General features: G+C 62.4%; 55 protein-coding genes (1 of these 55 running past the window's edge). 18 read left to right on the top strand and 37 right to left on the bottom strand.

The annotated features are described in order from the left end of the window. The 8 genes from dctA to AWB74_RS22290 all read right to left on the bottom strand — a co-directional run. Positions 1-1,256, bottom strand: a 1,256-nt coding sequence (gene dctA / locus AWB74_RS22255; protein WP_061148893.1) for a C4-dicarboxylate transporter DctA, incomplete at its 3' end; no start/stop codon positions are given. Then, entirely contained in the window at positions 1,253-2,185 is a 933-nt protein-coding gene (locus tag AWB74_RS22260) for a LysR family transcriptional regulator (RefSeq protein WP_061148967.1), read from the bottom strand. The genes dctA and AWB74_RS22260, both read right to left, overlap by 4 nt. 129 nt (positions 2,186-2,314) lie before the next feature. Continuing rightward, the gene (locus tag AWB74_RS22265; protein ID WP_235024652.1) at positions 2,315-3,139 is read right to left on the bottom strand and encodes a class I SAM-dependent methyltransferase; all 825 of its coding nucleotides are present in this window, start codon (positions 3,137-3,139) and stop codon (positions 2,315-2,317) included. 134 nt (positions 3,140-3,273) lie between these two features. Further along, a complete protein-coding gene (locus AWB74_RS22270) occupies positions 3,274-4,083 on the bottom strand; it encodes an amino acid ABC transporter ATP-binding protein (protein ID WP_087039143.1) in 810 nt (269 codons plus the stop codon). Further along, entirely contained in the window at positions 4,080-4,799 is a 720-nt protein-coding gene (locus AWB74_RS22275; protein ID WP_061148895.1) for an amino acid ABC transporter permease, read from the bottom strand. Before AWB74_RS22275 ends, AWB74_RS22270 begins: the two co-directional genes overlap by 4 nt. Before the next feature lie 16 nt (positions 4,800-4,815). Continuing rightward, on the bottom strand, positions 4,816-5,715 hold the full coding sequence (locus tag AWB74_RS22280; RefSeq protein ID WP_061148896.1) for a dihydrodipicolinate synthase family protein: 900 nt from the start codon (positions 5,713-5,715) through the stop codon (positions 4,816-4,818). Positions 5,716-5,728: 13 nt separating this feature from the next. Then, the gene (locus AWB74_RS22285; RefSeq protein ID WP_087039144.1) at positions 5,729-6,511 is read right to left on the bottom strand and encodes an ABC transporter substrate-binding protein; all 783 of its coding nucleotides are present in this window, start codon (positions 6,509-6,511) and stop codon (positions 5,729-5,731) included. Positions 6,512-6,628: 117 nt separating this feature from the next. Next, complete coding sequence (locus tag AWB74_RS22290) at positions 6,629-7,786, bottom strand: porin (protein ID WP_061148898.1); 1,158 nt, start codon at positions 7,784-7,786, stop codon at positions 6,629-6,631. A gap of 377 nt (positions 7,787-8,163) precedes the next feature. Here AWB74_RS22290 and dapA (AWB74_RS22295) point away from each other — a divergent pair, with 377 nt between their 5' ends. From dapA (AWB74_RS22295) to AWB74_RS22315, 5 genes are all read left to right on the top strand, one after another. After that, complete coding sequence (dapA, locus tag AWB74_RS22295) at positions 8,164-9,075, top strand: 4-hydroxy-tetrahydrodipicolinate synthase (RefSeq protein ID WP_061148899.1); 912 nt, start codon at positions 8,164-8,166, stop codon at positions 9,073-9,075. A gap of 11 nt (positions 9,076-9,086) precedes the next feature. Continuing rightward, positions 9,087-10,157, top strand: coding sequence for an ABC transporter substrate-binding protein (locus AWB74_RS22300; RefSeq protein WP_061148900.1), 1,071 nt, complete (start codon positions 9,087-9,089; stop codon positions 10,155-10,157). A gap of 25 nt (positions 10,158-10,182) precedes the next feature. Then, the gene (locus AWB74_RS22305; protein WP_200822014.1) at positions 10,183-11,607 is read left to right on the top strand and encodes an FAD-binding oxidoreductase; all 1,425 of its coding nucleotides are present in this window, start codon (positions 10,183-10,185) and stop codon (positions 11,605-11,607) included. A 22-nt stretch (positions 11,608-11,629) separates the two neighbouring features. Continuing rightward, positions 11,630-12,397, top strand: a complete 768-nt coding sequence (locus AWB74_RS22310) for a pyrroline-5-carboxylate reductase (RefSeq protein ID WP_061148902.1) — start codon at positions 11,630-11,632, stop codon at positions 12,395-12,397. Positions 12,398-12,507: 110 nt separating this feature from the next. Next, positions 12,508-13,530, top strand: coding sequence for a LysR family transcriptional regulator (locus tag AWB74_RS22315; protein ID WP_061148903.1), 1,023 nt, complete (start codon positions 12,508-12,510; stop codon positions 13,528-13,530). A 20-nt stretch (positions 13,531-13,550) separates the two neighbouring features. Here the strand turns inward: AWB74_RS22315 and AWB74_RS22320 are convergent, their stop codons facing one another. After that, positions 13,551-15,209 (bottom strand): electron transfer flavoprotein-ubiquinone oxidoreductase, encoded by a 1,659-nt coding sequence (locus AWB74_RS22320; RefSeq protein WP_061148904.1) that lies wholly within the window; start codon positions 15,207-15,209, stop codon positions 13,551-13,553. A gap of 278 nt (positions 15,210-15,487) precedes the next feature. Between AWB74_RS22320 and AWB74_RS22325 the strand changes: the two genes are divergently transcribed. From AWB74_RS22325 to AWB74_RS22340, 4 genes are read left to right on the top strand one after another with little or no spacing between them, the layout of a single operon-like run. After that, positions 15,488-16,675, top strand: a complete 1,188-nt coding sequence (locus AWB74_RS22325) for an NAD(P)/FAD-dependent oxidoreductase (RefSeq protein ID WP_061148905.1) — start codon at positions 15,488-15,490, stop codon at positions 16,673-16,675. A 1-nt stretch (position 16,676) separates the two neighbouring features. Continuing rightward, the gene (locus tag AWB74_RS22330) at positions 16,677-17,204 is read left to right on the top strand and encodes a HutD/Ves family protein (RefSeq protein ID WP_087039153.1); all 528 of its coding nucleotides are present in this window, start codon (positions 16,677-16,679) and stop codon (positions 17,202-17,204) included. A 30-nt stretch (positions 17,205-17,234) separates the two neighbouring features. Further along, a complete protein-coding gene (locus tag AWB74_RS22335; RefSeq protein WP_061148907.1) occupies positions 17,235-17,984 on the top strand; it encodes an electron transfer flavoprotein subunit beta/FixA family protein in 750 nt (249 codons plus the stop codon). Beyond that, positions 17,985-18,914 carry an electron transfer flavoprotein subunit alpha/FixB family protein gene (locus tag AWB74_RS22340; protein WP_061148908.1) on the top strand — a complete coding sequence of 310 codons (930 nt, stop codon included), beginning with the start codon at positions 17,985-17,987 and terminating at the stop codon, positions 18,912-18,914. Positions 18,915-19,237: 323 nt separating this feature from the next. Here the strand turns inward: AWB74_RS22340 and AWB74_RS22345 are convergent, their stop codons facing one another. The 7 genes from AWB74_RS22345 to AWB74_RS22375 all read right to left on the bottom strand — a co-directional run bounded on the left by AWB74_RS22345 (position 19,238) and on the right by AWB74_RS22375 (position 22,948). After that, entirely contained in the window at positions 19,238-19,723 is a 486-nt protein-coding gene (locus AWB74_RS22345) for a DUF4952 domain-containing protein (RefSeq protein WP_143749298.1), read from the bottom strand. Continuing rightward, positions 19,720-20,484 carry a hypothetical protein gene (locus AWB74_RS22350; protein ID WP_061148910.1) on the bottom strand — a complete coding sequence of 255 codons (765 nt, stop codon included), beginning with the start codon at positions 20,482-20,484 and terminating at the stop codon, positions 19,720-19,722. Before AWB74_RS22350 ends, AWB74_RS22345 begins: the two co-directional genes overlap by 4 nt. 2 nt (positions 20,485-20,486) lie before the next feature. Continuing rightward, positions 20,487-21,053: a PAAR domain-containing protein gene (locus AWB74_RS22355; protein ID WP_061148911.1), complete on the bottom strand. Its 567-nt coding sequence runs from the start codon at positions 21,051-21,053 to the stop codon at positions 20,487-20,489. A 4-nt stretch (positions 21,054-21,057) separates the two neighbouring features. After that, positions 21,058-21,597, bottom strand: coding sequence for a PAAR domain-containing protein (locus AWB74_RS22360; RefSeq protein ID WP_061148912.1), 540 nt, complete (start codon positions 21,595-21,597; stop codon positions 21,058-21,060). Positions 21,598-21,615: 18 nt separating this feature from the next. Next, positions 21,616-22,269, bottom strand: a complete 654-nt coding sequence (locus AWB74_RS22365; protein WP_061148913.1) for a PAAR domain-containing protein — start codon at positions 22,267-22,269, stop codon at positions 21,616-21,618. 152 nt (positions 22,270-22,421) lie between these two features. Then, complete coding sequence (locus AWB74_RS22370) at positions 22,422-22,658, bottom strand: hypothetical protein (RefSeq protein ID WP_061148914.1); 237 nt, start codon at positions 22,656-22,658, stop codon at positions 22,422-22,424. Further along, on the bottom strand, positions 22,655-22,948 hold the full coding sequence (locus AWB74_RS22375) for a hypothetical protein (protein WP_061148915.1): 294 nt from the start codon (positions 22,946-22,948) through the stop codon (positions 22,655-22,657). The genes AWB74_RS22370 and AWB74_RS22375 overlap by 4 nt, the downstream gene beginning before the upstream one ends. Before the next feature lie 32 nt (positions 22,949-22,980). Between AWB74_RS22375 and AWB74_RS22380 the strand changes: the two genes are divergently transcribed. Beyond that, entirely contained in the window at positions 22,981-23,622 is a 642-nt protein-coding gene (locus tag AWB74_RS22380) for a hypothetical protein (protein WP_143749299.1), read from the top strand. Positions 23,623-23,846: 224 nt separating this feature from the next. Here the strand turns inward: AWB74_RS22380 and hutG are convergent, their stop codons facing one another. From hutG to AWB74_RS22465, 16 genes are all read right to left on the bottom strand, one after another. Next, positions 23,847-24,650: an N-formylglutamate deformylase gene (gene hutG, locus AWB74_RS22385; RefSeq protein ID WP_061148917.1), complete on the bottom strand. Its 804-nt coding sequence runs from the start codon at positions 24,648-24,650 to the stop codon at positions 23,847-23,849. Beyond that, positions 24,647-25,819, bottom strand: a complete 1,173-nt coding sequence (locus AWB74_RS22390; RefSeq protein WP_061148918.1) for an alpha-hydroxy acid oxidase — start codon at positions 25,817-25,819, stop codon at positions 24,647-24,649. The genes hutG and AWB74_RS22390 overlap by 4 nt, the downstream gene beginning before the upstream one ends. Positions 25,820-25,828: 9 nt before the next feature. Further along, on the bottom strand, positions 25,829-27,259 hold the full coding sequence (locus AWB74_RS22395; protein ID WP_061148969.1) for an FAD-binding oxidoreductase: 1,431 nt from the start codon (positions 27,257-27,259) through the stop codon (positions 25,829-25,831). A gap of 8 nt (positions 27,260-27,267) precedes the next feature. Further along, positions 27,268-28,359: an ABC transporter ATP-binding protein gene (locus tag AWB74_RS22400; protein ID WP_235024653.1), complete on the bottom strand. Its 1,092-nt coding sequence runs from the start codon at positions 28,357-28,359 to the stop codon at positions 27,268-27,270. A gap of 68 nt (positions 28,360-28,427) precedes the next feature. After that, entirely contained in the window at positions 28,428-29,276 is an 849-nt protein-coding gene (locus tag AWB74_RS22405; RefSeq protein WP_061148919.1) for an ABC transporter permease, read from the bottom strand. After that, positions 29,273-30,109 carry an ABC transporter permease gene (locus AWB74_RS22410; protein WP_061148920.1) on the bottom strand — a complete coding sequence of 279 codons (837 nt, stop codon included), beginning with the start codon at positions 30,107-30,109 and terminating at the stop codon, positions 29,273-29,275. Before AWB74_RS22410 ends, AWB74_RS22405 begins: the two co-directional genes overlap by 4 nt. Before the next feature lie 33 nt (positions 30,110-30,142). Continuing rightward, on the bottom strand, positions 30,143-31,213 hold the full coding sequence (locus tag AWB74_RS22415; RefSeq protein ID WP_061148921.1) for an ABC transporter substrate-binding protein: 1,071 nt from the start codon (positions 31,211-31,213) through the stop codon (positions 30,143-30,145). A gap of 18 nt (positions 31,214-31,231) precedes the next feature. Then, the gene (gene dapA / locus AWB74_RS22420) at positions 31,232-32,128 is read right to left on the bottom strand and encodes a 4-hydroxy-tetrahydrodipicolinate synthase (protein ID WP_061148922.1); all 897 of its coding nucleotides are present in this window, start codon (positions 32,126-32,128) and stop codon (positions 31,232-31,234) included. A 385-nt stretch (positions 32,129-32,513) separates the two neighbouring features. Continuing rightward, complete coding sequence (gene pruA, locus AWB74_RS22430) at positions 32,514-34,121, bottom strand: L-glutamate gamma-semialdehyde dehydrogenase (RefSeq protein WP_407642457.1); 1,608 nt, start codon at positions 34,119-34,121, stop codon at positions 32,514-32,516. Positions 34,122-34,275: 154 nt separating this feature from the next. After that, on the bottom strand, positions 34,276-35,277 hold the full coding sequence (locus AWB74_RS22435) for a LysR family transcriptional regulator (protein ID WP_061148925.1): 1,002 nt from the start codon (positions 35,275-35,277) through the stop codon (positions 34,276-34,278). A 73-nt stretch (positions 35,278-35,350) separates the two neighbouring features. Then, positions 35,351-36,184: an N-formylglutamate amidohydrolase gene (locus tag AWB74_RS22440; protein ID WP_061148926.1), complete on the bottom strand. Its 834-nt coding sequence runs from the start codon at positions 36,182-36,184 to the stop codon at positions 35,351-35,353. A 113-nt stretch (positions 36,185-36,297) separates the two neighbouring features. After that, positions 36,298-37,752 (bottom strand): aldehyde dehydrogenase family protein, encoded by a 1,455-nt coding sequence (locus AWB74_RS22445; protein ID WP_061148927.1) that lies wholly within the window; start codon positions 37,750-37,752, stop codon positions 36,298-36,300. Beyond that, on the bottom strand, positions 37,749-39,158 hold the full coding sequence (locus AWB74_RS22450) for an NAD(P)/FAD-dependent oxidoreductase (RefSeq protein WP_061148928.1): 1,410 nt from the start codon (positions 39,156-39,158) through the stop codon (positions 37,749-37,751). The genes AWB74_RS22445 and AWB74_RS22450 overlap by 4 nt, the downstream gene beginning before the upstream one ends. Further along, positions 39,155-39,451, bottom strand: a complete 297-nt coding sequence (locus AWB74_RS22455; protein WP_061148929.1) for a (2Fe-2S)-binding protein — start codon at positions 39,449-39,451, stop codon at positions 39,155-39,157. Before AWB74_RS22455 ends, AWB74_RS22450 begins: the two co-directional genes overlap by 4 nt. Continuing rightward, positions 39,429-40,550, bottom strand: coding sequence for an NAD(P)/FAD-dependent oxidoreductase (locus AWB74_RS22460; protein WP_061148930.1), 1,122 nt, complete (start codon positions 40,548-40,550; stop codon positions 39,429-39,431). The genes AWB74_RS22455 and AWB74_RS22460 overlap by 23 nt, the downstream gene beginning before the upstream one ends. After that, positions 40,547-41,284, bottom strand: coding sequence for a GntR family transcriptional regulator (locus tag AWB74_RS22465; RefSeq protein WP_061148931.1), 738 nt, complete (start codon positions 41,282-41,284; stop codon positions 40,547-40,549). The genes AWB74_RS22460 and AWB74_RS22465 overlap by 4 nt, the downstream gene beginning before the upstream one ends. Before the next feature lie 160 nt (positions 41,285-41,444). On the opposite strand from AWB74_RS22465, the gene AWB74_RS22470 reads away from it, so the two are divergent. The 7 genes from AWB74_RS22470 (at position 41,445) to AWB74_RS22500 (ending at position 48,630) form a co-directional block, all read left to right on the top strand. After that, positions 41,445-42,356, top strand: a complete 912-nt coding sequence (locus AWB74_RS22470) for a dihydrodipicolinate synthase family protein (protein WP_061148932.1) — start codon at positions 41,445-41,447, stop codon at positions 42,354-42,356. A gap of 64 nt (positions 42,357-42,420) precedes the next feature. Beyond that, positions 42,421-43,263 (top strand): transporter substrate-binding domain-containing protein, encoded by an 843-nt coding sequence (locus AWB74_RS22475; RefSeq protein WP_160110306.1) that lies wholly within the window; start codon positions 42,421-42,423, stop codon positions 43,261-43,263. A 95-nt stretch (positions 43,264-43,358) separates the two neighbouring features. Next, positions 43,359-44,021 carry an amino acid ABC transporter permease gene (locus AWB74_RS22480; RefSeq protein ID WP_061148934.1) on the top strand — a complete coding sequence of 221 codons (663 nt, stop codon included), beginning with the start codon at positions 43,359-43,361 and terminating at the stop codon, positions 44,019-44,021. A gap of 9 nt (positions 44,022-44,030) precedes the next feature. Then, on the top strand, positions 44,031-44,849 hold the full coding sequence (locus AWB74_RS22485) for an amino acid ABC transporter ATP-binding protein (RefSeq protein ID WP_087039147.1): 819 nt from the start codon (positions 44,031-44,033) through the stop codon (positions 44,847-44,849). Between the two features lie 20 nt (positions 44,850-44,869). After that, positions 44,870-46,909 (top strand): NADH:flavin oxidoreductase, encoded by a 2,040-nt coding sequence (locus tag AWB74_RS22490; protein WP_061148935.1) that lies wholly within the window; start codon positions 44,870-44,872, stop codon positions 46,907-46,909. Between the two features lie 35 nt (positions 46,910-46,944). Next, positions 46,945-47,694: an electron transfer flavoprotein subunit beta/FixA family protein gene (locus AWB74_RS22495; RefSeq protein WP_061148936.1), complete on the top strand. Its 750-nt coding sequence runs from the start codon at positions 46,945-46,947 to the stop codon at positions 47,692-47,694. Between the two features lie 3 nt (positions 47,695-47,697). After that, positions 47,698-48,630, top strand: coding sequence for an electron transfer flavoprotein subunit alpha/FixB family protein (locus AWB74_RS22500; RefSeq protein WP_061148937.1), 933 nt, complete (start codon positions 47,698-47,700; stop codon positions 48,628-48,630). Positions 48,631-48,728: 98 nt separating this feature from the next. Here the strand turns inward: AWB74_RS22500 and AWB74_RS22505 are convergent, their stop codons facing one another. The 4 genes from AWB74_RS22505 to AWB74_RS22520 all read right to left on the bottom strand — a co-directional run bounded on the left by AWB74_RS22505 (position 48,729) and on the right by AWB74_RS22520 (position 52,652). Then, positions 48,729-48,932, bottom strand: coding sequence for a cold-shock protein (locus AWB74_RS22505; RefSeq protein WP_061125326.1), 204 nt, complete (start codon positions 48,930-48,932; stop codon positions 48,729-48,731). A 134-nt stretch (positions 48,933-49,066) separates the two neighbouring features. Further along, positions 49,067-50,083 (bottom strand): aldo/keto reductase, encoded by a 1,017-nt coding sequence (locus AWB74_RS22510; protein ID WP_061148938.1) that lies wholly within the window; start codon positions 50,081-50,083, stop codon positions 49,067-49,069. A gap of 36 nt (positions 50,084-50,119) precedes the next feature. Further along, on the bottom strand, positions 50,120-51,367 hold the full coding sequence (locus AWB74_RS22515; protein ID WP_087039148.1) for an ABC transporter substrate-binding protein: 1,248 nt from the start codon (positions 51,365-51,367) through the stop codon (positions 50,120-50,122). 40 nt (positions 51,368-51,407) lie between these two features. Beyond that, positions 51,408-52,652 (bottom strand): DUF1479 domain-containing protein, encoded by a 1,245-nt coding sequence (locus tag AWB74_RS22520; RefSeq protein ID WP_061148972.1) that lies wholly within the window; start codon positions 52,650-52,652, stop codon positions 51,408-51,410. A 93-nt stretch (positions 52,653-52,745) separates the two neighbouring features. Here AWB74_RS22520 and AWB74_RS22525 point away from each other — a divergent pair, with 93 nt between their 5' ends. Beyond that, a complete protein-coding gene (locus AWB74_RS22525) occupies positions 52,746-53,684 on the top strand; it encodes a helix-turn-helix domain-containing protein (RefSeq protein WP_061148939.1) in 939 nt (312 codons plus the stop codon). A gap of 11 nt (positions 53,685-53,695) precedes the next feature. Here the strand turns inward: AWB74_RS22525 and AWB74_RS49025 are convergent, their stop codons facing one another. Continuing rightward, positions 53,696-57,176 carry the end of a non-ribosomal peptide synthetase gene (locus AWB74_RS49025; RefSeq protein ID WP_061148940.1) on the bottom strand. Its footprint extends 3,710 nt past the window's final position, so only the last 3,481 of its 7,191 coding nucleotides appear in the window; its start codon lies beyond the right edge, outside the window; it ends in the stop codon at positions 53,696-53,698.

Below are 57,176 nucleotides of genomic sequence, written 5' to 3' on the forward strand. Positions count from 1 at the left end.
GGCCCGGCGCGCAATGCGCTCGACAGACGCGCCCTGTCGCATGAACGCTCCCACATCGACACGAAAATCACCGCGCACGCATTGCTGATCACGCTGGTCAAAGCGCGCGCCTCGGACATGAATCGATCGATGCCGACCAGGAGCGCGACGCCTGAAAGCGGCAGGTCGGGAATGACGGACAGCGTCGCGACGAGCGCGACCAGTCCGCTGCCCGATACGCCCGCCGCGCCCTTCGATGTGAGCAGCATGACCGCGAGCATGGTCGCGATCTGAGCTGCGGACAAGGGCACGTCGCAGGCCTGTGCGATGAACATCGATGCGAGCGTGAGATAGATCGCGGTGCCGTCGAGGTTGAACGAATAGCCGGCGGGCAGCACGAGTCCGACGAGTCCTTTGTCGCAGCCGAGCGCTTCGAGCTTGACGATCAGGCGTGGCAGCACCGGTTCCGTCGACGACGTCGCAAGCACGATGACGAGCTCCTCGCGGATATAGCGCAACAGCCACCAGAGCGAGAAGCCGTGCAGCCGCGCGAGCGGACCGAGCACCAGTACGACGAACGCCACGCACGCCGCATAGAACGTCACTATCAGCATGCCCAGCGAGCCGATCGAGTGGATGCCGAACCGTCCGACCGTGAAGGCCATCGCGCCGAATGCGCCGAGAGGCGCGAGCCGCATGATCATCGCGAGGATGCGGAACAGCACGTTCGCGACGCCGGTGATCAATTCCTGTACCGGGCGCCCGGCACTTCGACTGGCGTTCAATGCAAAGCCGAACAGCAGTGCGAGCAGCAGCACCGGCAGCACCTCTCCTTTCTCGAAGGCGCCGACGAGCGTTTCAGGAATCGTGTGCAGCACGAATTCGACGAGTCCACGAGGCTGCGCGCGCGTCGCGTATTGCGCGAGAAACGTGGTATCCAGGTGCCGCACGTCGATGTGCAGTCCCGCGCCCGGGCGGAGCACGAACGCGGCGGCGAGCCCCAGGACGAGCGCAGCGATGGTGAGAAAGTAGAACAATGCCAGCGCCTTCAGAATGGTCCGTCCTATCTTCGAGCCGCTCGTAAGCGAGGTGATGCCGCCGACGATCGTGCAAAACACGATCGGGGCGATCATCATGCGGACCAAGGCAACGAACGCATCGCTGAGTAGTTTGAACGATGCGCCGGCTTGCGGCCAGAAGTGGCCGACTGTCATTCCAAGCGCCATTCCGAGCAAGACTTGCACATAAAGCAGCCTGGCCGACATCGCCCACTTCATTTCGATGCCTTCGCTGCCTTGGCGCTAGCAATGCCGGTGCGCTTCGTATCGAGGATCGTCTGGTAGAACTGCCGCGCCGCCGGCGTGAGCGGACGCCCGCGGCGTCTGACGATTCCAACGCGTCGGGTCACGACCGGATCGACGAGCGGCACGCTCGTGAGGATTGGATGATCGTGCGCGGGCATGGCCATCGAGGGCACGGCGGCAACACCCAGCCCCGCTTCGATGAGGCCGAGCATGGTCGTGACATGACGGGTCTCGCACACGCTCGGTTGCTTCGGAGACACGGCGGTCAGCGCCTGATCGAGCAGCAGCCGGTTTCCCGACGTCTTGTCCACGGAGACGTAATCATGCTCATAGAGCTCGCTCCAGGACACGCGCTTTTTCCGGGCAAGCGGATGATCGCGTCGGCAGGCCGCGACGAACCGCTCCTGAAGGAGAACCTTGAATTCGACCTCGGATTCCTGGCTGCCCATGAAACTGACGCCGAAATCGGCTTCGCCGCTGATCACCGCGCCGAGCACTTCATTCGCACCCGAGTCGAGCAACTTGACCCGGATTCGCGGATAGCGGCTGTGATAGGTCGCCACGACGTTCGGCAGGAAATAATACGCAACCGATGGCACGCATGCGATCGTCACATGGCCCAGACGACTCGTCGAAACGTCGCGTATGCCGAGCAGCGCGACGTCGAGGTCATCGAGCAGTTGTTCGGCGCTCGGAGCGAAAACGCGTCCCACCGTCGTGAGCGTGACGCTTCGGGTCGTTCGCTCGAAAAGCCGTACGCCAAGGGCCTCTTCGAGCTTTTCGATGCGGCGGCTCAAGGCGGGTTGTGAAATGCTGACCGCCTCGGCGGCTTTGCGGAAACTCCCCAGTTCCACCACCGCTCGAAACGCCTGCAAATCGTTGAGATCGAAGTTGACGCCCACGAGCCATCCCCCGTAAATGCGGCTATTTTGCACGATAGGCACAAACAGCGACGTCACGCGGGAAAGAGATGCTCGCTAAAAAACTCCACGAACGCGCGCAAGTTCAGCGCGGGCATCCGCATACACCCGCTACGGCTTGACGAACCTGAGCGTCATCCGATCCGATTCTCCGATCGCGGCATAGCGTGAACGGTCGACGTCGCCGCCCTGATACGTCGGCGGCAGCGACCACACGCCGTGCGGATGGTCTGTCGTATCCTTCGCGTTCGCATTGATCTCACTGCGCGCAACCAGCACGAAACCAGCCGCCTGCGCGTGCTCGATGACGAACGCTTCAGTCACGTATCCGGAATCGATCATCTGCTGCACGGTCGTTCCCGGCCGCGCGCGATGCTCTTCGACGCCGAGTTCACCGCCATGCTTCAACGCGCCGTAGAACGCGCGCAGGTTCGCATCGAGCTGCCCGTCCTTGATCCAGTTATGGATGTTCCGAAACGTCAGCACGCGGTCGAATCGCTCATGCGCGTCGAAGCCGCTGAACTGGCCTGCGTGCAATGTGCCGACGACGACCTTGCCATACAGCGCCGGAGCATTCGCGAGCTTGCGCCGATAGGCTGTATCCGTCGCATTGTCCTCGGCGGCGAGATCGGCGGACGTGCTGAGATATTGCGCTTCGTAAAGCTGACCTGCATCGCGCAGCCAGGGCGCGAGAATGTCCGTGTACCATCCTCCTCCCGGCGCGATCTCCAGCACCGCCTGCGTCGGGACGAGGCCGAAGAACTCGAGCGTTTCTTTCGGATGGCGATAGACGTCGCGGGCACGCGCCTTGTCGCTGCGTTGCGATCCGCCGATCGCCGCATCAAGCGACGCGGCGCTCGCAGCTTGCGACTGCGAATCAGGCGATGAATTCCGCGCATCCAACGAAGAGGACGCGCATCCGGTCAGGGTCAGCATGAAGGCGGTGGCGGCGACCGTGATTGCGCGCGCCCGTACAAGTCGATGATGGGTCATTGAGCAGAGGCAGGTGTGAGATACGACACACGATACGCGTTTCTTGCACACTCCGCCCTGTCTTCCCATAGCACGCACTACGCCATCTCGTTCCCGAGTCCCGCCAGAAAGCGCTTGCAGCGGTCGGTCCGGGGAGTGAACAGAACCTCGCTCGAATCGCCTTCCTCGACGATCTGCCCCGCTTCCATGAAGACGGTCTTGTCGGACACCTGCCGCGCGAAGGCCATCTCGTGCGTGGCAATGAGCATCGTCATGCCGGATTCGCGCACGTCGCGGATCACGTTCAGCACTTCCTGCACGGTCTCGGGGTCCAGCGCGGAAGTCGGCTCATCGAACAACATGATCTGCGGGTCCATCGCCATGGCTCTTGCAATCGCCACGCGCTGCTGCTGACCGCCGGAAAGCTGCCGCGGAAAGCTGCCTGCCTTGCTGCCCAAGCCAACGCGTTCGAGCAGATCCATGCCCGTCTTGCGCGCCCGCTCGGCGCTTTCTCCGCGCACGAGCCGCAGACCGGACGTCACGTTGTCCAGTGCTGTCATGTGCGGGAACAGGTTGAAGCTCTGGAACACCATGCCGACGTGCTCGCGCTGTTTTGCAAGGGCGTTCGCTCCCAGGCGACGCCGACGCCCGCCGTCGCTCCTGTAGCCGACTTCGAAATCGCCGACTTCGAAATCGCCGACTTCGATGCTGCCGGACGAGACCTCCTCCAGCGCATTCACACAACGAAGCAAGGTGCTCTTGCCCGACCCGCTCGGTCCGATCAGTGCGACGGCGCTGCCTTTCGATACGTCGAGCGACACCGACTTCAAGGCCTCGTAAGCGCCATAGTGCTTCACGAGCCCGCGCACGCGCAGGAAGGGAGCTTTGTCCTGGTGATTTCGCATCATTGCTGCTCCGCCAGTTTGGTCTTGACTGAACTCGAACGGCCGCGCGCCTCGGCGAACCACCGGGAATTGCGTCGTTCGAAGCCGTTCTGCAGCAGCGTCCAGATAGCCGTGACAGCGAGATAGTAGATCGTCGCTACGGTCAGCGCTTCGAGCACGCGGAAGTCGGATTGCGTGAGGCTGTCGGTGGCGCGGAAGAGTTCGGTCATCGAGATCACGGAGACGAGCGACGTGTTCTTCAGCTGCCGCACGAACTCATTGCCGAGCGGCGGAATGGCGATGCGAAACGCCTGCGGAAAAACGATCGCGCGCATGATGGTCGCGGGCCGCATGCCGACGGCGCGCGCCGCTTCCCATTGCGCGATCGGCACCGCCGATAGTGACGACCGCACGATCTCCGCCACATAGGGACTCTCGGAGAGCATCAGCCCGATGATGGCCGCTTCCATCACCGAAAACCGGATGCCCAGTTGAGGAACGGCGCTGTAGAGAAAGACCAGTTGCACGAGAAGCGGTGTCGCGCGAAAGAACGCGACATAGCCCTGATAGAAGGCTCGCGTCACGCGGCTGTCGATTCCGCCGATGAGCGCGATCAACGTGCCGAGCACGATCGCCAGCAGCAGCGTGACGATGGTGAACCAGACCGTCGTCCACAAGCCCGTGAGAATCGAAGGTTCCACCAGGTCCCGAAAGAATACCGACCAGTCCCATACATGCATCGCCGTTCTCCTGTCCTTATCGCGGAATAGCCGTGACGTCCGCGCGATCGAGCAGCTTCTTCAGCTCGACGCGCAACGCTTCGGGGGAGGCCGCAATCGGTTCACGCGGGTCGCCGAGCGGCAGTCCGCGCAGCGCGGCGCCGGCCTTGGCGAGCGCCACATAGCCATTGAGCAGCATGAAGTCGATGATCGGCCAGAGCTTGTCCCAGACCTGCAGCGAAGCGACCATGTCGCCATCGATCGATACCGCGTCGTAGAGCTGCACGCACAGCTCCGGAATGAACGTCGACGCCCCGATGATCGTGCCCGGCGCACCATGCGCGAGCACCGCGAGCAACGCGGGATCGGAACCGGCGAGCACGGTCGGCGCGTCCGGATTGCTCAGCATGCGCATCGTGCGCGTGAAGTTCTGCGGACTGTCCTTGATATGCGAGACGAGGCCTTCGCGACGCAGCGCCACCATCTGCGCTTCGGTGATGTCGATTCCGGTGATGCCCGGCGTGTCGTAATAGATGATCGGACCGCCCGCGATCGTCACGACCTTTTCGAGGAAGCGCTGCACGTCGGTGAACTTGAGCCGGTCGAAATAAGGCGTGACGACGAGCATCTGATCGACGCCGAGCTCCTTCGCATGACGCGTGAGATCGAGCGTGTCGCGCACATTGCTCGACCCGACATGCGCGATGACATCCGTTCTGCCCTTGCCCACTTCGCTGCCGATTTCGAAGAGACGTCTGCGCTCCGCGACCGTCAACGAAGGATGTTCGCCCGTCGATCCGCTCAGCACGACACCATGAATGCCGGCGTCGATCTGGAACTCGATGAGCCGCTTGTAGGCGCTTTCGTCGATCGAATTCCTGTCGCTGGAAAACGGCGTGAGAATGGCGCTCAGAATGCCTTTCAGTTCCTGCTTCATCAACCTCTCCTTGTCAAAAGCTCTTGATGGCGGCGCTCTCGATGCCCCACTGTTTGAGGATCGCGTCGTACGTGCCGTTCGATTTCATTTCCTTCAGGCCATTGCGCACTTTCAGCGCGAGGTCCTCACGATTCTTCGGCACGCCGATGCCGAGCATCATCGGGCTGATGCCGGTCGCAATCTTTCGGTAGCCGTTGTTGTGCTGCATGAAGTAGGAGATCAGCGAGTCCGTCGCGATGAACCCGTCCACGCTGTCGTTTTCGAGCGCGCGCAACGCGATCGGCTGCGTGTCGAAGGCCTGTATCGTGATCGGCGGCTTCTTCGCCGACTCGCATTGCTGGCTTTGCGCCTGAAGCACTTTCATCGAGCCCGAGCCTTGCAGCACGCTGGCGGAATGTCCGCACAGGCCGTCCAGTCCTTTGACCGCCGATGCATTCTTGACGATCACCGTCTGCGATGCCTCGATATACGGAACCATGTCGATCACGCCCTGACGTTCGGGCGTGACATACATCGCCGCGCACACGATGTCGAAGCGATCCGCCTGCAAAGCGGGAATCAATCCCTTGAAGTCGAGATTCACGAACTCGGGCGACGAGCCCATCTGCTTCGCCAGCGCGCCGCACAGCGTGACGTCGACGCCCGTGGGTTTGCGCGCCTGATCGAAGAAGCCCCACGGCATCTGCGTGAGCGATGTTCCGATGCGCAACTGGCCCGGCGCGCTGTCCGCATGCGCCACGCCGCACATCATCAAGCCTGCGAGCAGGCTCATTCCGATCCGCTTCATACTTCGCATTGCACTCTCCTGTCCTTCGATATGTGAACGATCATGTCGCGGCCAAAAGCAGGCGCGCGCGTAGTCAGTACGTCGCTATTGCTCAACTTCAGCCACGCTGATCAGGTGCTGGAAGAATCAGAAGCGATGCCGCATCCCGACGATGCCGAGAACCTGGTTCGGCGTCGTCGATGGCGTCAGGCCGTTGAGATTCGCGACCGCGCTCGCGCCGGTGGAATCGGTGCCCGAAGCGTGCTGATAGATCACATCCGCATAGACGTCCGTGCGCTTCGAGAGCAGATAGACGGTGCCGAGCACACCCTGCTGGTACTTCACGTCGTTGATGCCGTAGCCCTTCGTATAGTCATACGCCGCGCCGACGAGCCACGACGGCGTGAACTGATACTTGAAGTTGAGTTCGGCGTTATGGAATCGCGCCGTGCCGCCCACGTTCGCAGCCGGCGTCGCCACGCCTGCCTGCGAACCGACGTTCCTGAACGCCGTGTTGGTGTACATCGCCCCGACGGTCGCCCCGCCGAACGTGTAGGAACCGCCCGCGGCGATGACCTCCTGCGTATTCGCCGACGCATAGCCCGAGAAGATGCGATTCGTCACGTTGATCGCGGTTGTGCTCGACGATGCGTTGTTGCCGTACAGCGAGAAATTCGGATTCCTGACGTTGAGATAGCCGACCCCGAACGCAAACGGTCCGCGGTTGTACGCAGCGCCCGCCGACCAGATCTGATTCCTGCCCGTCTGACCCGCGACGCCGCCCAGGCTATACAGGCCGCCGAACGTCAGGCCGCCGAAGGAGATGCTCTTGAACTTGATGGAATTGTTGATGCGATTCGTGCCGTTGACGTTGTCGAGATCGCCCGGATGTGCGCCGAAGTATGGCGACCACTGGTTGGCCGCTTCGAACGGTCCAGGGTAGTCCGTGAGCGAATCATAGTGGCGCCCGAGCGTGAACGATCCCACGCTCTGCGACGTGAAACCGACATACGCCTGTCGTCCGAAGAGATCGCCGCCCTGCCCCAGTCGACCGGTATTGAGGCTGTAGCCGCTTTCGATCACGAAGAGCGCGCCCAGGCCGCCACCCAGATCCTCGGTTCCGCGCAGGCCCCACCGACTGCCGTTGATGTTGCCGCTGGACATCTGCCAGACGCTGTGTCCGCCGGTGTTGTTGGCGTAGAGCACGCCGATATCGATGAGACCGTACAACGTGACCGAGCTTTGCGCATGCGCGAGCCCCGAGATACTCGCAAGTGCTGCAACAACGACCATTCTGGTTTTCATATGAACGAACCTGTGCGAGAAGTGACGATTTGGCCGCGATGCGGCGCTCCACGATGTTCGAGTGCTGATGACCCGACCTGGAGCGCAGCGTAGGCAAGTCAAAAATCCCGCTTGTCAAACTCGCTTTCCCGCTAACTTTTTGGATAAGCGCCGCTAAAGGATCGGGGCACGAAGGCGGCGCCGTCATATCGCGCGCAGCCTGCGCGAGCGCTTGCCAGGCCTATGGAAAACCCGTATTTCCGGGCGTCAGATAAAGACCCGCTAATGGACTTCTTTAGCGCGCGTGATGCTAAAGCGCCCGCGATTTTTGTTTCTCTAATGTTCAGGAAGGCGGACGCCAACGCGGTCCAACTCCGAACCGAACCCATCGAGGAACCATGAGCACGATTCACAAGTACGCGGGCATCCTGACATCGCTTGCCACGCCGCTGGACCGCTATGGCAAGTTCAACGCACCCGCTCTCACGAAGCAGATCGGCAATCTGATCGAAGCGGATGCCGATGCCATCGTGCCGGTCGGCGGCACGGGCGAATACATTTCGCTCACGTTCTCCGAGCGCCTGAAAGTGGTCGAGGCATCGTTCGAAGCGGCAGGCGGCCGTTGTCCGGTGATTCCCGGCATCATCGAGGCCGGCATCAACAATGCGATCGAAAACGGCAAGGCTTACGTCGAAGCCGGCGCGAAGGCGATCATGGTGGTGACGCCCTATTACTATCGCCCGACGCAGCAAGGCATCCTCGATTACTACAAGCGTATTTCCGATTCCGTCGATGCCGACATCATCCTGTACGAGATTCCGTATCGCACGGGCGTGTCGTTGCATTTCGAAACCGTCGACAAGCTCGCCGACATGACGCGCGTCGTCGGCATCAAGGCATGCAACCCGGACCTCGCGCAGCAGATGCGCGTCGCCGAACTCGCGAAGGACAAGCTGGCGATTTTGAGCGGCGAGGAAGACGTGCTGCCGCTGCATGTCGCGATGGGCGCAGTGGGCGGCATCATCTCCAGTTCGAACCTGATTCCGCGCCAATGGAAGCGCGTGCTCGATCTCGCGATGGCCGGTCAACTGAAGGAAGCCGTCGCGTTGCACGCCACGTTCCGCCCGCTCATCGACGCACTCTTTGCCGAGCCGAATCCCGCGCCGCTGAAGGCCGCACTCGGTCTCACGGGAATCGACTTCGGTCCCGTGCTCGCGCCATTGCAGGACGCATCCGGCCCGCTGCGCGAACGCCTCGCGCGTGTAGTGCCGCCGCTCATCGCGCGTGAAGCCGAGTACGCGCCCAATTAAAGGAGATCGCCATGTCATCGGAAAAAGCACACGGACTGAACCGGCGGCAGTTTTTACAGGCCACGGGCGCCACGCTAGCGAGCGCGGCGATTTCCGCGCCCATGCTCATCACGTCGCGCAAGGCGCTGGCCGCGGGCAATCTGACGGTCGTAACCTGGGGCGGCAACTATCATCAGGGCGTCGAGGAAGCGCTCGCCAAACCCTTCGAGAAAGAGTTCGGCGTGCACGTCACACTCGTCGATACGCCCGATCTCGCCAAGGTCAAGGCGCAGGTCATGACCAACAACGTGCAATGGGATGTGTTCGATGCGCCCGGCTCGATGGCCACGACCGGTTCTAAAAACGGCTACTGGGAGCCGCTCGATCCGTCGCTGTTCAATGCGAGCGATCTGGTCGCGCCCGTCGGAAAGGAGATGGTGCCGTTCTATGCGTTCACGGGCGGGATCTGCTGGGATTCGAACAAGTATCCCGATGGCAAGCATCCGCAGACCTTCGTCGATTACTTCGATTTCAAGAAGTTTCCCGGCCAGCGCACGCTGCGCAATCGCGCGTTCGAAACGCTCGAAATCGCCCTGCTCGCCGATGGCGTGCCGCCCGAGAAGGTCTATCCGCTCGATGTGAATCGCGCGTTCAAATCGCTCGATCGCATCAAGCCGTATATCTCGAACTGGGTCGAGCAGACGCCGCAAACCGTCACGCTCGTGCAGACGGGACAGGTCGATTACAGCTACACGTATGCGACGCGCGTGAAGGCCGCGCAGGAAGCGAAGCAGCCGATCGACTTCTCGTTCAAGCAGACGCTGACGGGACTCGAATATCTGGTCGTGCTGAAGAATGCGCCGAACAAGGCGAACGCGATGAAATTCGTGCAGTTCGCAATGCGGCCCGACCGTCAGGCCGCGTTGATGAACCATCTCGGCAACACGCCCGCCAGCAAGAGCGCCAAGCCGATGATGAACCCCGCCGTGCAGAAGTGGCTGTCGGACCCTGCGAGCAAGACGAACCTCGTCATCAACGACGCCTGGTGGGCCGATCACTTCGACGAGCTCACGCTTCGCTTCAAAGAATGGGCACTGAGCTAACCAACATAAGAAGAATCGAACCATCATGAAAGAAGACATCATCAGCGCGATGCGCGCCATCGCGGGCGAGGCGAGCGTGCTGACCGATCCGCACGATGTCGCGCCGCACATGATCGACTGGCGCAAGCGTCATTCGGGCACGGCGGCGTGCGTCGTGTTTCCGCGCAGCACGGAGCAGGTTTCCGCGTTGCTCGCGTACTGCAACGAACATCGCGTGAAGGTCTTTCCGCAGGGCGGCAATACGAGCGTATGCGGCGGCTCGGTGCCGGACCACGACGGCAACAGCGTGCTCGTGAATCTCGCGAAGCTGAACCGCATCCGCGAAGTGAATGCGCCGAACAATTCGATCACCGTCGAAGCGGGCTGCATTCTCGCGGACATTCAATCCGCGGCGCTCGATGCAGACCGGCTCTTTCCGCTGTCGCTCGGTGCGGAAGGCTCGTGTCAGATCGGCGGAAATCTCTCGACGAACGCGGGCGGCACGAACGTCGTGCGTTTCGGCAATGCCCGCGATCTCGTGCTCGGCCTCGAAGTCGTGCTCGCGGACGGACGCATCTGGAACGGCCTGCGCACGCTTCGCAAGAACAACAGCGGCTACGATCTGAAGAACCTGTTCATCGGCGCGGAAGGCACGCTCGGCATCGTCACGGCGGCGAGCCTGAAGCTGTATCCAAAGCCCTCCGCTCGCGCGACGGCCATGCTCGCCTTCGACGACGTGAAGGACGCGGTGAGTCAGGGTCTGTCGCTTCAGGGACAGTTTCCCGGCGAACTCGTCGGCCTCGAACTGATCTCGCGCAGCGAGTTCGAGATATCGCTGAAGCATGCCGCGAAGACGCGCAATCCGTTCGAAGCGACGCCCGAGTGGATCGTGCTGGTCGAGCTCGCGGCATCGTCGGGAACGAGCGAAGCGTTGACGGAGCGCCTCACCGATTATCTGCGCGATGCCTTCGAGGAAGGCGTGGTCCGCGATGCCGTCGTCGCGGCGAACGAGCAGCAACGCGCCGATTTGTGGAAGATCCGGCACAGCGTAACTGAATCGAACGTCAGGGAAGGCATGGGCCTGACGCACGACATCGCGGTGCCGACCTACCGCATCCCCGATTTCATCGGACAGGCGAGCGAAGCGCTGAAGCAACATTATCCAGACGCGACACCGGTCGTCGTCGGACATATGGGCGACGGCAATCTGCACTACATCGCGATGTTCAGCCACGACTACTGGGCCGCGGTCGACGACAAGCAGAAGACACAGCTCGAACTGAGCCATGTGCTCTACGACATCGCCGCCGCGATGGGCGGCACGTTCAGCGCGGAACACGGCATCGGCGCACTGCACGTACCGGAAATGGCGAAATACAAGGATGCCGTCGAGATCGAACTGATGCAGTCGATCAAGCGCCTCTTCGATCCGCTCGACACGATGAATCCGCGTCGTGTCGTGCCCAACTGATTCAATCACACAGAGAGTCACCATGCGACTAGGTTTCGTAGGAACTGGCGTCATCACCGAAGCGATCGTTACCGGCTTGCTGAAGGTCGGCGCGCAGTTCGAGCATATCGCGCTGTCGAACCGCAGCGCGAAGAAAGCCGCGCAGCTTGCCGCGAAGGACAAGCGCATCAGCGTGTGCGAAAGCAATCAGGCGGTGCTCGACCAGTCGGATGTCGTGTGTCTCGCGATCATTCCGCAGATCGCGCATGAGGTGATCGCCGAGCTGAAGTTTCAGCCGTCGCATCGCGTCATCAGCTTCGTTGCGGGCATGAACATGGACGAGCTGCGCCGCGCCATGCCGGAAGTCGACAACATCGTGCGCGCGATTCCCCTGCCCGCCACCGCCGACGCGCTCGGCGCCACGACGCTCTATCCGCAGGACAAGATCGCGAGCGAGCTGTTCTCGCAGATCGGCGTCGCGGTGGAAGTCGAGAACGAGCATCAGTTCGACTGCATCTCCGCCGCGACCGCCACGATGGCGAGCTTCTACGCCGTGCTCGAAAGTCAGGCGCAATGGCTCGTTCAGCAAGGGCTCGCGTATGACAAGGCCCGCGCGTTTCTCGCGGGTTATAGCCAGGGGCTTGCGCACGGCACCAACAGCGGCGCACCGTTCACCGAACTCATCGACCATTGCATGACGCCCGGCGGCATCAACGAACAGGTGCATCACGAACTGACGAAGCGCGGCAATTACGAGCAGTATCAGGAAGCGCTGACGCGCGTGCTCGATCGCATCGAAGGACGCGCCTGATGTGTACGCGGCCGTGCTTTTCGACCCTCATGCGCGGCCGCAGGAATTTTGAAGTTTGATACGCTGAGGATCCACGCGCATTGAACCCGTAAAAAAGGACTCGGCAAGGCATGGAGACACTCTCGACAGGGCACTATCCGGACTGGGACCTGCTGGTCAGTTGGGTATGCGTGGTGGATGCGGGCTCGATGTCCGATGCGGCGAATCGCCTCGGCATCTCGCAAGGCGGCGTGTCGCAGCGGATCAAGGCGCTCGAAACCCTGCTCGATACCGTGCTGCTCGACCGCGCCTCGCGCCCGGCGCGTCCGACGGCAGCGGGCCGGCGTCTGTTCGAACACGCGAAGGAACTGCTGCGCAGCGGCGATCAGATGATCGAAAGCGTGCGCAACGTCACGCGCGCGAAACGTACGGTCGTGCGGCTTGGCTGCATCGATTCCTTTGCCGCGATGATCGGCCCGATTCTCACGCGCGCGCTCGCCAGTTCGGCGCATCAGATCCGGCTGTGGTCAGGCATCACGCCGAATCTCGATTCGCAACTCGAAGCGCGGCAACTCGATGTCGCCGTGACGATGAACGGCTATTCGCGCGTGCCCGAGATTCGCCGTCTCCGGTTGTTCTCCGAGCCGTACTTCGTGGTCTTGCCGAAAGCCTTCGAGATCGACGAATACGCATCGCTCGCGGACCTGAGCAAGCATCTGCAATTCGTGCGCTACAGCGCGCGTTCCCTCAACGGCCAGCAAGTCGATGCCTATCTGCACGCCAACGCCGAGAACATCGAACGCACTTGCGAATTCGACGCCACCGATCCGCTGCTCAGCCTCGTCGCGGCCGGCCTCGGTTTCGCGCTCACGACGCCGCTGTGCCTGTGGCAATCGAGGCATTATCTGCCGGGCGTGCGCGTCGTTCCGTTGAGTTCGTTTTCGCGTTACGGGCGTCCGTTGACCGGGCTGCATCGGTCGTTCTATCTCGCGTATCGCGAGAACGAGCTGGGCAGTCTGCCATCGAATCTGTACGACCTGTTCCGCAACACGTTCGAGCGGCAGGTAGCGGTCGATATCGGCGAGGCGCTGTCCATCGATCCGCGTTCCATCTTCTTCATGGAGCAGGAAACGATGGCCGATGCATCGTCCTGATCCATGTTCGAGCGTCACATTCACATGCCCGGATAGTTCGGACCGCCGCCGCCTTCCGGCGCGACCCATACGATGTTCTGCGTTGGGTCCTTGATATCGCACGTCTTGCAATGCACGCAGTTCTGCGCGTTGATGACGAGCCCATTCTCACGGAACTCATAGACGCCAGCGGGACAAAAGCGCGCTTCCGGTCCCGCGTATTGCTTCAGATTGACGTCGATGGGAACGCTCGCATCCTTCAAGGTGAGATGCGCGGGCTGATTCTCTTCGTGATTCGTGTTCGACAGAAACACCGACGAAAGACGGTCGAACGTGAGCTTGCCGTCCGGCTTCGGATACGCGATCGGCCTGCACAATGACGCCGGCTTCAACGTTTCATGATCCGCATGCTTGTGATGCAGCGTCCACGGCACGCGTCCGCCGAACAGCTTCTGCTCGACGCCGACCATCAACGATCCGGTGACGAGGCCCTTGCTCATCCACTGCTTGAAATTGCGCGCGCGATGCAGTTCTTCCCTGAGCCACGAGCGACCGAATGCGTCCGCGTACCCGACGAGCACATCATGCCGACGGCCTTCGCGGATGGCATCGTATGCGGCTTCGGCTGCCATTTTGCCGGTCGCGATCGCCGCATGACTGCCCTTGATGCGCGACGCATTCAGGAAACCCGCCTCGCAGCCGATCATCGCGCCGCCGGGAAACACGAACTTCGGCAAGGACATGAGCCCGCCCGCCGCGATGGCGCGCGCGCCGTACGACACGCGCTTGCCGCCTTCGAGAAACTTGCGGATCGCCGGATGCGTCTTGTAGCGCTGGAATTCCTCGAACGGCGACAGATACGGATTCCGATAGCCGAGCCCGACCACGAAGCCGACGACGACCTGATTGTCATCGAGGTGATAGAGAAACGAGCCGCCGTAGGTATCGTTGTCGAGGGGCCAGCCTGCTGTGTGAATGACGAGGCCCGGCTGATGCAGCTTCGGATCGATCTCCCACACCTCCTTGACGCCGAGCCCGTACACCTGCGGATCGACGCCATCGCGCAGATTGAAGCGCTCCATCAACTGACGCCCGAGATGACCGCGCGCGCCTTCCGCGAACAGCGTGTACTTCGCGTGAAGTGCCATGCCGAGCTGAAAATTCGCGGTCGGTACGCCGTCTTTTCCGATGCCCATATTGCCCGTCGCGACGCCGCGCACTTCGCCGCGCTCGCCAACCAGCACTTCCGCCGCCGCAAAACCCGCGAAGATTTCGACGCCCAACTCTTCGGCTTTCTGCGCCATCCAGCGCGCGACGTTGCCGAGCCTCACCACATAGTTGCCGTGATTTTTGAAGCCATCGGGCAGCAGCCGGTTCGGCACTTGCCGCGCGCGGTCCTTCGTCAGAAACAGGAAGCGGTCTTCGCTCACTTCGACATCGAGCGGTGCGCCCTGGGCTTTCCAGTCGGGCATCAACTCGTCGAGCGCGCGCGGGTCCATGACGGCGCCGGACATCGTGTGCGCGCCGACTTCGGAGCCTTTTTCGAGCACGCAGACGGAGACGTCTTCGCCGCGCTCTTGTGCGAGTTGCTTCAGGCGGATTGCGGCGGAAAGCCCTGCCGGACCGCCGCCGACGATGACGACGTCGTATTCCATGCAGTCGCGCGGACCGTATTGCTCGACGAGAGACTCGGTATTCATATCGCGTAGTGAGTGTTCGGAACCTTGATGCGCGCATCGTAACGGCCGTGCGCGCATCTCCCCCGCGACATAACCGCTTCTTATGCTGACTTCAACGCGCGCTTGCGCTTTGCGGCGTCGATCTCGCCGCAAAGCCCGTTCGCACGGGCGGTGCGCCGCGATAGTGAACCCTGTGCTTTTGCTAAAAATCGATTCTGCTTATATTTCCGGCCCCGCGCTTTTGTCGACTCACACTTCGCTCATGCGTTGCCAAACGAAGGAATCGAAGGAAGCAGACCGTGAATTCATATGACGTTGTTGTGATTGGTGCGGGAGTCATCGGCAGTTCGGTGGCGTTCCAGCTCGCAAAGCTCGGCGCAAAGAACGTGCTCGTGCTCGACCGCGGAACGATCGGAGCCGGTACGACGTCGCAGTCGTCGGGCATCTTGCGCACGCACTACTCCGTGAAGGAGAACGTGCAACTCGCGCGCAAATCCTGGGACGTCTTCAATGATTTCGCCGCCTATCTCGGCGATGACGAAGCGTCCTGCGGTCTCGTGAAGTGCGGCTACATGATCGTCGCGAACGAAGGCGACAAGATCGAGCCGCTGCGCGCCTCGCTGAATCAGCAGAAAGAGCAAGGCATTCCGCTCGAATTCCTGAACCGCCAGCAGGCGAAGGAACTGCTTCCGATCGCGCACTTCGACGATGCCGCGCTCATCGGCTACGAGCCCGAAGCCGGTTTCGCCGATGCCTATCTCGTCGCGACCAGCTTCGCGCGCGCGGCGCGTCGCGGCGGCGTGACGATCAAAGAGAATGCATCGGTGAACAAGGTGCTGATCGAGAACGGCAAGGTCGTCGGCGTATCGACGAGCATCGGCGACTTCAAGACCTCGACGGTCATCAGCACGCAAAACATCTGGACGCCGGAACTCGCCGGCTGGACCGGCCGCGAGCTGCCGATCATGCCGGAGCGTCACGCGGTCCTCGCGCTCGAATGCGATGCCGCGAAATACACGTTCTCGATGCCCGTCTTCAAGGATCTCGCGTCGCCCGGCATGCTGTATTACCGCAGCTACGGCGGCAATCAGATGCTGGTGAGCGAAGGCGTCGTCGGCGAGAAGCTGAGCACGGCCGAAACCGAACAGGGCGATATCCCGATGGACTATGTCGTCGAAGTCGGTGCACAGGTCGCGGAACGTTTTCCGGAGTACGAAACAGCGGGCATCGCGTCGTCGTGGACCGGCGTGTACGACGTCACGCCCGACTGGAACCCCGTGCTCGGGCGCTTGCCGGGCATCGAAGGACTCGTCGTCGGCTACGGCTTCTCGGGCCACGGTTTCAAGCTTTCGCCGACGGTCGGCCGCGTGCTCGCGCAGGAAGCGCTCGGCCTGTCGACGGACGTGTCGCTCAAGCCGTATTCCATCGAACGCTTCGCGACGGGCGAATTGTTGACCGGCAAGTATGGGCTGGGCGCAGTTTCGTGACATGAACGTGCGGCGTATCGAATCGATTGCGCCGGAGCGCTGGCGCAACGGCGGCGGCATCACGCGCGCCATTGCGTCGAACGGCGATGACTGGCGCGTGAGCATCGCCGAAGTCGAGCGCGACGGGCCGTATTCGCGTTTCGACGGCATCGCGCGAATCTCGCTCGTGCTACGTGGCGACGGCGTCGTGCTTCGGGATGGTGACGATGTCGTCATGCTCCGGCCCTTCGAAGCCGTCGAATACGACGGCGATGCGAACTGGAGCGCGACGCTCATCGGCGCACGCGTGACCGTGCTGAACGTGATGACGTGCGTCGGCGTCTGTCGGGCGCGCGTGCAGGCGATCGTGCATCCGGTGACGGTCGGACCGGGATGCGCGGCGATCGTCGTGGCGCTCGACGGCGCCTGCCTTTGCAATGACATCGCGATCGGCACAGGCGACGTCGCCGTCATCGAAAACGTGATCAAGCCGATGCGCCTCGAGGGCACACGCGGCACGCCTTTTCTCGTCACGATCGAACGCGCGTGACGGACTCAACGAAACTTCAGGAATCGACAGATGAAGATAATGACCGCAGTGAAACGCGTCGTTGACTACAACGTCAAGGTGCGCGTGAAGTCGGACCAGAGCGGCGTGGATATCGGCAACGTGAAGATGTCGATGAACCCGTTCGACGAAATCGCCACCGAAGCCGCCGTGCGCCTCAAGGAAGCCGGCACGGCGAGCGAAGTGATCGCGGTATCGTGCGGGCTCGCGCAGAGCCAGGAAACGCTGCGCACGGCGCTTGCGATCGGCGCGGATCGCGGCGTGCTCGTCGAAACCGATGCCGAGCTTCAACCGCTCGCCGTGGCCAAGCTGCTGAAGGCGGTCATCGATAAAGAGCAACCGCAACTCGTGATTCTCGGCAAGCAGGCCATCGACGACGATGCCGGCCAGACCGGCCAGATGCTCGCCGCCCTGCTCGACTGGCCGCAGGCGACCTTCGCGAGCCACATCGAAATCGGCGATGACAAAGCGACCGTCATGCGCGAAGTCGATGGCGGTCTCGAAGTGATAACGCTGAAGCTGCCCGCGATCGTCACGACCGATCTGCGCCTGAACGAGCCGCGCTACGTGACGCTGCCGAACATCATGAAGGCGAAGAAGAAGCCGATCGAGACGGTCAGGCCCGCCGATCTGAACGTCGATCCCGCGCCGCGCCTGAAGACGCTTAAGGTCGTCGAGCCGCCGGTGCGCAAGGCGGGCGTCATGGTGCCGAATGTCGCGGCGCTGGTCGAGAAACTCAAAACCGAAGCGAAGGTGATCTGAATGACGACACTCATCATTGCCGAACACGACAATGCATGGTTGAAAAACGCGACGCTGCATACGATCGCGGCGGCCAGCCAGCTTGCGAACGGCGTGCATGTGCTCATCGCGGGAAGCGGTGCGCGTGCCGTCGCAGAAGCCGCCGCGCAGATCGCGGGCGTCGAGCAAGTCCTGCTCGCCGATGCGCCGCATCTCGCCGATGGGCTCGCTGAAAACGTCGCGGCGCAGGTCGTCGCGCTGGCGAAGGATTACACGCACGTCTTTTTCCCGGCGACGGCCGCGGGCAAGAACATTGCGCCGCGCGTGGCGGCGAAGCTGAATGCATCGCAGATTTCGGACGTGATCGCGATCGATTCCGCCGACACGTTTCAACGCCCGATCTACGCGGGCAACGCGATCGCCACGGTGCAATCGGGCGATGCGGTGATAGTCGCGACCATCCGCACGACGGCGTTCGATGCGGCGCCATCGACGGGCGGCAATGCGTCGATCACCGATGTTCAAGCGGCTGCCGATACGGGGCTGTCGAGCTTCGTGCGCCGCGAGATTGCGAAGAGCGATCGGCCGGAGTTGACTGCGGCGCGCGTCGTCGTGTCGGGCGGACGCGGGCTCGGCAGCGCGGAGAATTTCGCATTGCTCGATCCGCTCGCGGAGAAACTGGGCGCGGCAGTCGGCGCATCACGCGCGGCGGTCGATTCGGGCTATGCGGCGAACGATTTGCAAGTCGGGCAAACGGGCAAGATCGTCGCGCCGGAGTTGTATGTCGCAGTGGGCATCTCGGGCGCCATTCAGCATCTCGCGGGGATGAAGGATTCGAAGGTGATCGTCGCGATCAACAAGGATGCCGATGCGCCGATTTTCGGGGTCGCGGATTATGGGCTCGTCGGGGACTTGTTCGAGGTCGTGCCGGAGTTGGGGGAGGTGTTGTGAGTGGGTGAATGGAGATGGGCCGCCGGCGCGTTGTCTGCATGGGGCGGCCTATCCTTCTTTTCCGCGACAGAGCGAGGAATCGTCATGAACGGTGTCGCTACGCTTGTCGGCCCGCGCTGTTCAGCGCGATGGATGCATCACTAGCGCCGTGACGCCTCCACGATTTTTTGAGTTTTCCCCCTATCACCCATCAGTCACCTGAACTCCATTCCACCTCGACGGCGACGGAGTTTTTCACAATCAGGACGAGTTTCGATCATGGCGCTTAGTAACCTTCTAAAGTCACGATCAACTGTTGCTTCGGCTTGCTGTCGGTCACTGCGTCAGGGTATATCAAGATAATGCGAGACGGTCAAAGTTGCATAGGGTATCTTCGCGAAGTCTTTCTTCTGATTCACCATATGACCGTCGATGTATGCTTCCGCGAACATGTTGACCTCGAAGTGCGATCCGCGCTTGTCTTTGTAGTAGCCCCGTGGCGCGTCCCACTGGCAGCACGAGAACCGAAGGTTCTCCCACTCTGCCCAAGTGGCCAGCCACGCATCGACCTTCTCGATGTCCTTCCCTTGGACACGGTAAGTCGCCTCGAAGCCCGGCACTTTAGGTTCGTCCGAAACGACAGACTTGCAGCCGATGAACGTCACATCGGGACGCGCATGACCAATCTCTTTAAGGTAATCGCCGCATGCAAGCGGCGGCTCTGCGGTAACGGCCGATGCAGCACTAGGCATTGTCCGAACGTCTGCTGCGCTGTCCGCTGAGGCTATCGACAACAGACAAGACAGGCTGAGAATTGCCAGTCGTTTCACTTAGTCACCTCTAATAGAGCTACATACTTTCCATCGGTATTAGGGAGCCGATGCGAAATCAGGAAGTTATAGACCGTGTTCCACCGATGGATGTCATAAACCGTCACGCAGCCATCCGACAAGTGCCCGATATGAACGTATCGCGACGAGTTACCCGCTCCGCTCTGTAACTCTATAGGAAACCAAACATCATTCGCCTTTATCTTTCCGGGATATGTGTTGCGATAGCCTTCAGTAGATGTTTTGGCGTGAGAGTAGTCAGGCGCCATGATTCGATAAGTGCCCTGTGGGATGGGGGTGAAGGTGCTATCCCAGGCGCTGTTAAGCGTTACAGTGATGTCCTGATCACCAACCGTCAGTGCGGCCCACTGCTGAAGACGACGCCCCTTAATAGGCGAGTTCTCCTCGCTCATGCGGCCATACCGTACTCTAAGAGTTTCGGTCGATTGCGTGCTGGGTGTTTTTTGCAGGTATTCTTTCGCTGCCTTGCTGTTCATCGATACAACCTCACCCTTTGCGATACCCCCGTCCAGTACTTGGAAGTATGTCCGGTCACCTTCATCTTTAACCAGTGCGACCTTTGTGTATTCGCAAAGGCTTTTTCTCTTACCTGTAGATTCCAGACGCACATCCACCCAACCGTGGGTGTCCTCAGGCAATCGGATATAGCGAATATCGACGGTTACGTGATGTCTACTATCTGGGTTAGGGTTCGTAGTCGTGCGACGGTTTTTAATGTAATCAACGTAGGAATCAGCCATCTTTAGACTACCAGTTCAATGTCCATGTAAATCGGTTTGTTCGAAGAGACGCGCGTGGTTTCACCCTTGGCGTTCGAGACGCCTTCGTAGATGTCGCCCGCCTCAGTCGTGATGCGGTATCGCAGACCCGCAATCGGGTTGCCTCTCTCATCCTGCAAGACAATCAGTTCGTCGTAGCTTTGCGCGGGCGATGGCGCTGAGGCTGACGCAAGATTTTGTGCGACCGATGAGGTTCGCGGCGAGTTGGGTGTATCGAAGACGATCCAATCCGTCCCATAGGCGGCGATGATCGCCGGTTTGGTGTCGCAGTTGCATACCACACGGTCGCCGCCGACCGCCTGAAACTGACCGCCCTCGTACAAGCGAGCGCCGAGGTCACAAGGCGCTCCGCAGATGATGCGTCCAACCGTTTTGCATACCCCGCAATAGGCGTTATCGCCAATCATCGACATGCGACGAAGGCGTCCCTTGTCGTCTTTGATAAGGTTGGTGCTGCTCCCGGCCATTACGTAACTGTCCGTGCTCCCGGTGAGTCGATCACCTTCCACTGCTGAAAAGAACTGTCCCATCGCACTACACCATAAGCTCGACAACAATACCTATCCGGCTATCCGCATACACACGTTGCGTCGCACCCTGCGAATCCGTGACGCCTTCGAAGACTCGCCCATCGTCCACAGTGAGCTTGTAGCGAAGCCCCGCGACGGGGTTTCCTCCCTCGTCGCGCAGAACGATTAGCTCGTCATAGGACAGGTCCTTGCCCGCCGACGACCTGCTCGGGCCACTACGCCGTTCGACATGTGTGCCGGCATCAGACGTGAAGCTCTGCCACATACGGCGCTCGGCATAGAACACCGGAGGCGGACTGCACCCGCAGATATTCACGTCTCCGCTAAGCGCCCACTGCCTCCCGTTAGGCCCGGTTCCGGGGTGCCGCCGCCCGCGCGGCGCGATGTAGCCGGTTTGCTTACATGCCGAACAGTAGGTGCTCATGCCAAGCGTGGCGATATGAACGCGCGGCGGCGGATTTGAGCATGTGACGTTTTTGAGCCCTTGCGTAATGACGGCGCTGCCTGCGCGGTCACCCTCGGCTAACAATGCGCGCTTGAACATCCGATCGTGTTCCTTCGGTCAGGCAGTCGTCTCTTCTGCCACAATTTCAAACGTCCCCGAGCACGCGATACCTATGCGCTCAGGGCTGTCCGTGATGACATCCCCGTTGTCGAGGAGGCTGCCAACATAGGCCATCGGCTTGAACGTTGAACCGATCTTGAGTGCGAGGCCGGTGATGATTCGGGCGGTCGAACCATCCGGGTAATAAATGACGTTGCCGATTTCGCCGGCGTGCCCCAAGTCCTCTGTGTCCCACCAACCCGACGTTTCACGAAGGGCGCCGCCGCGCGCCGTCGTCGAACCACGCATCGCGAGTCTGAAGCGCGGCGGCTGAGGCGGCACGACATAAGATGGATCGAACAGGCCTTCAATGACTTCCCCTTCTTCGACGTGGATACCGTGTTCCTCCAGAAGCGACTTGGCGATGCGATCACCGTTGCTCAGGCTGCTACCGACCAGCGCGTAAGGCACGACCCCATTTGTCAGCGCATACCCTGCGCCGTCCGTGATGACGGCCTCGCTGCCATCCGAGTAGCTGACGATGTCTCCGACCAAGGCGACGCGCAATCCAAGTATCTTGCCTGCGCCCGAAGCTGTGGACACGAACCCGCCGCGTTCGGTACGTGAGCCGATCGAGGCAATCAGATAGGTCCTTTTGCCAGATGCTGTCATTTGTTTGTCCGTTGATGTAGTCATTAGAGGAAACAAACTAACTGATCGTGCAAACAGATACGAGGGATTGGCCCGTCAAGTTTTGTCAAGCTTGCTGATAGACGCATATGATTGTTTTAAGGCAAATGATATGCGTCTGTTGAATCAATCGCTCATGGCGATGCGTGCACAACTTGCAGGTTGAACGACATCATTGCTTGAGCACACGACACGGCACCAAGGTCGATGCCCTTGCCGTGCCGGTAGAGCAGCCACAAGCCGAACGCGCCGGGGTCAGGCTCTACGATGCGATCCTGCTGCCACGGTTGCAATGAACCTTGCTCCTCGATCGCACTGACAAGCCGCTCATTCTCGTTCGCCTGTGCGATCGCACGTTGCAGGACCGTCATGCCATCGAGGCAGCGGACAGTGATTGTCTGTTTCCTTTTTCGGCTCCATGTAGGCGGCTCGGATCGAGCAGTACCGGGTTATGAGGGATCCCTTCGATGAGTGCCGCGCGTGCGATGCGTGCGATGTTCGGCAGGCTGTTCGCTGTAGTGCTTCCCTCGGCGACCTTCACGATGAGCCGCATGACTTCACGCAATCGGCGATTGTCGTGTTCAAGGTGCGTGATTCTCACCACGCGCATGTTCGGGTTCGTGTCGATGATTCTTAGGTCTGCATGATCGCGTTGAGGCATAATTTTCTCCCCGTATGTCAGCAAGGAACACGATGGATTGGATAAAGTATTTGTGGGCCGCATTGGGTGGTGGTGTTTTCACCGTTGCCGCACTCGGCGCGCTCGGGGCCTTGTTTAAAGACGTATTCACGGCATGGATGACACGCCGCGTATCGCTTAGCCTCGATAAAAAGGCTGATCGATATAAGCATGAACTCGCTCGCGACATGGAGCACTACAAGGATGAGTTGAATCGCAGACAAAGCGTTGATCGGGTTAAGGCGGAAATTCGCAAGTCCGTTGCTGAAAGACTGCTTGATGCACGCCTTACCGCACTGCACGAAATCAATGCACAACTGAGCAGTTTTCCGTCATGGTTGGTGGCGGGGATGGCCAGAAATTTTCAACGAATGGAACGTATCGAAGAGTTGAGGACTAGGCTCGACGCATTCGTTCCAGCAATCCAAAGCAACGCGCTTTACTTCGATATCCAATTCGTGAGTGACTATCACGTTCTCCACCGGGCGCTTATCAATTATTCAATGGAATGGACCTCGGAAACAGTGCGTCCATTGAGCCATCCCGACGCGATAGCTATAAGCACAGTCACGGCTATGCTTAAGCAACGTATTGATCATATGCTCAAGGCACTGCCGAGCGAGCTTTCCGCTCTCATAGTGAGCGATGAGGTTTAGACGCCCCCTGCATCGCCCAACGTGAACATTATCCCGTTGTAATGGCAGATTTCTCCATCGACGCATCGCCTTGGTTTAAGTGAGTTAGCAAGCATACGAACGTAGCAGGAACGCGAAACCAGCCGCTGACAGAGAAAGGACAATCTCAACAAATTTTGACGGGTTCGTTTCGCGTTCTTTGAATTCTGGCGCGTGATTGCGCCGTAAAAGGCGCTTGTCGGATTTCAAAGCCCGATCAACCGCACCGCTTCAACCGCAGCCCCAACCATCCGCTCCACAACCGGCTGCACTTGCCCCGCAAGATCATCACGATACGCAAACGGCGCCGCCTCATTCATATACGTCGACTGGCACATCTCCAGTTGCACCGCATGAATACCGCGCTCCGGCTGCCCATAAGCGCGCGTGATATACCCGCCCTTGAAGCGTCCATTCGCGATCCACGTATAAGGCTGATCGCCAAGCGTCGCGGTGATCGCATCGAGCACCGCAGAATCGCAACTGGCGCCCGAGTTCGTGCCGATGTTCAGATCCGGCAGCTTGCCTTCGAACAAACGCGGCAACACGCTTGCGATCGAATGCGCCTCCCATAGCAGCACCGCGCCGAACTCGGCCTTCAGCCTGTCGAGCTCTTCACGCAGCTTCGCGTGATACGGCTTCCAGTACGTGTCCAGCCGATGCTGCGCGTCCGCACTTTCAGGTCCGCGGCCATTGCGATACAGCGGCGCACCGCGAAACGTTTCAGTCGGATACAGGCCGGTTGTCGTCTGGCCGGGATAAAGGCTCTCGCCGCTCGCCGGCCGGTTCAGATCGACGACGTAACGCGAAACCCGCGCGCCCAGCACCGATGCCCCGGCGCGCGCCGCGAAGGCATAGAGCGTGTCGAGATGCCAGTCGGTATCCGCGACGTCATCGGCGGCATCGGTCAGTTGCGCGCGAATATCGGCGGGAATCGTCGTGCCGAGATGGGGAATCGAAATCAGCAAGGGAATGCTGCCCCGCTGAAAATGAAATACATCGCCTGTCACAGGCTGTTCTCCGTGAGTGTCATTCGTTCTTTCAAGCGCGTGTCGATGAACGCCGCATCCAGCCCGTCGATGCGCGGACAGCCCAGCAACTGCATGCAGATTTCCAGTTCGCGTCGGAGCATGGCGAGAACATCGGCGGCGCCGTCGTGGCCGCGCACGGCGAGCCCGTACAGCGGCGCGCGTCCGAGCAGCACGCCTTCTGCGCCCAGCGCGACGGCCTTCGCGATATCGCTGCCGCGCCGCACGCCGCCATCGATCAGAACGTGCGCATGAGAAGGCGCGCTCGCGGCGACTTCCGCGAGTATGTCAAGCGCACTGCACACGCCGTCGAGCTGACGCCCGCCATGATTCGACAGCACGACGCCATCGGCATCGTGCGCGAAGGCGCGCCTGGCGTCGGCGGCGGTCTGAATCCCCTTGACGAGAATCTTGCCCTTCCAGTGACGGCGCAGCCACGCGATATCGCGCCAGTTCAGCGCGAGATCCATTTGCTTGTTCAGCGCGGCCGCCTGCTCCTCGATGCCCGGCCCGGTGCGCGCGCTCTTCGCGATGTTCACGAGCTGCGGCACGCCGTGCATGCCGACGGCGGCGGTCCATCGCGGATGCATGGCGATGTCGCGAATCAGCGCTGGCGTCCAGCGCAAAGGCAGCGTGAAACCCGTGCGCTTGTAGTGATCGCGCTGGCCGGTGACGGGCGTATCGACGGTCAATAGCAACGTCGAAAATCCGCACGCGCGTGCGCGGGCCATCATGTCTTCGGCGATCGCGCGATCGCGCTGCACGTAGAGCTGCAGCCACAGATCGCCGTCCGTTGCGGCGCGGACGTCTTCGATCAGACTCGTCGATGCCGTCGACAGCGCGAACGGCAAGCCCTGCGCATGCGCGGCTTTCGCGAGTGCCTCTTCCGCCCGAAAGCGGTACAGGCCATTCAATCCCGTAGGACCGACGACAGCCGGCCACGCGGCGCGCTGTCCCGCGAGCGTCGTGCGCGTCTCGATCGTCGATACATCGACGAGCACGCGCGGTGCAAACGAGATTTTCGCGAACGCATCGCGATTGCGGCGCAGCGTGAGTTGATCTTCGCTGCCGCCTTCGAGATAGCTGAAGGCGAAATCCGGCAGCCGGCGTTTCGCCGCCGCGCGATAGTCATCGACGTTGGAGAAAGGCATCGTTATCGCTCAGGCTGCGGGCAGTACGCGGCCGGGATTCATCGTGTCGCGCGGATCGAGCAGTTGCTTGATCTGACGCATCAGCGCGACTTCGCTTGCATTTTTATAGATCGACATTTCCGGCACATGCAGCGCGCCGATGCCGTGTTCCGCGCTGAATGTTCCGCCCATGCCCGCCGCGATGTCGTACAGCAGATGGCTCAGCTTCAGTTGCACGCCGCGCTTGTCTTCGACCGTCGCCCAGTAGGCATGCGTGAACATCGCGATGTAATGCAGGTTGCCGTCCCCCATATGACCGACGATCACCTGCACGGCCTGCGGATAATGCTTCGCCAGCGCCGCTTCCGCCTGTTCAACAAAATCAGGAATCCGATACGTCGGCACCGCAATATCGTGCGTCAGGCCCATGCCTTCGTGGCCGTTCGCTTCGGTGACGTTGTGGCGGATATGCCAGAGATCCGCGCGCTGCTGCCCGCTCGATGCGACGACCGCATCCTGCACCGCGCCGCCATCGAAGGAATCTTGCAGCGCTTCGGTCAGACGGTCCGTGAGCGCTTCGCTCGTGCCGGTCGCGCCCGCGAGCTCGACGAGCACCATCCATTTCGGCGTGGCATCGAACGGATTGCGCATGTTCACGCCATGACGCAGCGAAATCTCGAACTCGCTTTGCGAGATCAGTTCCAGCCCGACGAGCTCGCCCGGAAAGGCGGCTTGCAGTTTGAGACCTTCATCGACGGCGGCCTGAACCGATTCGAAACCGAGCACGGCGGTGGCCATCGCGCGCGGCTTCGGAAACAGCTTGAGACTCGCGCGGGTGATGACGCCGAGCGTGCCTTCCGCGCCGACAAACAGGTTCTTCAGATCGTAGCCGCTGTTGTTCTTTCTCAGCGTGCGCAGGCCGTGCCACACGCGGCCATCGGCCAATACGACTTCAATGCCCAGCACCAGATCGCGCGTATTGCCGAAGCGCACGACGTTCGTGCCGCCTGCGTTGGTCGCGAGATTGCCGCCGATCTGACACGAGCCTTCCGCGCCGAGCGTCAGCGGGAACATGCGGTCTGCCGCGAGCGCCGCGTTCTGCACGTCGGTGAGAATGCAGCCGGCTTCGACGGTCATCGAGTTGTTATCCGCATTCACCTCGATGATGCGATTCATCCGCGCGAGATTCAGCAGGATGCTGTTGCCGCTCGCGTCCGGCACCGAGCCGCCGCATACGCTCGTGTTGCCGCCCTGCGGGAATACCTTGATGCCGTTGTCGTTGCAATAGGCGAGCGCATTCGATACATGTTCGACGCTGCGCGGAAACACCACGCACGCCGCCACGCCCGTATGACGCTTGCGCCAGTCGATGAGATGCGGCGCCATGTCGTGCGCATCGGTGAGCACGTTCTCCGGGCCGACGAGGCCCGCCATCGCATCGATGATGGATTGTCGATTCATCTTCGTCGTCATTTCCTGAGGACGACGCTGTCGCGTGCGAGCCAGCGGACGGTGAGCGTCTGACCGTGCGGCGCACGTTCCGCCGCGCGTGCGGAAATGCCTTTCACGAGCAGCGTGCCGCCCGTCGAAAGCTTCAATTCGAAACGCGTCATGCCGCCGATGAACGATGTCTGTGCGATCGTGCCCGAGCATACGTTCATGTCTTCACGCGCTGCGTCGTTGCCTTCGACGACTTCGATCTTTTCCGGACGCACCAGCACTTTCACACGCGAGCCGGTCACATGGCCTTCGTTGCTGCGCACCCTGAGCATCGAGCCATCATTGAGTTTGACGACGTTCGCGCCTTCGACAACACCTTCCAGCAGGTTCGATTCACCGACGAAATCCGCAACGAACTCGTTCACCGGCTCGAAGTACAGTTCATCCGGCGTCCCCAGTTGCGCGATGCGGCCGCCATTCATCAGACACACGCGGTCCGACAGATTCAGCGCTTCTTCCTGATCGTGCGTGACATAGACGAGCGTCGTGCCGAGATCGCGATGAAGCCGCTTGATTTCGCCCTGCAACTGGTCGCGCAGTTTCTTGTCGAGTGCGCCGAGCGGCTCGTCCATCAAAATGACGGACGGCGAATACACGATGCATCGCGCGATGCCGACGCGCTGTTGCTGCCCGCCCGACATCTCGCGCGGCTTGCGATGTTCGTAGCCGGTCAGCCCGACGCGCTCTAGCGCATTGCGCACGCGCTGCTGGATCTCCGACTTCGACACGCCGCGGATACGCAGCGGAAACGCGACGTTGTCGAACACGTTCAGATGCGGCAGCAACGCATAGTTCTGAAACACCATGCCAAGGCCGCGTTCGCGCGGCGGCACGGTCGAAACGTCTTTGCCGTCGAGCAGAATGGAGCCCGATGTCGGCGCGACCGCACCCGCGATGATGTTCAGGATCGTGCTCTTGCCCGAGCCGCTCGGCCCGAGCAGGCTCAGGAATTCGCCCTTGCGCACGGTGAGTTCGGTGCTGTGCAGCGCGACCGATGCGCCATAGCTCTTCGATATATCGCGAAAGACGATCATGTCTTCCTTCTTGTGTGTGCGGCTCATCGCCTGTGCACCTTGGACCGGGTTTGTGGACTCATCTACCAGAACATGTGACATTCTCTTCTCCGATCTTAGTGGGACGATTCAGGCGCCGCGGGCTGCAACATGGCGGACAGGCAGCAGAACACGAGCGACAGCCCCGTCAGCAACGCCGACACCGCTGCGATCACCGGCGAAATATCCCACTGGATGCTGCTGTACATCCGCACGGGCAGCGTGGTCGTCGTGGGGCTGGTGAGAAACCACGCGATCACCACTTCATCGAACGACACGAGGAACGCAAACAGCGCGCCCGCGAAAATCGACGGCTTCAACTGCGGCAACACCACTTTCAGGAACACGGTGCGGCGTTTCGCGCCCATGATCGTCGTGGCGAATTCGAGCGCCGGATCGAGCTTCTTCACGCCGGCCATCACGGTCATCATCATGAACGGCGTCACATACGCCACGTGACTCACGACGAGACCGATCGTCGTGCCCACCATCTGCAGGCGCGACAGATACAGATACAGTCCGAGCGACATCACGATCACGGGAACGAGGATCGGGCTCATCAAAAGCAGCATGACGAAGCGCTTGCCGGGAAACTCGAAGCGCACGAGCCCGTACGATGCCGGCACGCCGATCAGCACGGACGCGACCATCGTGAACATCGCCACTTTCAGGCTTTGCAGGATCGGCGCGACCCAGTTGCTCGACGTGAAAAGCTGGTGATACAACTCCAGCGACCACACGCGCGGCGGGAACGTCATCTCGCCATGACCGCCGAACGAGATCGGAATGACGATCAGCGTCGGCACGAGAATGAACGCATACACCAGGAACGCGACGACATTGCGCAGACGCGCATAACGACGCTCCTCTTTATCGATGACGACTTCCTTCGTGCGTGGAAGCGCTACTTGTGCAGTCGTGCTCATGCCATCACCTTTACCTTTGCGCCGCGCTTCTGGAAGCGGTCCGCGCCGAGCGCCGCGATCGTGACGATGCCCAGCAGAATCACGCCGATGGCCGACGCCATGTTCCAGTCCATCGTTTCGCGCGTGTAGAAATCGACGAGATTCGACATCATCGCGTCCTTGCGGCCGCCGAGCAGCGCGGGAATCACGAAGAAGCCCATCGACATGACGGTGGTGCTGAGAACCGCAGCGGCAACGCCTGGCATCGACAACGGCAGCGTGATGCGAAAGAAGATGCGCGGCGGCTTCGCGCCCATGATCTCCGATGCGCGATACAGCGACTTGTCGATCGCGAGCAGACTAGCCAGCACCGGAAACACGATGAACGGAATCAGGTAGTTGGTCATGCCCACCATCACGCCGACGCGATTGAAAAGCATCGGCAACTGGATGCGCGTATGGAACGCGAAGGACAAGAGCTGATTGACGAGACCGTCGCGGCCGAGCAGCACGGTGAACGCGTAGCTCTTCACGAGAATGCTGGTCCAGAACGGCACGAGCACGAGCACCATGTAGATGGCGCGCTTCCTGGGCGTCTGACGCGCGAGATGCATCGCGATCGGATAGCCGAGCAACAGGCTGCACAGCGACGCCATGATGCTGATCTCGAACGTCGACCACAGCGTGCGAAGAAACAACTCGCTTCCGAAAAGCCGCTGATACGCGGACAGCGTGAAATCGCCGCCCATCGTCACGCTCGTATAGACCACGTACGCGAGCGGGATGAACACCACGAAAAACAGAAACAACGTCGCTGGCCCGACATACAGCAATCCATCGTTGCGACCTTTCATCGAATCCTCCTGTCTCTTCCTCGTCCACCGTTCTTACGACAGCGCCCACTCCTTGAAGCGCAGCGTGATTTCGTCGTAGTGATCCGCCCACCACACGTCGTTGCTGATGAGATTGTTCTTGTTCGACGGGTCCGACATCCACTTGCGCACTTCGGGCTTCACCATCGTCAGCGCCTTCTTGCTGGCCGGCGTATTGCCGAGATGATTCATCAGCGCGGCCTGACGGTCAGGGCGCATCGCGAACTGCACGAACTTCATCGCGTTGGCCTTGTTCGGTGCGTTCTTCAGCACGACCAGATATTCGAGGCCCGTCAACGTCTGCTTGAACGAGAAGTTGATCGGCTTGCCCGCTTCCTGCGCGGCCTTCACGCGGGTCGAATACGTGTAGCTGAAATCGACCTGACCGGTTTCGACGAGCGTCACCGTTTGCGGCGTCTGGTCCACCCATTTGCCGATATTCGGCTTGATGCGGTTGAGCGCCCTGAATGCGCGATCGACGTCGAGCGGGTAGATCTTCTCCGGCGGTACGCCATCGGCGAGCAGCGCGATTTCGAGCGTCTCGCTCGCGCGATTGCGCAGCGTGCGCTGGCCGGGAAATTTCTTGACGTCGAAGTATTCGGCAAAGGTCTCCGGATGCTTGCCGTCGGGGAACTTGCTGTTGTCCCAGCAGATGCCGCCCGTGAAGCCGTAGAACGGCACGGCGTCGCGCGTCATCGGCGCGATGAGATCGCTCTTGTCGAAGAGCGCGGGATCGAGCGGTTCCCAGTAGCCGTTCTTCGAGCCGGTCATCGCCATCGGGCCGACGGCGTCGAACACGTCCCATTGCACGTTGTTGGTCATGACCTGCGCCTTGACCTTGGCGAGATCGGGCGTATCGACGAGCGTCACGTGCACGCCGAATTCCTTTTCGAAGGGCTTGGCGAGCGCTTCCTCGACGCCCTGATGATAGTTGCCGCCCCAGCTCACGACGGTGAGATTGCCGGCCGCCATCGCCTTGCGCGATGTGATGATCATCGGCGCTGCGACCGCGCTGGCGATGAGCGTCGTGCCGGCCGCCTGAAGGAATCGGCGGCGCGGCAGGAGGATTGCGTTATCGGATGACATGCGTGTGTCCTCTTCGGCTCAGTTTGCTTCGCGCGCGATGAACGCAGGCAACAGGTCCGCGAGACGCCGGCGCAGCGTTTCGGAGGCGGATTTGAGCGGCGGCAGCACGCCGCCGAATGCGAGGCCCTGCAGTTCCAGCGCGGCCTTGATCGGCGCGGGATTCGGCTCGGAAAAGACCGCATCGATGAGCGGGCGCAGCGTCGCATGCAGCGCGACGGCTTCCTGCAACTGACCGTTCATCGCGAGGTCGAGCACGCGCTTCCATTGACGCGGAATCAGATTCGAGCTGGAGATGATGCCGCCCACCGCGCCCATCGCCACATGCAGCGGCAGCACGTCTTCCTCGCCGCTCAAGATCGCCATCTTGTCCTTCGCGAGCTCGGCGGCGCGCATCTGCGTCGCGAGATCGGGATTGCATGCCTTGATGCCGACGACGCGCGTCATATCGGCGAGCTTGTCGACGGTTTCGAAATGCAGCGACACGCCCGTGCGATACGGAATCTCGTACAGGATGATGTCGGCATCGACGGAATCGGAAATGCGCTTGTAGTAATCGAGAATGCCTTCCTGCGTCGGGCGGAAGTAGTACGGCGTGACGACCATCAGCGCGCGGGCGCCGGCCTTCACGAAGGCCTTTGCGTTCGCGATGGCGTCGCCGAGACCGGGCGCCATCACGCCGGGAATCACCGGGACGCTGCCCGCGACTTCCAGCGACGTCTCCAGCACGCGCATGCGCTCTTCGAAGGCAATCGCCTGACATTCACCCGTGCCGCCGAGCGGCACGATGCCATCGGCGCCCGCTGCCACGAGATTGCGGATGTGCGCGACGAGCGGTTCCGGCCGGAACTTGCCCTCGGCGTCGAGCGGCGTCGGCACGGCGGTCAGAATGCCTGCATAAGGATGGTTATTGCTCATCTTTTTTCGTATTCCAGTGAAGTGATTCGTGCCGTCTTTTTTATCGATGGCCTTTGCATGACTTGTACCTTAAGAAGACAAAAATAAGGGGCCCCCGACCATCAGTGACGGTTACCCTCTGTATAAGGCTGCGTTATTCAAAGCCGTGTAACAGGCACGCAAACGATGTGCATGCGCCTGGCGGAATCAGGATTTTCCCGTAGAACGCGCATAAAGCTTTCAAGCATGTCACGTCAAAATGCGCGCGGCGATAACTTCGATCGCGCGCATTCGTATAAGCAGGGAAGATGAAGCGAGATTGTCGCGGGCGCGACTCGAAGAAGACATGCACGAGCGCGCGCAGAACACGCGCGCTCATGTTGCCGGTGATGCAGTCGATGCAGGATCAGGCGCCGAAGGTCCACTCGCGCGGCGGCAGATACGTTTCCTTCACCACGCGCGGCGAGGCCCAGCGCTGCAGGTTCAGATGCGAACCGGCCTTGTCATTCGTACCGCTCGCGCGGCCGCCGCCGAACGGCTGCTGGCCGATCATCGCGCCCGTGGGCTTGTCGTTCAGATACAGGTTGCCCGCCGCGTTCACGAGCACCTTCTCGGCGTGATGCAGCGCGAAGCGATCCGTGCAGAAGATCGATCCGGTCAGCGCGTACTGACTGGTCGAATCAATGAGTTCGAGCGTCTCGTTCCAGGCGTTGTCTTCGTAGACGAACACGGTCAGCACCGGGCCGAACAGCTCTTCCTGCATGAGGCTGTGCTTCGGATCGGAGACTTCGAGCACGGTCGGCTCGACGAAGTAGCCCGGCTCCGACCACGTCCTGCCGCCGGACACGAACTTGACCGCGGAGTCGTCCTTCGCCGCGGCGAGCACGCGCGAAAGCTTCTGATGCGAAGCCTGCGAGATCACCGCGCCCATGAACGTGTCGTGGTTCGCGACATCGCCGATCTTGAGCGTCGCGAGACGCTCGCGCATCTCCTGGCTGACCGCGCCCCACAAGCTGCGCGGGATATACGCGCGCGACGCGGCGCTGCACTTCTGTCCTTGATACTCGAACGCGCCGCGGATCAGCGCGATCGCCACTTCCGACGCATTCGCCGATGGGTGCGCGAGCACGAAGTCCTTGCCGCCCGTTTCGCCGACGAGGCGCGGAATCGTACGGAACGCGTCCACTCTGGACGCCACGTTCTTCCACAGCGACTGGAACACTGCCGACGAGCCGGTGAAGTGGATGCCAGCCAGATCCGGCGACGACAGCGCGACACGTGTTGTCAGCTCGGCATCGCCGGGAACGAAGTTGATGACGCCCGGCGGAAGACCCGCTTCTTCGAGCGCTTCGAAGAAGATCCAGTTGGCGAGCGCGGATTTCTCCGATGGCTTCCACAACACCGTGTTGCCCATGATCGCGGGCGCGGTCGTCAGATTGCCGCCGATGGCCGTGAAGTTGAACGGCGATACCGCGTAGACGAAGCCTTCGAGCGGACGCCAGTCCGTGCGGTTCACGGCGGTCGGGACCGACATCGGCTGCTCGGCGTGAACGCGCTGCGCGTTGTACGCATTGAAGCGCAGGAAGTCGATCAGCTCGCACGCCGCATCCGGCTCGGCCTGATCGACGGTCTTGCTCTGGCCGAGCATCGTCGCGGCGGTGATCGTCATGCGCTTGCGCGTCGCGATGATATCGGCGGCACGATGCAGGATCGTCGCGCGGCTCGCGTGCGTGAGATTCGCCCAGTCCTTCGCGACCGACTTGTTGCTGGCGATGGCTTCCTTGATCTGCGCTTCCGTGGGGCGATGGATGCGGGCCAGCAGGCGCTGCGTATCGTGCGGCGCGCGCACTTCGACGACATCGTTCGAAAAATAGCGCTTGCCGCCGATCACGGCCGGAATCTCGACGACGTCGCGTTGTCCGAGCGCGCGGCTCAATTCGGCCGCCGCCTCGCTGCCCGGTCGGAAGGAAACTTCGGGCTCGTTTTGCGGCAGCGGGAATTGTGGTCCTGACATCACGGTTGCTCCTTGGAAAGATCGTTGGCACGACCGGCGTGTCGAACCGCCGGTGCGATTGAAATCAAGCGTAGTGGCTGCAAAAACCGCCGCCAGTAATTCAACCCGACCTTATGCTTTGAATCGAATGGCGTTATGAAACCCCGCGGGTTTCTCAGTCTTCATCGGCCGGGCAGATTTCCTCGTGCGTGAGCTGCAATGCCTGCGCGATGTCGCGCGACACCTGGCGCTCGTACGCGCGCTTGAGCAGGTCGTGAAGCTCGGTCGGCAGATTGCCGAGCTCGTTCTCGCGATACGCCAGATAGAAGGACCGGCTCAGCCCCTGATACGCGCGCCCGTGCCGCGAGAACGACGACAGCGGAATCACGCGCACCTCCGGCACGAAATGGCGCGATTGCCACAGACACAGCGGCGTCGTGATCGCGAAGCCGAGACCGGCGGCGACGAGACTGAGCATCGGATCGGTGGCGTCGAATTCGCAGGTGCGCTCGATGTTTTCCGCGTTCGATGCGAGAAAGGCATCGACATGCTGGCCGATGACCGAGCGCGCGCTGTAGCGAATAAACTGAAGATGGCGGCTCAGCTCGGTGAGGGTCGTGAAGCGGTCGACCTCGAAGCTCTTCGGCAGCACCGCGAAGTACCGTTCGGAGAACAGCTTCCTGCGCCGGATGCCGGGCGCCTGCGAGAACCCGGTGGTCGTCACGGCCATGTCGAGCTGACGCGCTTCGAGCTGACCGTCGAGCGTCGGCGTGATGCCGGACCACAGTCGAATCTGATGCGACGTGCCGGACAGCGCCTTGATGATGATCGGACCGATGGTCGCCGCGAACGAATCCACGCAGCCGAGACGAACCACGACGCGCTTCGCCCGCGTGACGTTGCGCACGCTTTCGACCATCTGATCGGCGCCTTGCAGCAGAACGGTCGCGTGCTCGAACAGACGCTGTCCCGCCGCCGTGGGCCGCGCGGGCCGCGTGGCGCGGTCCAGCAGCGTGGTATCGAGAATGGCTTCCAGCGCCTTGATGCGCTGCGAAACGCCCGCTTGCGAGATGGCGAGCCGGTCGGCCGCATCCGATATGGAACCTGCCTCCACCACCGCTACCCAGCTCGCGAGCAGGTCCCAGTCCGGATATTGTTCAGGTGCGCTCTCTTTCATTGTTCGGCCGCGATGTGATAACCGAATTTAGCATACGGTCCCACTCTGTGAAAAAGCGTGCCGACGTGCGCGCTCAGGCGGCGGGGCGGTCGGCGACCAGAAAGGCATCGAAACGGGCGTCGGCGGGCGGCATGCTGTCGAGCGCGCGCGACAGCGCATCCAGCACGTCGCGCATCTCGCCGTCGTTGCCGTGCTCCGGCGACTCGAAGTCGTTGCGCCAGCGCCCCGCCACTTCGACTTCGATCACGTGGATGCCGTTCGCCGGCATGCCGTAGCGTTGCGCGGCGAAAACGTCGGCGAGCTTGCCGTTGACCACCCACGAGCGCCCGAGGCCCTGCACGGCCTCGGTCAGCGCCGACACCAGCCGCCGGTCGCACGATGCGCCCTGATGCGTGCCCGCGTTGCAGTCGGTCGTGCCCGAATGCGTGCGGTACGGCGACAGCCACGAACTCGCGTGCGAGGTCAGCAGCAGAACGTTGCCGTGCATCTCGCGCAAGCGGAGCAGCTCGGCGGTCAGCGCCGCGTGAAACGGCCGCCAGTAGTGCTCCACGCGCGCCTCGACGTCCGCCTCGCTGGGCTCGAAGCCGGGCGCATAGAGCGCCTCGCCGCGCGACGTGTGCGTGCGGCACAGGCCGGTGCGGTTCAACCGCTGCGACAGCGGGCGGCTGTCCAGCGCCACGTTGAAATCGATGACGCACGGATGAACCGCCGCCGCGATCGTCGTCACGTCCCGTTCACGCGCCGCCGCGAGCAATGCGACGCCCGCGGGATCGGACAGACGCCCGTCGATGGGCTTCCACGTCTCGTGCGCCTTGAGGTCCGCCGGCACGATGACGCCCGTGTGCGGCGTCGCGACGAGAATCGGCGCGCCGCCGCGAATGACTTCTCCGTAAGCCGGCTTCTGCATGTGGAACCCTCCGATGTACGCACTGAGGGGACAAGATAGCCGGTCCGGCGCTGCGGCGACCCCGCCGCAAGCGTTGCTTCACTTTTGTATAAGCGGCAGTTACGTTGCGCTGGTCAGAGACGCGCCGTGACCGTCTTGACGTGGTAGTAGGCTTTCAATCCTTCCAGCCCCTTCTCCCTGCCGAAGCCGCTGTTCTTCGTACCGCCGAACGGCGTCTCGACACCGCCGGCGAAATACTGATTGATGAAGACCTGACCCGCGCTGAGATGCCGGCTGAAGCGCAGCGCCTTCGACACGTCCTTCGTGTAAATGCCGCCGACCAGTCCGAAAGGCGTGTCTTCCGCAAGCTCGCAGGCATGATCGAAATCGTCCGCGATCTGCACCGTCAGCACCGGCCCGAAGATTTCCTCCTGAACGGCCTGATTGCGCCGGTCGTGAGCCAGCAGCACGGTCGGCTCGTGGAACCATCCGGCAAGATTCGCCGGCCGCTTCACATTGCCGCCGATGAGCACCTCCGCGCCGCTCTTCCGGCTCTGCGCGACGATGTTCCCGACGCGCTGCAACTGCTCGTCCGACACCAGCGGGCCGATGTCCGGATCGTCGAGACCGCGGCCGTACGTGAAGTCGCCGATGCGCGCCTTCAGCTTCGCCAGGAAATCATCCGCGCAGGACTTCTCGATGACGAGCCGCGAGCCAGCCGAACAGACCTGGCCGGCGTTCATGAACGCGGCTTTCAGCGTGCCGGCGAGCGCTTCGTCGAGATTGGCGTCCGCCAACACGACGACCGGCGACTTGCCGCCCAGCTCCATCGTCACCGATGCGACATGGCCCGCCGCCGCACGCATCACGCTCTTGCCGGTTTCGACGGAGCCCGTGAACGTGACGTGCGCCACGTCGGGATGGTTGACGAGCGACGCGCCGGTCACATCGCCCGGGCCGCAGACCACATTCACCACGCCCGGCGGCACGCCCGCTTCGGTGAGGATGTCCGCGAGCACGAGCGCCGTCAGAGGCGTCTGTTCGGCCGGCTTGACGACGGCGGTGCAACCGGCCGCGAGCGCGGGCGCGAGACCTCGCGCCGTCGTGACCAGCGGGAAGTTCCACGGAATGATGTGCGCCGTCACGCCGACCGGCTCATGCAGCGTGAACGACACGAAATCGGGGCCGAGGGGAATGGTGTCGCCCTGGAGTTTGTCGGCGATCCCGGCGTAATACTCGAAATAGCGCGCCGATGTTTCGATGTCGCCTTTGGCCTCACGCAACGGCTTGCCGCTGTCCAGCGATTCGAGCGTGGCCAGACGTGCCGCATCATGGCGGATCAGTTGAGCGACGCGAAACAGCATGCGGCTGCGCTCGGCCGGCGTCACTTTCGCCCACGGGCCTTTGAGCGCGCGTTTCGCGGAGCGCACGGCGTCGGCCACGAGGTTCTCGTCGCTCACGGGCACATTGCACAGTACCGACGCCGATGCGGGGTCGTAGGTGGGCACCACATCGCCAGAAAGCGCGATGCGCTTGCCATCGATGAACGGGTTCAAAGGAAGACTGCCGAAATCAATGTGCTGGGTCATGACGTCTCTCGGGTGTGGATGAGGGCTTCATCGGGTTCGTGAGCGGGCCCCGCATCGGCGTCCGCCGCCAGATGCCGGAGCTGGATCGGTTTGAGCGGAGGCCGCGCGCGAGGCAGCGTCGACATGGCCTCCGGCGCGAGGTCGAGAATGTTCGCGAGCGCGGGCAGGCAGTTGCGTCCCTGACACCGCCCCATCCCGACGCGGCTCGACTTCTTCAACCGGTCGAGATCGCTGCCTTCAAAATTGGCGTCCTTCCGAAGGTCGGCGAGGGTGAGCTCTTCGCAACGGCAGACGATCGTGTCGTCAGTGGCGGAACACAAGCGCGCGGGCCGGCGGTAAGCCATGTTCAACTGGCGTCGGAAGATGTCGATCTTGCGATAGTCGCGCGCCAGTGCATGATCACTCTCGACGCCGAGAATCGCGTTGGCGGCGATCCGGCCCTCGCGCAGCGCCACTTCGACGCCGCCGATGCCGGCGCCATCGCCGATGGCGTAGACGTTCGGCACGCTCGTTTCGAGTGTCGACGAGCGGATCGGCACGATGCCGTTGAGGCCGGGATCGAACGTCGTGCGGCAACCCATCATCCGCGCCAGGTCGCTCGACGGCACGATGCCGTAGCCGAGCACGACGGTATCGACGTCGAACCATTCCTGCTCTTCGGCACGCGGCCGGCCGTCTGCGCCGATTGGCGCGATGGCCACTTTCTCGACCGCATCGCCTCCGCTCGCCTGCGCCACCATCCAGCCGGTTCTGAACCATGCGCCCGATCGCGCGATGCGCCGCCGATAATCGATCGCCGTGCGCAGCAGCTTCGGCGCGGCCCACGCGCTGGTCGCGAGCGCGCCGAGCAACTTCGCGCTGCGCTGCGCCTCGACCACGCCGACGACGCTGGCCCCGGCGGTCGCGAGCGTCGCGGCTGCCACGAGCACGAGCGGTCCGTTGCCGACCACCATCACGCGTCCGCCTGGCACGAGACCGTGCGCCTTCACCATGTTCAGCGCGCCGCCCGCCGAGATCACGTTCGGCAGCGTCCATCCGGTGAACGGGAACGGCTGATCCTGCGCCCCTTGCGCGATGACGAGCGCCGACCCGGTTACTCTTCCGCTCCCCGACGCGCCCGCATACGCGACGCTCAACGTCGCGAGCGAACCCCATACGGTCGCCGAACGCCGATACGACACATCGGGATGCGCCAGCACGCGCGCCAGTTCGTCGAATCGCGCCTTGTCCCTGAGCAGCGGCGCGTCCGGCTTCACCTGATAGCCGGGCGGCAACTGACGAAAATACTGGCCGCCGGCCTGCATGTTGTCGTCGAGGATGACGACCTTGCGCCCGCCCTGCACGAGTTGCCCGGCACACGCGAGCCCGGCGGGCCCCGCTCCGATTATGACGACAGGATCGCTCACTCGATGTCTCCGTCCGCGGCCTTGACCTGCATACCCGCCTTCACCGGATAGCCGCAGCCGCGCACGACGCCTTCGCCATCCACCTGCACCGCGCACTCCCAGCACAATCCCATGCCGCAGTAATAGCCGCGCGGTTCCGACCGGCGCCAGCCGATGCGGTGCGCGGCAATGCCCGCGCGCATCAAGGCCGACGCGATGCTCTCGCCCGGAAATGCGGTGAGGTCCTGGCCGTCGAAAGAAAATTCGATGGCCGGCCCCGCATCGATACCGTTAATCATGCGCACTTTCGACATACTCGAATCGCCTGGGATTGAAGAGATCGATGGGCCGCGATGTTTTGCCTGTCGCGATCAGTTCGCCGAGCAGCCGGCCGAAGAGCGGCCCGAGCGTGAAGCCGCCTCGCGCGCAGGCGCCGACGAACACGTCCGGATAGTCGCCGAGCCGCCCGAGATACGGCAGCGAATCCGGCGTCACGCCTTCGTAGCCCGCCCAGCTGCGCAGGATGTTGAGACACGCGAGCCCCGGCACGACGCGCACCGCGAGACGCAGGTTGTGAACGAGCTGGTCGTAATCGACTTCCTTGCGGCGGTCGTCGAGCGTGCCGATGCCCTGCCAGCCTCCGCCGATGAGACAGCTTCGGTTCGCCACCTGCTTGAGCGTCAGGATGCCGCGCGCGTGACTCGTCATTGCGCCGATGGTCGGCGGCGCGCTTTCGGTGACGGCGACCATGTTGACGTCGAGCGCGATCGGCAACGTCACGCCGAGCATGGCCGCGCACTGCGCCGACCACGCGCCCGCCGTGATGCCCAGCGTCCTGCTGCGGAACGCGCCGCGATCCGTTTCGACCTCGATGCCGTCGCGCCGCCGCACCGACGCGATTCGTGCATGCTCGACGATCCGCACGCCCGCGCCCGCGACTGCGGCACGCAACGCGGGACCGACCAGTGTCGGACTCGCATACCCGTCTTCAGGAGAAAACGTCGCCGCGACGACTTCGCGCGACAGCCACGGCGTTTCCGCACGCAGGTCGCCGCGGTCGAGCAGACGCACGTCGAGACCGGTGGCGCGCTGCGCCAGTGCGGACACACGCAGGCGCTCGGCTTCGACATCCGTCATGGCGATGCGGAAACCGCCGGCGCGCGATACGCCGACATCCGCGCCGAGCAGCTCCGCCATACGCGACCACATTTCCCACGACCAGCGCGCGTAGGGCACCAGTTCGAGCAGCTTGTTCTGCACGCCGAGCGAGCCGGCATTGACGGACGATGCCTCGCCCCAGAGCGCGGCGCGATCGATCAAGACCACTTGCCGGCCGGCTTCGGCCAGCGTCAGCGCGGCGAACTGGCCGAAGATGCCGCCGCCGATCAGGATGACGTCCGCGCGCGCGTTCATGCCGTCAGCCGGGCCTTGCGCCGGCGCGCTTCGGCGGCGGTCTGCCTGATATACATATGCAGCGCGATCTCGGAGGTGCTCAGGTCCGAGATGATGGCGGCCTTCAGTTGCTCGCTGTCGCGCACGCGTGCGCTTTCGAGAATATCGTCGTGATGTCCGTGATCCTCGCCGCCGTTCAGGATCGGGTACATGTAGCGCAGCGTCGGCCCGATGCGCAGCCATAAGCCTTCGACGATCTTGAGATGCACCGGAAGCCCGGCGCTACGGTAGATCCTGAAGTGGAACTCGGAGTTGTGCTTCAGCACGCTCTTGAAATCCTGCGCCTTCTTTGCCTTGAGAAAGGCCGCCTGCGTCTCTGCCAGATACTCGAGATCCGCCGCGGTCAGCCGGCTCGCAGCGGTTTCCGCGAGCGTGCCTTCCAGCCCGCGCCGAATGACGAAGATCTCTTCGATCTCCTCGACCGTCCGTGACGGCACGATGATCGCGTTGCGGTCCGTCGCCTGAAGTACGCCTTCGGAAATGAGCCGCAGCACGCCTTCCCGTGCGGGCGTCGCGCTGACATGCAGTTCCTCGGCCAGCCGGCGAATGCTGATGCGTTCTTCGGGCGCAAATGAGCCGGAGAGCACGGCTGCGCACAACTGCCGGTACACCTGCTCGGAGAGCGACTCTCCGCGCGCCGGGACTTCATACCCGGATTCGTTACGTTCGTTCGTGGTCACCGGTTCGTTCGCCATCGTGTGCTCGCAATATCAGGGCTGCTCGCGGAATATGCTATAGCATCTTGTAACATAACTCTCGCCGCCACTGGGGAAACCCCGTAATAAAAGGCCGTTGACATTGTTTTTAGCGGGAATATGCTATATCAAATTGTAACAAACCCAACGGAGAGCACTGATGCGAGACGCAAAATGGAACGGTGTATTCACTGCCCTGGCAACGCCCTATTCGCGCAACGGCAATATCGAATGGGGACAGCTTCGCGAGTTGATCGATGTGTTGTTGCAGGATGGCGTGAATGGCTTCGTCGTCGCGGGTAGCACGGGCGAGTACTACTCGCAGTCGGCCGACGAGCGCAAGGAACTGTTCCAGAACGTCAAGAAGCACGTCGGCGCCCGCGCGACGCTGATTGCCGGCACGTCCTCTTTGAATGCCACGGAAACGCTCTCGCTCACGGCAGAAGCCAAGAGTCTCGGGTACGACGGCTGCATGATCCTGCCCCCGGTCTACTGCCTGCCGACGCCGCCCGAAACGAAGCGTTACTTCGAACAGGTCGCCGAGGTCGGTCTGCCGATCATGATCTACAACAATCCGGCGCGCGTCGGCGTCGGCCTGTCTGCCGCACAGACCGCCGAGCTTGCCAGCATCCCCAATGTCGTCGCCTACAAGGAAAGCGCGCGCGATCTCTACGCGATCACCGAGACCTACTACGCGACGCGCGATCGTCTCGCGCACTTTGCCGGACTGGAACCGTATGCGAGCGCGCTGCTGTCGCGCGGCGCGAGCGGCATCGTCTCGACCATTTCGAATCTCGCTGCCCGTGAAGTGGTGAACTACTACAAGGCGTTTCGCGCGAACGACGCCGATGCGCTCGCGCGCAATCAGCAGGTCATCGATCAGCTCTATCACCTGCTGGCGCGCTCGGGTCTTTCGAGCTTCGCCTTCGTGAAGACGGCGATGTCCACGGTCGGCCGGCCGGGCGGCGTGACGCGCGCGCCGCACCTGATGGGCAGCGATGAACAGGCGAAGCAGATCGGCGAGGCTATCGTCCAGATCTATGCGCGCGCGGGCGTGCCTTTGCAACGCTAACCGCAACACGGGGGACGGGCGCGGTTCGCGCCCGGCATCGGAAACGCACAGCGAGGAGATCATGATGAAGCGCTGGTTATCGACGTCGTTTGCCATAGCCGTGGCATGCACGGGCGCCCTGCCCGTCCTGGCCCACGCAGACCCGGTCTGGGACCGGATCAAGAGTTCGGGACATCTCGTCTGCGGGGCCATTCCGAACGACCCCATCGGCTCGTGGGTCGATCCGAAAACAGGCAAGTGGGAAGGTTACGAGATCGAGCTTTGCCGAAGCATCGCGAGCGATCTGTCGACGACGATGGGCAAGAAGATCGAGCCCGAGTTTCACGAAACCGGCTGGAACACGGTCGTTCTGGATATCCAGTCCCAGAAGATCGATATCTGGCCGGGCATGAGTGCGACGCCCGAACGGAAAAATGCGCTGTCGATGGTCGGTCCCATCTACACGCTCGCGATGTGCGGGATGGTGCGCCCGAACTTCCAGACCAAGAGCACATGGGCGGACCTGAACCGCTCCGACGTGCGAATCGCGACGGTAACGGGCACCAGCGTGGAAACGGCCTTCAAGAAGACCGCCCCTGAGGCGACCCAGATCACACTGGCGGGCTATTCGGAAATCACGCTTGCCGTGCAATCGGGGCGGGCCGACATGATGGGCGCCGATGTCCTGCGCTGCCTGAACGTCGCCAAGAGTGCGCCCGCCGCATTCGGCGGGATCGTCTACCCGAAACCGATTCAATCGCTCGGTTCTTCCGCCGGCGTCCTGAAGAGCGCCGATCAGTTCACCGCCTGGCTGCAAAAATGGTCCGACGAGAAACGCAAATCCGGCGACATCAAGAAGATGTTCATGAGCGTGTTCGAGAAGACCGGTCTCGACCCGAGCAAGGTTCCTCCAGAGATACAGTTTTAATCCGGATCACTGAAGAAAAATCAGATTGATGTGCGTGGCCGGCCTCATCCGCCGGCCGATGGAATACAAATTCTCACTAGCTGGAAGAAGAGATAATGGGTTATCAATTCGACTGGTCGGTAGTCTGGAGTCCGTCGTTCTGGCTTCATGCCATCGGCATCACCATTGGATACGGCGTTGCAACGACGATCACGGGTTTGCTGCTCGGACTCGTTCTGGGCCTCGTGCTCATCAGTCGTTTCAGCATCGGGCGGCAGATCGTCAACTTGTTCATCGGCGTGTTCCGGTGCACGCCCGCACTCATTCAGATCGTCTGGTTCTACTATGCCCTGCCGATGGCCCTCGGCATCAATCTGCCGCCGTGGCTCGCGGCAGGCGCCGGTCTGACGCTCTACATGGCCGCATTTTCCGCGGAAATCTTTCGCGGCGGCATCGAATCGATCGAGCGCGGCCAGTGGAACGCTTGCCGCTCTCTGTGCATGTCGCGGCGCGAGACCATGTTCCATGTGATCTTGCCGCAGACCTTCAGACGCATGGCGCCCGCCATCGTCAACCAATCGATCATCCAGTTCAAGAATACGGCGCTGCTTTCGATCGTCTCGGTGCACGACATCATGTTCGCGGCCAATTCGCTGACATCGACCACGTACCGTCCGCTCGAAGTGTTCACCTTCTCCGCGCTCCTGTACATCGCCATCATCTGGCCGATTGCCACGATGTCCCGGCAATTCGAGCGCCATTTCGATTTCAAGAAGTAGGGAGACAGAATGGCTTTCATCGAAGTGAATCAACTGTCCAAGCGCTATGGCGACATGATGGCGCTCGACAACGTGAGCCTGTCGCTGGAAGAAGGGAAGACTGCCGCGATCATCGGCTCGAGCGGATGCGGAAAATCGACGTTCCTGCGCTGCCTGAATCTGCTCGACGAACCGACGTCCGGCACGATGCGTATCGGCGACGACACGCTGCGCTATGCCAATGGAAAGCTGGTCGCAGGCGAGCAGCAGTCGCTCGCCTTTCGCAAGAAGATGGCGATGGTCTTTCAAAGCTTCGATCTGTTCCCGCACCTGAGCGTGATCAAGAACGTGTCGCTGGCGCCCTCGCTCGTCAACGGCCTGACGAAGGAAGCCGCGATGGAACTCGCGCTTCAGCTTCTCGACCGCATGGGCCTGAAGCACAAGGCCGATGCCTACCCCGGCAAGCTGTCCGGCGGGCAGGCGCAGCGCGTGGCCATCGCACGGGCGCTGGCGATGAATCCGCGCGTGCTGCTGTTCGACGAAGCCACCTCTGCGCTCGATCCCGAACTGGTGGGCGAAGTGCTCGACGTCATGAAAAGCCTCGCCGAAGAGGGCCGCACGATGCTCGTCGTGACACACGAGCTTGCGTTCGCTCATGACGTGGCGGACGTCATTTTCTTTTTCGACAAGGGCCGTGTTGCCGAGAGCGGCAAGCCTCACGAGATGCTGCAAAACCCCAAGACAGAGCGCCTTGCCGCGTTCCTGCAGCGGTATCAGCGCTTCTTCGTCCATGACGGCGCTGCACAACCGCCGCGCGCGCAAGCACCGATCTGCGCCAGTCAATCGTAACCGCCTCGATGGTAACCGCTATGACAAGCTATCAGGCTCTTCTCGAGCCGCTCAAACTGCGCAACCTGACGCTTCGCAATCGCATCGTGAGCACCGCGCATGCGCCCGGCTATGGCGTTCAGTCCGTTCCGACGGATCGCTATCGCCTCTATCACGAAGAAAAGGCCAAAGGTGGCGTGGGCCTGACGATGATCGGCGGCTCGACCGCTGTTTCCCCCGACGCATCGACCGCGTTCGGGCAACTCAGCATGGTCGACGACCGGGTCATTCCGTATGTGAAGACGCTCGTCGAGGGGGTCAAGAGTCACGGTGCCGCAATCTTCTGCCAGATCTCGCACCCAGGCCGGCGCGGCCGGTGGGATACCGGTTCCTGGCTGCCCGCGGTCGGTCCGTCGCATGTGCGTGAACCGGAACACCGGTCCTTTCCGAAGGAAATGGAAGAGTGGGATATCGCACGTATCCTCGACGACTACGAGGCGGCCGCCCGGCGCTGCAAGGCTGCGGGGCTGGACGGCGTGGAACTGCTCTTTGCGGGCGGACAGCTCGTTGGCCAGTTCCTGTCGCCTGCCGTGAATGAGCGCACCGATTCCTATGGCGGCAGTCTGGAGAATCGCCTTCGTTTTCCGCTCGAGGTCATCAAGGCAGTGCGGCGCGGCATGGGCGATAACCTCGTGGTCGGCGTCCGGATGACGTCGGACGAGTTTTTCGCCGGAGGCCTCGACCATGCGCAGTGCATCCAGATCGCGCAGTCACTCGCCGGCAAGGGGGACATCGACTATCTCAGCGTCATGGCGAGCAATGTCTATGACTGGCGGCTGTCGTCGCTTTCCATGCCCAGCATGGACGCGCCGCTTGCTCCTTATCTGAAACTGGCCGGCGATGTCAAAGCTGCCGTCTCGGTCCCGGTCCTGCATGCCGGCCGCATTCTCGACCTGGCCACCGCGGCGCGGGCCGTCGAAGAAGGCGTGCTCGATCTCGTCGGGATGACGCGTGCGCAGATCGCCGATCCCCATATGGTCAGGAAGCTGATCGAGCGACGCGAAGATCAGATCCGCCCCTGCGTCGGCGCGAACTATTGCATCAATCGCCTGTATGCGGGCGGCGAGGCGCTGTGCATTCAGAACGCGGCGACGGGACGCGAAGAAACGATGCCGCATGTCATTGCAAGGGCGGCCGAGCAAAAGCGCGTGGTGGTCGTGGGCGGTGGCCCTGCGGGTCTCGAGGCAGCGCGGGTCTGCGGGGAGCGTGGGCACATCGTCACCCTGATCGAAGCCGAACCCCAGGTGGGCGGCCAGATCAATATCGCGGGAAAAGTCGAATGGCGCAGCGCGCTGACGACGATCCCGCTCTGGCTCGAACAGCAGTGCCGTCGCCTCGAGGTCGACATGTGGCTGGGCTATACCGCCGACGTCGCGATGGTCGAGCGATTTAATCCCGACATCGTGATCGTGGCCACGGGAGGTTATCCCAACGCCGGCGCTATCGAAGGGGACGAGCATGTACTGACCACCTGGGATGTTCTGGGCGGCAGGGTCGAGGTAGGAGAACGCGTGCTCATGTTCGATGACCAGGGCGCTGATTCCGGTATCAGTTGTGCCGAATACCTCTCGGAAAAGGGCACCAAACTCGAAGTTGCCACCCCTGAGCGTCACCTCGGTGTCGAAGTCGGCTCGACGACCTTTCCGATCTACCTGGGCCGTCTGTACGAACGCGGCACGAAAATCTCGCCTGACCGCCGGCTTCTCCGCGTCGAATCGAAGGGCAATCAGCTCCACGCGACGTTGCGAAACGAGTACACACTCGAAGAAGAAACGCGCGAGGTCGATCAGGTGGTCAGCGATCACGGCACCCTTCCGAATGCTGACCTGTACTTCGAGCTCAAGGCTCGCTCGACCAACAATGGCGCCGTCGACTATCACGCGCTGGTGGCAGGCAAGCCGCAAACGATCGAATCGAACCCTGACGGCAAGTACAAGCTCTTCCGTGTGGGCGATGCGATTGCCGGCCGGAACATCCACGCAGCGATGTTCGACAGCCTGCGGCTTTGCAAGGACTTCTGACTCTCCGACTCCCTGATTCCATTACCCCACTTCCGATGAAAATTCTGGTAGCCGTTAAACGCGTGGTCGATTCGAACGTGAAGGTCCGAGTCAAGTCGGACAACACGGCGGTCGACATCGCCAATGTGAAGATGAGCATCAACCCGTTCGACGAGATCGCCGTCGAGGAAGCCGTGCGGCTCAAGGAGACGGGTGTCGCGACGGAGGTCATCGCGGTGTCCTGCGGCGCCGCGCCGTGTCAGGAAGCGCTGCGCACGGCGCTTGCGATCGGCGCGGATCGAGCGATTCTCGTGGAGACGGCGGACGAACTGCAGCCGCTTTCGGTCGCGAAGGTTCTGAAGGCGATCGTCGACAAAGAGCAGCCGCAACTGCTCATGCTCGGCAAGCAGGCGATCGACGACGATTGCAATCAGACCGGGCAGATGCTGGCGGCGCTTGCCGATCTGCCGCAAGCCACGTTCGCCTCGAAGGTGGAATTCCTCGACGGCAAGGTCAGGGTCACGCGGGAAGTCGATGGCGGCCTGGAAACCGTATCGCTGACGCTGCCTGCGGTCGTGACAACCGACTTGCGTCTGAACACGCCGCGCTACGTGACGCTGCCGAACATCATGAAGGCCAAGAAGAAGCGCCTCGATACCGTGTTGCCGGCGGACCTCGGCGTGGTCATCAGGCCGCATCTGAAGACGCTGAAGGTGATTGAGCCGCCCAGGCGCGCCGCCGGGATCAAGGTGCCGGATGTGGCGACCCTCGTGGACAAACTCAAGAACGAAGCCAAGGTGATCTGACATATGACCGCACTCGTCATTGCCGAACACGATAATGCGTCCCTCAAGGGCGCGACCCTGAACACGGTAAGTGCTGCCGCGCAATGCGACGGTGAAGTGCACATTCTGGTAGCGGGACACGACGCGGGCGAAGCGGCCAAGGCTGCCTGCCGGATCGCCGGCGTTGCGAAGGTGCTGCACGCGGACGGTGAGCAGTTTGCGCACGGCCTGGCGGAGAATGTCGCCGCGCAAATCCTTGCGATCGCCGGCGGCTACGGTCACATTCTGTTCCCGGCCACCGCCAGCGGCAAAAACGTCGCGCCGCGGGTGGCGGCGAAGCTCGACGTCGGCCAGATCAGCGACATCACGAAAGTAAACTCTGCCGACATCTTCGAGCGCCCGGTCTATGCGGGCAACGCGATCGCCGTTGTGCAAAGCCTTGACGAAAAAAAGGTGATCACCGTGCGCACGACGGCCTTCGACGCCGCGGCAGCGACGGGCGGTTCGGCGCAGGTCGAATCGATCGCCGCGACCGCGGACAGCGGCAAGAGCACGTTCGAGGGCAACGAGATCGCGAGGAAAGACCGACCGGAACTCACCGACGCGAAGATCGTCGTCTCCGGCGGCCGCGCGTTGGGCTCGGCGGAGAAGTTTCGGGAAGTCATGACGCCGCTGGCCGACAGACTCGGCGCCGCCATCGGCGCCAGCCGCGCGGCAGTGGACGCGGGCTACGCGCCCAACGACCTCCAGGTCGGCCAGACGGGCAAGATCGTCGCGCCTCAGTTGTACGTCGCGGCGGGCATCTCCGGTGCGATCCAGCACCTGGCCGGCATGAAGGACTCCAGGGTGATCGTCGCGATCAACAGCGACCCGGAAGCGCCGATCTTCAGCGTGGCCGACTACGGCCTAGAAGCGGATCTGTTCACTGCCGTGCCGGAACTGATCTCGTCACTGTAGCGTGCCTTCAGATGCGTGGAATGCACCGCGGCGGGCCTTAGCCATCCATGGCAATGGCGCGCCGCAGTGCTTTCCCGCCGCCCGCGGCGCCCGCTGCATCAGGCCGGCTTGATATTGGACGCCTGTTTGCCCTTGGGCCCCATTTTTTCGTCGTAAGTCACCTTCTGCCCTTCCGCGAGCGTTTTGAAGCCATCAGAACGGATTTCAGAGAAGTGCGCGAAAAGATCGTCTCCGCCGGCATCCGGCGTGATGAAGCCGAATCCCTTTGCGTCGTTGAACCACTTGACCGTGCCAGTTGCCATGATGAGCGTTACCTTCGTGAATGGGTGGAGGGCGGCCACGCCTTGCGGCCGCCAACTTCCATATTGGCCTCATGGCATTGTTTCGGCAACTGTCGCGATATCCGCGTCTGGCCGGACGAACGAACGACCGCACCCTATCGAGGCGTCGGTGCGTCGTGACGAATCAGCTCACGGCGTTTCAACTCGGCCCAGAATTGCGCCGGTATCACCGTCCGAAAGGTCTGAAGGTTGTCATCGAGTTGCGCGAGCGTGCGCACGCCCGGAATGTTCGTCGGGATGGCAGGGTGGCCGAGGACGAATTGCAGTGCCGCAGCCTTGAGCGGGACCGCGTATTCCTCGCAGACCTGCTCCATCTTGCGCACGCGCTCCAGAATGTCCGGTGGCGCGGGCGCGTAGTTGTATTTCGCGCCAGGCACCGCGCCCGTGGCGAGAATGCCGCTGTTATAGCCGCCGCCGAGAATGACCGACACCCGTTGCGCGTCGCAGAGCGGCAGAAAACCGTCCAGCGCATCCTGTTCGAGCAGCGTGTAGCGCCCTGCCAGCAGCAGGCAATCGAAGTCCTGCCGGCGAATGGCTTCGTGCGCGACCTGCCATTCGTTGACACCGAGCCCGACCGCCTTCACGACGCCTTCGTCGCGGAGCTTGAGCAACGCCTTCGACGCACCCGCCATCGCGGCCTCGAACATCTCGGGTTGACGCTGACCGTGCGTAAAGACATCGATATCGTGAATCAGCGCAATATCGATGTGCTCCAGGGCCAGGCGCTGCAGACTGTCCTCGATCGAGCGCATCGTGCCGTCGTAGCTGTAGTCGAACACCGTCTCGAACGGCAATCCGTCGACCCACGGCGCAAAGTCGATCTCGGCGCGCCTGCGCGGTCTGAGAATCCGGCCGACTTTGGTGGACAGCACGAACTGATCGCGCGGATACCAGCGCAGGCCCTGTCCGCAGCGTGCTTCGCTCAGACCGTGGCCGTACATCGGCGCGGTATCGAAGTAACGCACGCCCGCATCCCATGCTGCCTTGATGAGCGCAGCCGAATCCTCTTCGCTGATCGGTCTGAAGATGTTGCCGATGGGCGCGGCGCCAAAACCCATCAAGGTCGTTTCTAGCCCGGAACGCGGCCATTTGCGTCTGGCGACTGGATCCATCGTCGTTCTCCTGTTGTGAGTGGAATGGCGGCTCGCTTACCTGACCTTCGCAGCGGCAGCCAGCTTGCGCACGCCCTCTTTCGCGTCCTCGTTCGAGTTCATGAAATTCGTCACGACATCGGTGATTGCGCCGGCTGTCACCGGCGACTGAAGTTCACCGAAGGCCAGCGAAGGAAGGAACCCGCCCGACTTGATCGTCGCCTGCTCGTCTGCCCGCGACTTCTTCGCGCAACTGTCGAACTTGTCCATCGGCACATCCAGCCTCACGGGAATCGAACCCTTGTTGAGACTGAACTGCTCCTGAAACTCGGGCGACATGATCGTCCTGGCCATCGCGAACTGCCCCGGTGTCGCGTCCTTCTTGCCGTTCTGCTGAAAGAACACGAAGGCGTCCGCCGTGTACGTGTAGGCATTCGACGTGCCGGGCGCGGGCGCGCAGATGAAGTCGGCATCCGCCTTCTTGTTCGCGTTGGCGAACTCCCCCTTCGCCCAGTCGCCCATGAACTGCATGCCGCCCGAGCCGGAAATCACCATCGCGGTGGCGAGGTTCCAGTCGCGGCCGTGATAGGCCTTGTCGAAGTAAGTGCGGATTTTTTGCACGGTCTCGAAGACCTGCACCATCTGCGGCGACGTCAGCGCCTTCTGATCGAGATCGACGAGCGCCTTGCGATAGAAGTCCGTGCCCTGCGACAACACCACCGTCTCCCAGATCGTCATGTCCTGCCAAGGCTGACCGCCGTGCGCGACGGGCGTGATGCCCGCTGCGCGAAACTTGTCGGCGAGCGCGAAGAATTCCGGCCACGTCGTGGGCGGCGCACCGCCGACCTTGTCGAGGTCCGCCTTGTTGATCCACAGCCAGTTGATCCGATGCACCGAGAAAGGCGCCGCGACGTAGTGACCGCCCGACTTCATCGCACTGTCGATTTGCGCGGGCATGTGGCTTTTCCAGTCCGGCGCGGCCTGATCGATCGTGACCAGCACGCCCTGATCCGCCCAGTCCCGAATCAACGGGCCCTTGATCTGCGCCGCCGACGGCGCGTTGCCGGAAATCACCTGCGTCTTGAGCGCCGTCATCGCCGCCGTTCCCGATCCGCCTGCGACAGCGAAGTCTTTCCATTGATAGCCCTCCTTGCTCATGTCGTCCTTGAGCACCCGGATGGCTTTCGATTCGCCGCCGGACGTCCACCAGTGCAGGACCGATAGCTGTTCGGCGGCCCATGCCGCATGCGTGCCGGCGATGAACAGCGCGACGGCCGCTGCCGCCGACGTCAGTGTGTGTTTCATTGCTGTCTCCGATTTTTTATTTGTGGGTGAAACGTCCCGACTACAGGTCGAGCCCGAGTTGAGTCCGGCCGAGCGGCGTCAGATCGTCGACCGTGGCCCGGCCGGTGAAATCGGTTTCGAAATGATCCGCCGGGAAGTCGGGCGGGCTTTCGCCTTTCAGGAAGCTCGGTAATTGACGCTTCAGATATGCATCGTTTTTGGCGCACGCGGGCGCCGAGGCGATGTACATCACGTTGCTGTAGCCCGCACCCTTGTGCTCGTCTTCGACCGCGTGGATGACGTCGCTGTGCCAGAAGACGGTATCGCCCGCCGCCATCTTCGGGATGGACGACAACGCTTCGAACAGCGGCGCATGAAATTCCGGCTTGATGGAGAGCGCGCGTCCGGGCATGGCGCCACACAGGTCGTCGTCGGCGACATCGTCCTGAAGGGCGCGCAGCAGGATGTACACCATCGAATTGGCGATGGGCACGAGTTGCAGCGTGCCGTCGCCTGGGCCTTGCGGCGTCAGTGCGGTCCAGCCCTGAAACGTGCGGAACATCGAGCAGACGGCAGGCGATGCGATCTCGTCCACATCGGGGCGGAACGCGGCGTCGAACGCATCGTATTCGCGCCAGTTGCCGGAGAACACATGGCGATACACCTTGCGGAAATTGCTTTCGATCCAGCGTTCGACGGAACCGCCATCGCAATGCGCCGAAAGGCCGAGCGACGCCGAGCCGGGTGGCCGGCGACGCAGACGGTCGGCATAGACGGGCACGCTTTCCGGGTCGAAGTGGACGCGTCCTTCGCTTTCGTTGCGCCAGAGCTGGTTGAGAAAGACGCGCGCGGCGGTCAGCGACTCGGACTGGCGCGCCAGCACTTGCGGCTTCGACCAGTACACGCCATAGATCTGCGGCTTGCTCGACGCCAGTTGCCCGAAGTATTTGTCTTCGGCGCGGTTCTCGAGACGCTTGTCGAGATGATTCCGCTCGACGTAGTCCGCGATCTCGTCGTCCCAGTTGCGCACCTGCTCGCGAGGAAAGACATTGCGAATCACGCATGCGCCGCGCGATTTGACGAGCGCGATCTCGTCGGCGCTGACGCGTCCTTCGGCGATGTCGGCAAACCGGATTTCGGGAATGACGTCCTCTCCCCGATCGCGCTGCGCGGCGATTCGCTTCGCTTCCTGGCCGATCGCTTTTTCGACCTCGGCGAAGACTTCGCGGTAATTCGGCAGCGCGGCGCGCAGTTCCTTTTTCGCCTGTCGGATCGCGCTCGGCAAGTCGTCGATTTTCAACGCCATGATCGTCTCCATGTGAATTTCTGTGCGAAAAGGATATGACGCCCGCACGGCCGGCGGTGATACTATTCAGGCAATTCATTTGCGCTTTCGGCCATGAAACCAGCGTACGAACATGTCGAGTTCGGCGAGGACTGTTCGGTCCGGGTTTACCATCGGCGGCTTTCGCGTATTCCGTTCGAATGGCACCACCATCCGGAGTACGAGTTGACGCTGACGATGAACAGCCACGGCAAGCGCTACATCGGCGACTCGGTCAGCGACTATCAGGCCGAGGATCTCGTGCTCGTGCCGCCGGATCTGCCGCATACGTGGTCATCGAACCGGTCGATCGATGCCTCGTTGCCGCAAGTCGCCATCGTCATCTGGTTCGACGGCGAGTGGGCGCGACGCATGGCGGACTGCTGCCGCGAATACGAGCCGATCCGCAAGCTCCTGCGCCGTGCCGCGTGCGGACTGGCTTTCGAGCCGCCTGCCGGAGAATGGATGCGCGGCCGCCTGGAGCCCTTGCTCTCGAACGCGCCACGCGAACGCCTGAGCGCGGCGCTCGACATTCTGTGCATGCTCGGCGACGCGCCGGGCCATCCGCTCGCCTCGCCGAGCGCCTTCAACGAAACGAACGCAGGCCCGTCCGGTCACGAGCCCGAGCGGATCAACCGTGTCCTGTCGATGATCGATGCCCGCTTTGCCGAACCGCTGCGGATTTCGGAGCTCTGTGCAGCGGCCAGCCTGTCGGAACGCACGCTCACGCGTTACTTCGTGCAGCATATCGGTGAGAGCGTCGGACGCTATATCGCCCGGGTTCGGATCGGGCATGCGTGCCGGATGCTGGGCGACACGTCGCTGCCCGTTTCCGTCATCGCCGCGCGCTCGGGTTTTGCGAATGTCGCCAATTTCAACCGGCAGTTCAAGGCAGCGAAGCAGGCGACGCCGGCCGAATATCGGCGGCAGTTCCGGGCTGCGGGCAGCGCGGACAAGGACACGGCGGCGAGCCTGACCGAGCGGCCTCCGTCGTTGCAGCAGAAGCGGAAATAGCCGCGTCGACGTCAACGCCCCGCGCGCGTGACGAACGGCTCGGCGGGTTCCTTCGCCTCGTGCGACGCTTCGCCGGAACCCAGATGCTTGCTGACGACGTCCACGACCCGTTCAGGCCGCGTGCCGATGAAGTAGTGCTGCCCCTCCGACAACACTTCCAGCGCGGTCCGATCCGCCAGCGCGGACCATGCGCGAAACCGCAACGCGTAACCGCGCGTCAGGGAATCGTCCTGACTGACGATGCAGAGCAACGGCGCAGCGATCTTGCCGTCGCGCCGCCGTTTCTCATACTCGAAAGTCAACCGGGCATCCCTGCGGAAATTGCCCATCATGAAAGCGATGACCTCCGGGTCCACGTCGTCGGTCGGGCCGCCCCAGCGTCGAATCATCGCGTGCAGCTTGCTGTCGCTGGTGAAGCGCCACGGCGAGGGCATCGGCAGCATGCGCAGAAGCCGTGGCAGCGGAAACGCCGCCGCAACGATAAGAAGCGCGACGTTCCGCCCGCGGCGTTCGATCTGCCGCACCAGTTCGAACGCCAAGAAACTGCCGACGCAATGGCCGTACACGGCAATCTCGCCGGTGTTCGTGGCGATGAGTTCGTCGGCGCACGCTTGCGCCATCTGCTCTACCGATACGTAATCCCGCGGATCGCTGCCGAGCTCGTTGCCCGGCAGCGCGATCGCGCGTACCGCGAGCGTCGGATCACGCGCGCACAGGGCATCGGCGAAAGGCCGGAACACCGTTGCGGAAGCGCCCGCATACGGCGCGCATACGACGGTCAGACGCGTCGGCGCTGCACCGCGCGCGATCAACGGCACCAGTGCGTGCGCTGCATCCGTATCGCGCGCGAGCAAGGCGGCGACGCCCGCGACCGTCGGCCGGCGATAGAAATCGAGCTGGGCGATGTGCTTGTCGAACACGCCGGCGACACGCGCCAACGATGCGATCACCTTCAGCGAATGACCGCCGAGCGCGAAGAAATCATCGTGACGTCCCACGCGCTCCACGCCAAGAAGCTCCTGCCAGATTCGCGCGATCGCGGTTTCGGCCTCGCCTTGCGGCGCTTCGTAGGCCTTCGTCACCACCGACGAGCGATCCGGCGCGGGCAGCGCGCGACGGTCCAGCTTGCCGTTCTGCGTCAGCGGCAACGACTCCAGGTTCACGAATGCACTCGGCACCATGTAGTCCGCCAACACCATCGACAGTTGCGCACGCAAATGCGCCGCCGATAACACGGCTCCGTCATGGCCGACCACATAGCCGACCAATCGTTGGTCATCCGAAGCATCTTTGCGGACGATCACCACGGCCTCGCGCACGCCCTTGCATCCGAGCAGCTTCGCTTCGATCTCGCCCAGCTCGATCCGGAACCCGCGGATTTTCACCTGATCGTCGTTACGTCCGGCGTATTCGAGCGTACCGTCGGCGAGCCAGCGGCCGAGGTCGCCAGTCTTGTACATCCGCGCCTGCGGATCGCTGCTGAACCGGTCCTTCACGAACCGCTGTGCGCTGAGTTCCGGTCGGTTGAGATAGCCGCGCGCCACGCCCGCGCCACCGACATACATCTCGCCGGTCACGCCCACGGGTGCGGGCTGGCCGTGAACGTCCAGCACATACACGCGCAAATCCGGAATCCGTCCGCCGATCGGGCTGCGGCCCGCGCGCTGCGCATCCTCTGCGCTCAACGCGCGATAGGTCACGTGCACCGTGGTTTCCGTGATCCCATACATGTTCACCAGTTGCGTCGCCTTGTTCTCTTCGCGGGCATACCACGGCAGCAGGATCGCCGGTTCCAGCGCTTCGCCGCCGAAGACGACCTGGCGCAGCCGATGCGACCGGCCGCTTTCGCCTTGCGCCGCGATCAGTTGACGGAAAGCGCTGGGCGTCTGGTTCAGGATCGTCACGCCCTCGTCGCATAGCAGGCGATAGAAGTCCTGCGGCGAGCGGCTCACCGGCTTCGGCACCACGACCAGACGGCCGCCGTACAGCAGCGCGCCCCAGATCTCCCACACCGAGAAATCGAACGCGAACGAATGGAACAGGGTCCAGACATCCTTCGCGCTGAAATCGAACCAGTGAGCCGTGGCAGTGAAAAGCCGCACCACATTGCGATGCTCGATCATCACGCCCTTGGGCTGGCCCGTCGATCCGGAGGTGTAGATCACGTAGGCCAGGCGCTGCGGGTTCAGATCGGCCACGACCGGGTTGTGAACCGGTTGCGCTTCGAACGCGCGAGCGTCCAGTTCGATGACCGGCGCCGACGCATCGCCCAGCACTGCGCGCGTGCCCGACTGCGCGAGCACGGCGACCGGCGCGCTGTCCTCCAGCATGTAGGCGAGCCGTTCGACGGGATAGCCCGGATCGAGCGGCACATAGCCCGCGCCCGACTTGAGTATCCCGAGCACGCCGGTCACCATCTCGATGCCACGTTCCACGCAGATCGCGACGCGATCGTCCGGCTTCACGCCCTCGGCGATCAGGCGATGCGCCAGTTGATTCGCGCGCGCGTTCAATTCTCCGTACGTCACGCGCTCGGCTTCGTACACCACGGCGACGGCCTCCGGCGACTTCGCGGCCTGTGCCTCGAACATCGCCATCACCGTGGTTGCCGGCGTGCCCGTCGTCGTGTCGTTCCATTCGACCAGCAATCGTTCGCGCTCGGCGGTCGGCAGCATATCGAGTTCCCGTACGAGACGCGATGGCTCTTGCGCGAGCGCATCGGCGAGCGCGTCGAGCGTGCGGTTCATGTAGCCGGCGACACGCGACGCATCGATACGCGTATCGGCCTGCATGACGAGCTCGAAGCCGTCGCCGATGTCGTTCACGGAGAGCACCAGCGGATAGCTCGTGCGCTCGTCGCCGTGCAGCACGACCACGCCGCTTTCGGCGGCATGCGCATCGCTGGCCGCTTCGGACGCACGGCCATGCCGGTAGTTCAGCAGCGCGCTGAAGAGCGGCAAGGGCGCCGCCACGCCGCTGCATCGCTGCGCCAGCGCCAGTGACGCATGTTCGTGATGCAGCAGCGTCGACAGCGCCGCATGCGTGTCCCGCACGGCATCGCTGACGCTCACATCGCGCAGATCGATACGGATCGGCAGCGTATTGATGAACAGGCCGAGCACGCGGTCCGCGCCCATGCCGCCCTGCATGCGGCCGAGCAGCACCGTGCCGAACACCACGTCCTCCCGGCCCGACACGCGCCCCAGCACATGCGCCCACGCGAGATGGAACAGGCTCGCCACGCTCACACCGAGCTTGCGCGCCGCCTCGCGCAACTGCCGGCTCGACCCGGGCGCAAGGCTCGTCCTGAACTCGGCGATGCCCGCGCCATCGCCTTGCACGTCGCTCAGGCCATAAGGCAGCGTGGGTTCGTCCACGTCGCCGAGCACTTCGCGGAAGTAGGCCGCATGTTCGCCCTGGCTGATGCCGAGCCGCGCCTGCGCCACGAAATTGCGGTACGGAAGCGGCGTAGGAAGGCGCTGCGCCTCGCCG

The organism is Caballeronia arvi (genome assembly GCF_001544695.2).
In the GTDB taxonomy this organism is placed as follows: Bacteria; Pseudomonadota; Gammaproteobacteria; order Burkholderiales; family Burkholderiaceae; genus Caballeronia; species Caballeronia arvi.

Excerpts from the sequence above, each read along its gene's own strand:
- AWB74_RS22265 (WP_235024652.1), bottom strand. The coding sequence starts at position 3,139 with ATGCTGACCCTGACCGGATGCGCGTCCTCTTCGTTGGATGCGCGGAAT.
- AWB74_RS22270 (WP_087039143.1), bottom strand. The coding sequence starts at position 4,083 with ATGATGCGAAATCACCAGGACAAAGCTCCCTTCCTGCGCGTGCGCGGG.
- AWB74_RS22275 (WP_061148895.1), bottom strand. The coding sequence starts at position 4,799 with ATGCATGTATGGGACTGGTCGGTATTCTTTCGGGACCTGGTGGAACCT.
- AWB74_RS22280 (WP_061148896.1), bottom strand. The coding sequence starts at position 5,715 with ATGAAGCAGGAACTGAAAGGCATTCTGAGCGCCATTCTCACGCCGTTT.
- AWB74_RS22285 (WP_087039144.1), bottom strand. The coding sequence starts at position 6,511 with ATGCGAAGTATGAAGCGGATCGGAATGAGCCTGCTCGCAGGCTTGATG.
- AWB74_RS22290 (WP_061148898.1), bottom strand. The coding sequence starts at position 7,786 with ATGAAAACCAGAATGGTCGTTGTTGCAGCACTTGCGAGTATCTCGGGG.
- dapA (WP_061148899.1), top strand. The coding sequence starts at position 8,164 with ATGAGCACGATTCACAAGTACGCGGGCATCCTGACATCGCTTGCCACG.
- AWB74_RS22300 (WP_061148900.1), top strand. The coding sequence starts at position 9,087 with ATGTCATCGGAAAAAGCACACGGACTGAACCGGCGGCAGTTTTTACAG.
- AWB74_RS22305 (WP_200822014.1), top strand. The coding sequence starts at position 10,183 with ATGAAAGAAGACATCATCAGCGCGATGCGCGCCATCGCGGGCGAGGCG.
- AWB74_RS22310 (WP_061148902.1), top strand. The coding sequence starts at position 11,630 with ATGCGACTAGGTTTCGTAGGAACTGGCGTCATCACCGAAGCGATCGTT.
- AWB74_RS22315 (WP_061148903.1), top strand. The coding sequence starts at position 12,508 with ATGGAGACACTCTCGACAGGGCACTATCCGGACTGGGACCTGCTGGTC.
- AWB74_RS22320 (WP_061148904.1), bottom strand. The coding sequence starts at position 15,209 with ATGAATACCGAGTCTCTCGTCGAGCAATACGGTCCGCGCGACTGCATG.
- AWB74_RS22330 (WP_087039153.1), top strand. The coding sequence starts at position 16,677 with ATGAACGTGCGGCGTATCGAATCGATTGCGCCGGAGCGCTGGCGCAAC.
- AWB74_RS22335 (WP_061148907.1), top strand. The coding sequence starts at position 17,235 with ATGAAGATAATGACCGCAGTGAAACGCGTCGTTGACTACAACGTCAAG.
- AWB74_RS22340 (WP_061148908.1), top strand. The coding sequence starts at position 17,985 with ATGACGACACTCATCATTGCCGAACACGACAATGCATGGTTGAAAAAC.
- AWB74_RS22350 (WP_061148910.1), bottom strand. The coding sequence starts at position 20,484 with ATGGCTGATTCCTACGTTGATTACATTAAAAACCGTCGCACGACTACG.
- AWB74_RS22355 (WP_061148911.1), bottom strand. The coding sequence starts at position 21,053 with ATGGGACAGTTCTTTTCAGCAGTGGAAGGTGATCGACTCACCGGGAGC.
- AWB74_RS22360 (WP_061148912.1), bottom strand. The coding sequence starts at position 21,597 with ATGTTCAAGCGCGCATTGTTAGCCGAGGGTGACCGCGCAGGCAGCGCC.
- AWB74_RS22365 (WP_061148913.1), bottom strand. The coding sequence starts at position 22,269 with ATGACAGCATCTGGCAAAAGGACCTATCTGATTGCCTCGATCGGCTCA.
- AWB74_RS22370 (WP_061148914.1), bottom strand. The coding sequence starts at position 22,658 with ATGACGGTCCTGCAACGTGCGATCGCACAGGCGAACGAGAATGAGCGG.
- AWB74_RS22375 (WP_061148915.1), bottom strand. The coding sequence starts at position 22,948 with ATGCCTCAACGCGATCATGCAGACCTAAGAATCATCGACACGAACCCG.
- AWB74_RS22380 (WP_143749299.1), top strand. The coding sequence starts at position 22,981 with ATGGATTGGATAAAGTATTTGTGGGCCGCATTGGGTGGTGGTGTTTTC.
- AWB74_RS22390 (WP_061148918.1), bottom strand. The coding sequence starts at position 25,819 with ATGCCTTTCTCCAACGTCGATGACTATCGCGCGGCGGCGAAACGCCGG.
- AWB74_RS22395 (WP_061148969.1), bottom strand. The coding sequence starts at position 27,259 with ATGAATCGACAATCCATCATCGATGCGATGGCGGGCCTCGTCGGCCCG.
- AWB74_RS22400 (WP_235024653.1), bottom strand. The coding sequence starts at position 28,359 with ATGAGCCGCACACACAAGAAGGAAGACATGATCGTCTTTCGCGATATA.
- AWB74_RS22405 (WP_061148919.1), bottom strand. The coding sequence starts at position 29,276 with ATGAGCACGACTGCACAAGTAGCGCTTCCACGCACGAAGGAAGTCGTC.
- AWB74_RS22410 (WP_061148920.1), bottom strand. The coding sequence starts at position 30,109 with ATGAAAGGTCGCAACGATGGATTGCTGTATGTCGGGCCAGCGACGTTG.
- AWB74_RS22415 (WP_061148921.1), bottom strand. The coding sequence starts at position 31,213 with ATGTCATCCGATAACGCAATCCTCCTGCCGCGCCGCCGATTCCTTCAG.
- dapA (WP_061148922.1), bottom strand. The coding sequence starts at position 32,128 with ATGAGCAATAACCATCCTTATGCAGGCATTCTGACCGCCGTGCCGACG.
- pruA (WP_407642457.1), bottom strand. The coding sequence starts at position 34,121 with ATGTCAGGACCACAATTCCCGCTGCCGCAAAACGAGCCCGAAGTTTCC.
- AWB74_RS22435 (WP_061148925.1), bottom strand. The coding sequence starts at position 35,277 with ATGAAAGAGAGCGCACCTGAACAATATCCGGACTGGGACCTGCTCGCG.
- AWB74_RS22440 (WP_061148926.1), bottom strand. The coding sequence starts at position 36,184 with ATGCAGAAGCCGGCTTACGGAGAAGTCATTCGCGGCGGCGCGCCGATT.
- AWB74_RS22445 (WP_061148927.1), bottom strand. The coding sequence starts at position 37,752 with ATGACCCAGCACATTGATTTCGGCAGTCTTCCTTTGAACCCGTTCATC.
- AWB74_RS22455 (WP_061148929.1), bottom strand. The coding sequence starts at position 39,451 with ATGTCGAAAGTGCGCATGATTAACGGTATCGATGCGGGGCCGGCCATC.
- AWB74_RS22460 (WP_061148930.1), bottom strand. The coding sequence starts at position 40,550 with ATGAACGCGCGCGCGGACGTCATCCTGATCGGCGGCGGCATCTTCGGC.
- AWB74_RS22465 (WP_061148931.1), bottom strand. The coding sequence starts at position 41,284 with ATGGCGAACGAACCGGTGACCACGAACGAACGTAACGAATCCGGGTAT.
- AWB74_RS22470 (WP_061148932.1), top strand. The coding sequence starts at position 41,445 with ATGCGAGACGCAAAATGGAACGGTGTATTCACTGCCCTGGCAACGCCC.
- AWB74_RS22475 (WP_160110306.1), top strand. The coding sequence starts at position 42,421 with ATGAAGCGCTGGTTATCGACGTCGTTTGCCATAGCCGTGGCATGCACG.
- AWB74_RS22480 (WP_061148934.1), top strand. The coding sequence starts at position 43,359 with ATGGGTTATCAATTCGACTGGTCGGTAGTCTGGAGTCCGTCGTTCTGG.
- AWB74_RS22485 (WP_087039147.1), top strand. The coding sequence starts at position 44,031 with ATGGCTTTCATCGAAGTGAATCAACTGTCCAAGCGCTATGGCGACATG.
- AWB74_RS22490 (WP_061148935.1), top strand. The coding sequence starts at position 44,870 with ATGACAAGCTATCAGGCTCTTCTCGAGCCGCTCAAACTGCGCAACCTG.
- AWB74_RS22495 (WP_061148936.1), top strand. The coding sequence starts at position 46,945 with ATGAAAATTCTGGTAGCCGTTAAACGCGTGGTCGATTCGAACGTGAAG.
- AWB74_RS22500 (WP_061148937.1), top strand. The coding sequence starts at position 47,698 with ATGACCGCACTCGTCATTGCCGAACACGATAATGCGTCCCTCAAGGGC.
- AWB74_RS22505 (WP_061125326.1), bottom strand. The coding sequence starts at position 48,932 with ATGGCAACTGGCACGGTCAAGTGGTTCAACGACGCAAAGGGATTCGGC.
- AWB74_RS22510 (WP_061148938.1), bottom strand. The coding sequence starts at position 50,083 with ATGGATCCAGTCGCCAGACGCAAATGGCCGCGTTCCGGGCTAGAAACG.
- AWB74_RS22515 (WP_087039148.1), bottom strand. The coding sequence starts at position 51,367 with ATGAAACACACACTGACGTCGGCGGCAGCGGCCGTCGCGCTGTTCATC.
- AWB74_RS22520 (WP_061148972.1), bottom strand. The coding sequence starts at position 52,652 with ATGGCGTTGAAAATCGACGACTTGCCGAGCGCGATCCGACAGGCGAAA.
- AWB74_RS22525 (WP_061148939.1), top strand. The coding sequence starts at position 52,746 with ATGAAACCAGCGTACGAACATGTCGAGTTCGGCGAGGACTGTTCGGTC.